We start from the raw sequence: 56,317 nt of genomic DNA on the forward strand, positions 1-56,317 counted from the left end.
CCGGGTCGGCGAAGGCGGATTCGAGCCGGTCGCTGCGGAAGGTGGCGTCGGGAAGGGGCAGCCCGCCCACGAACTCGGACATGTCATGGCGGAACATCAGCCACAGGCGCTCGATGACGGCCCGGTCGGAAGGAGTGACGGGGCGCAGGGTGAAAAGGGTCATGAACGCAATTTCCGGCCGGAATCAAATGGTGTTTTCCGGCCGGAAGGGATGGAGTACCGGAATCCTAGCAGATCATGAACTTGTGAGCGCTGCGGCGTGGACCCATGACGCCCCGTACACGGGCCCGCGCCGCCTGCGGGATTCCGGCCCGATGGTCCCGTCCTGAGTCGTCCGGACACGGCCGGGCGGCCGGGTGCGAGGTCCCGGCCGCCCGGTGGTCCCCTTCCGGTGTCAGGGTTCGCGGTAGTCGGCGGCGATGCCGATGAGCGAGATCAGGCCGGCGGCGAACTCCATCGCCTCGGCGTGGCCCTCCTCGAACGGCGGCTGGAAGCCCACGCCCTGCCAGCTGCGCGTCTCGGGGTTCCACAGGTCGGCGCCGACCTCGAAGTCCCAGCCGTAGATGCCGTGGTCGTACCAGAGCTCGTCGGCCGAGTTGCCGGCCGCCGAGTACAGCACGTCCGTCACCGGCCCGGTCTGCTGCGGCCAGATCACGGTGCCGCGCTCGGCGGCGATGGCCTTGAGGATCGTCTCCGACGAGCGCTCGAAGAACTTCTCCTCCTTCGGCGCCGGCCTGGGCAGGGTCACGCGGCCGTCCGCCTTGTACGCGCCGGGCGGCCACATGAAGTAGCCGCCGTAGCTGTGCACGTTCATGGCGAACTTGATGTTGCCGAACCGCTCGGCCAGCCAGATGACGTTGCGGCTCTCCGGCTCGGAGTGCTCGGCGGGGCCGGCGTACGTGCCGCTCTGGCAGTTGCCCGACCCGCCGACGTAGCCGTCGTGGTAGGAGCCGACGGCGTAGTTGCGGTTGACGTCCACGCCCCACTGGTTGCGCAGCGCCGGGTCGGACTGCTCGGGCGGGCAGTGGTTCGTCATGTTCTTCCGCTGGGAGTTGAAGTCGTAGAAGCTGTAGTTCGCGCCGTCGGGGTTGACGGTCGGCACGATGAAGATGTCCGTACGCTCGAGCAGCCGCCGGGTCGCCTTGTCCGTGGCGTAGTTGCGCAGCAGGCGCTCGGCCGCCTCGATCGTGACCAGCGGCGTCACCCACTCGCGCGCGTGCTCCTGCGCGTAGGCGAGCACGCCGGTGCGCGAGCCGTCGCGGCGGGTGCCGATGCGCAGCGCCAGCACCTCGGCGGGCTTCCTGGAGACGCCGGCGGGGGCGCTCAGGAAGTCGTCGAGCTGGACGGGCGGCGCGGGCGCCATGACGCCGGCCCCCGGGTCCGTGCGGTAGCGCGACGCCTTGAGCGGCAGGCCCGGCGTCGCGTTGATCGCGGCGACGACGTCGGCGGCGGTGCTGACGGGCTCGCCCGCGTCGTTCGTGGCCAGGCCGACCGTGACGAGCTTGCCGTCCAGCGACACCCGCAGCGGGCTGCCCGGCGTGCCCGGCGCGACCAGCTCGACGGACAGGTCGTTGCCGCCCTCGGAGCCGTAGGCGTTCGAGGTGATCACGACGGCCCTGTCCGGGACGGTGCCGATGAGGGCCTGGGCGTGCCGGCGGTAGCCGTTCGTCCGGTACGGCAGCGTGATGATGTCGGTGAGCTCGGGGAACCGCCGGTGCAGCTCCTTGATGCGCTCGTTGAGCTGGGCCGGCGGCATGTACTGGGTGATGAAGTCCGTCTGGTAGCCGCGGTCGTGCTTGTCGGGCCGCTCGCCGTCCGGCCACTCGCGTACGTGGGCGTCGGCCCTGCCGCCGCCGGTCGAGGTGACGGTGATCTTCTGCGGCTGCTGCTCGGCCGGGACCGGGGTGCTGAACTGGTGGCCCAGGTACGCGCCCGCGTCCACGTACGCGACCATCTCGGCCTTGCCCGTCGTGCCGCGCTTGCCCCGCCACTCGACGGTGAGCGTGGCGGCCTGGGCGGCGCTGCTCGAGGCCTCCACGGAGAGGAAGTAGCCGTCGCGCGACTTGTACCAGACCGCCCGCTCGATCACGACCTGGTCGCGGTCCGGCGCCGGCCGGGGGCCCTGGTGCGTTCCGGCCGGGCTCGCCTCGCCCGCGGGGGCCGCGCCGAGCGCGCGGATCTCGGCCAGCTGGGTCGGGGTGACGACGGCGTCCACCTGGACGCTGCCATCGGGTTGGGGACGTACGCGCTCGGTGAGGTCGGCGCCGGACGCCACCAGCCGCTCCATGACCGCCCGGTCCGGCACGGACAGCGTGACCAGCGAGACCGCTTCGGGATCGGCCGGTCCGGCGACCGCGGGAACGGACGGCGCCGCCCCGGATAACGCCGTGGCGGCGACCAACAGGGCGACTGCGGACGCCCGTAAACCACGCATTCTGGACCCTCCTGGATCTTGCCGTATGGGGCTCATTGAAAGCCGACAAATCACAACAAGCAAGACCTAGGAGGGCGTGGAGGCGATCATTTCCGCGGTGGTGCGCAGATGAGCGATGGGGTCGCTCACCTGCGCACCACCGCCCCGCAGACGACGGGTCAGGCGTCGGCGCGGGCGAGCTGGGCGACGCCGGAGCGCGGCGACGACAGCACCGGCACGCCGGCGTCGCCCGCCCGCTCCACGATGCGGGCCATCGACGCCTGCGCCAGCACCACCACGTCCACCTGCCCGGCGAGCCTCGCGAAGCCGTCGAGGACCAGCGCGTCGTGGCGGGCCGCGTCGCCGCCGCGCAGCGCCTCGAACGCGCCCTCGCACAGGTGCGGCACCACCGTGCGCGGCAGCTCCCGGCGGGCCGCCGCCCGCTCGACCGCCCGCGTGGTGGGGCCGAGCGTCGAGGCCAGCGTGGCCAGCACCCCGATCCTGGCGCCCGCCCGCACCGCCTCGTCCGCCATCGGCTCGTCGATGCGCAGCACGGGCAGCTCCGCGTACGGGCGGGCCCGCTCGGCCGCCTCCCCGATCGACGAGCACGTCACGAGCAGCACGCCCGCGCCCGACTCCTTGGCGTAGGTGGCGTAGGCGATGAGGCGGCGCAGCACGTGCGGCGGCGGATCACCGGCGGCGATGGTGTCCTGGAGCAGGCTCTCGTCCACGAAGTTCAGCACCCGCGCCCCGGGACGGACCTCCGCGGCCAGAGTGGTGAGCGAGGCGGCGAGCGCGGGCACGGTGTGCAGCATCGCGACCGTGTCCTGTGCGCCCTTGTCCTGCGTCCCGGCGTTCTGAGCGCCCTCCCGGCGCGGCGTGCCGGTCATCGGGCGGTCCAGGGGCGGGCGTGCTCGTCCACGATCGCGGCCAGCCGCTGCAGCCTCGGCACCGACGTCGCGCGCAGATCGGCGGCGAGGTCCGCCGAGCCCACCAGGTCACTCCAGACGGCCCGCCCGGCGAGCATGCCGGACGCGCCCGCGCGGCAGGCGGCGCGGACCGCCGCGGGGAAGTCGTCCCGCTCCACGCCCTGCGACAGCACCACCCAGGGCACGGGTATCACCGCGTCCAGCGCGGCGCACTCCTCGACCAGCCGCTCCTCGGGGGCGGCGCCGCCGAGCGGTACCTGCGCCTTGTACAGGTCGGGACGGAGCCCGGCCAGCTCCCGGGCCGCCTCCCTGATCGCGGCCGGCCCGTCGAACTCCGCCTCCTCGCCGCGGGCGGGCTTGGCCACGCCCTCCAGCACGGACAGCAGCCCGGCGGCGGCGCAGCGCCGCACGAACTCGGCCGCCGTCTCCAGCCGCCGCTCGCGCTCGTCGTCGTCCCGCCAGATGAGCAGCAGCTTGGCCGCCACCGCCCCCAGCTTGCGCGCCGCCTCCATGTCCACGCGGTCGTCGATGCCGGTGTCCTCGACCGGCCCGTCGGGGTCCTGCCGGAGGCTGTCCACGGCCACGATCAGCCCGCCGGACACCGTTCCCTCTCCGGCCACCTGCTCGAAGCCGTAGTCCTGGTCGATGAGGAAGCCCGAGGCGTACGGGCCGAGCTCGCGCGCCACCGTCAGCTTGAAGTCCCTCAGCGCGTCGTCCCCTGCGCGCCGCCCCGTCGCGGCGGTGAACATCTGCCTGAGGCTCTCGCGCTGGTCCATGGCGACCATGGCGAACCCGCCCGACGGGCGGGCGAGCAGGTCGAGGGTGGGATGGTCGGCGGTGGTCATGCGTGCTCCCGTTCGGGTGATGGGTGGGTTCTCCGGGCGGCACGGGCCCGGAGGCGGGAAGACCGGATCCTGGGTCACGGCGCGGCCCTGGCCAGGAAGGTCTCGTACTGCGGGTGGTAGGCGGCGCGCAGGGCGGGCTCGCCGGGATGGCGCTCGCGGGGCAGCACCGGTACGTCTTCGAGCGAGCCGCCCGCCCGGCCCGCGATGAGCGCGGCGCCCGCGCAGACCGCGTCCCGAGAGCGGACGATCTCGACCGGCACCGGCGAGAGCGCGGCCTTGACCCGCATCCACGCCGGGATCCTGACCTGCCCGCCGAACACCACCAGCCGTTCGGGGACGACGCCGGCCACGGCGGCCAGCTCGCCGAGCGTCCAGCGCGCGTGCAGGCAGGTGCCCTCGACGGCGGCGGCCAGCAGGTCACCCGGCCCGTGCGCGGTGTCGAGCCCGGCCAGCACCGCACGCCGTCCCCGGTCGGGCGCCGGCGCCGCCCGTCCCCTCAGGTACGGCTCCACGACGATGCCGGTCGGCAGCCGCACGCCGTCGAGCAGGGCGGGCAGGTCGTCGTACCCCTTGCCGAGCAGGCGCAGCGCCCAGTCGAGCATCGCGCCGCTGGTCGGCAGGCCGCCGACCAGTACCGTACGCGCGCCGTCCAGCGACGGGTCCGCCGTGACGCCCAGGGCGATCCCGGTGCGCGGGTCCGGTGCGCGTTCCGCCGGCACCATGAGGGCTTCGGCGGTGCCGAGGGAGTCGGCCACGTCGCCCGGCCGCCGCACCCCGGCGGCCCACGCCCCCACCGCGTGGTCGTGGCCGGCGATCACCACCGGCGTTCCGCGCCGGATACCCGGGACGTCCGCGGTCAGCCCGCCGACGGGCTCCGCCGCGCCGATCACCGGCGGCAGCCGGTCGCCGTCCAGCCCGGCCCCGGCGGTCGGCTCCGTGTCGTAGCGGCCGGTCCGCACGTCGTAGGCGAGGGTGCGCGCGGCCAGCGTCGCGTTCGTGCGCAGCACCCCGGTCAGCGCGTACGCCGCCGCCTCCGGCGCGCCCGCCCACCAGCGCATCGCCTTCAGCACCCCCGGCTCGTGGCGGCGCAGCCACAGCCATTTCGCCAGCGGGGCCTTGGCGTCGGCCCAGCGGCCGGTGGCGGCGTAGAGCGCGGCGTCGTCCAGGCCCAGCCCGGCGATCTCCGCCGCGCCGCGCGGGTCGTTCCACCAGAGCAGCGGGGTGAGCGGCCGCCCCTTCGCGTCGAGCGGCACGCCGGTCTCGGCCATGCCCGCGATCCCGATCGCCTCCGGCCCGCGTCCCGCCCGCTCCGCGCACTCGCCGAGCGCGTCCGTCACGGCCTTGACCAGGGCGGGGAGGTCGGACGGAGTCCTCCGCCTGACGCAGGCCACCTCGCCGCCCCGGCCGTCGAAGAAGCCCACCTTGACGTGGGTGGTGCCCACATCGATCCCGGCCAGCAGCCCGTTCGGCGTCATGTTGTCACTATAAATGCACAAGTTGGCGGAAAAGTGCCAACTTATGGTGCATCATGACCACATGCCCACCACCCCACCCGCCAACCCCGACCCCTCGGACACCCCTGGCTCCCGCACCGACCACCGCCCCTCGACCTCCACCCCACCCACCGACCGCGACGCTCCGGACGCCCCTCAACCGCGCAACCTCCGCACCGGCCGCCGGCCCTCAGCCACCACCCCCGGCGACCCGAACACCCCCGCGTCCGCCGATCGGGGTGTCTCTTACTCCACGCCCGCCCATCAGAAGTCCGCGGCCTCCACGCCCACCGACCAGGAGACCGCAACCTTCACGCCCACCGACCAGAGGGCCGCTACGTCCGCACCCGCCGATGAGGACGTTGCCGCCTCCGCCCCCGCCGCGCGCGCGGACCGGCAGGCCGACCCGGGACTGCGCTACGGATCCGCACCGGGGAGACGGGCCGCGATCCTGCGCCGGGTCTCGCGGGACGGCTACGTCTCGGCCGCCGACCTCGTGGACGAGCTGGGCGTCTCCCCCAACACCATCCGCCGCGACCTCCAGCGCCTTGCGAGCGACGGCCTGATCAGAGCCGTACGCGGTGGCGCCACCCCGGCGGACGCCACGGCCCTTCCGTTCTCCGACCGCTCGACGCAGGCCGCCGCCGCCAAGCGCGCCATCGCCGCCGCAGCCGTACGCCACATCGAGCCCGGCACCACGGTGGCGCTGGACTCCGGCACGACCACGCTGGAGATCGCCAAGCTGCTCCCCGCCGACGCCGGCCTCACCGTCGTCACGCACTCGCTGCCGGCCATCGCCGCCCTCGCACCCCGGCCGGACATCACGCTCATCGGCATCGGCGGCCAGTACAGCCGCGACACTCGCTCCTTCGGCGGCCCCGAGACCATCGCCGCCCTGGAGCACCTGGGCGTTCGCACCCTGTTCCTGGCCGCCACCGCCCTCGACGAGGCCGGCGTGTACGGCGCCACCCCCTACGAAGCCGAGACCAAACGCCGCCTGATCTCGATCGCCCGCGACACCATCGTGGTGAGCGACGCCCGCAAGTTCGAGCTGAGCGCCCCGATCAGGGTCTGCACGTGGTCCGCCGTCACCTGCCTCATCACCGACGCCCTCCCCGCGGACCTCACACTCCCCGTCCACACAACTCTCGCCCCCTGACCCACTCCCCACCCGCACGACACACTCACCGCCCGCACGACACTCACCTCGTGACCAGCTCCCCACACGGGGCAACGACCGCACGGGCGAGGCCCCCGCAGGACGAGAACCCCACAGACGACGGCCACCGGCCGAGGACCCCCACGCACGACGGCCACACCGGCCGAGAACCCCACAGGACGAGAACCCCACAGACGATGGCCGCCCGGGACCAGGTGGGCCGACCTCCCACTTCCTCCTGCAAGGGGCCGATGCCCCGTCACCCACCGGCGCCCCTCAGCGGCCGGAACTCCGCGTCTCCGTGACCAGGCGGCTCCTTAGCCGGAGAACTCCTCGCCCGCTCCCAGCCTTCCTGCCAGGCCGATCAACACCGCGCACGCATCCGCCACTCACCCCCGATACACCTCACGCCGACCGATCCACTGCACGCCGGCCGATCCGCCACTCACCGACCGGAGCGGCGCCATGCCCGAAGGGGCCGGGCAGCGGTCGGCCGGGCCGGGAGCACGGGCCCCCGGATCGCGTCCACGACGCGAACGGCGTACCGCGCGGAAACCTCCCACCTTCCACCCGATGAACGCTTTCAATACCCCAGCACCCTCACCACCCCGCTACCACGCCCGACATCACCTGGCGAAACACGCCCTTGACAAACCTCACAACCCCCAATAATCTCCAGCCCAAAATTTAATCGATTCAATGAGCGGAGCTCGTCACGATGAGACCCCCCAGCAGCATCCGCCGTGCCATGACCGTGGGCTTAGCCGCCCTCATGTGCCTGCCCATCGCCCCCTCCCCCGCCACCGCCGCCTCCGCACCCCACGGCGAGCATCGTCCGGGCCCGCGCCTCGAGCATCTCGATCGAGGCCTGGTGGCGGCCTCCACCAGCAAGGGCGTGTTCCTGAGCTGGCGGCTGCTCGGGGACGAGGTCACCGGGCACGGCCCGAACGGCATGACGGGCACCGACTTCCGCGTCTATCGCGACGGCCGTCCGATCGCCACGGTCACCGACAGCACCAATTACCGCGACCCGGCGGGCACGTCCCGCTCCGAGTACCGGGTGGCACCGATCACGAGGGGCCACGAGGGCCGGAAGAGCGCTGCTGTCAGGCCTTGGCTTAAAACGTTTTATGACCTCAAGCTGCGCAAGCCCGCCGACGGCGTGACCCCGGAGGGCGAGGCGTACACGTACGCGGCCAACGACCTGAGCGTGGGCGACGTGGACGGCGACGGCCAGTACGAGTACGTGGTCAAGTGGGAGCCGTCGAACTCCAAGGACGTCTCGCAGCGCGGCTACACCGGCAACACGTACCTCGACACCTACGAGCTGGACGGCACCCTGCGCTGGCGGCTCGACCTGGGCGTGAACATCCGCTCAGGCGCCCACTACACGCAGTTCCTGGTCTACGACTTCGACGGCGACGGCCGTTCGGAGATGATGCTGAAGACCGCACCGGGCACCAAGATCATCCGGTACGGCGCCAAGGGCCAGGTCGTCTCCGAGCGCTACATCACGATGCCGCGCGAGGACCGCAAGGCCGGCTACGCCCACACCGACGACTACCGGATGAGCCCCGACGACTACTTCGACCACCTGGCGGCGATGTTCACGAAGTGGCACGAGCATCCGGAGGTCGTCGCCGGGCACTGGCCGAAGACCATCGAAGAGGCGCTCGGCATCGAGCCGAAGTACCGGTACCCGCTCTCCAAGGCCGACGCCGAGGAACTGGCCACGTACTTCATCGACGTCTACGCCCCCTCGCGCAGCGGCAACAACCGGCTGCGGGAGTTCGCCGGCTTCGTCCTCACCGGCCCCGAGTACCTGTCGGTGTTCGACGGCGCGACCGGCCGCGAGCTGCAGACCGTCCACTACAAGCCGGGACGCGGCGACGACGGCCTGCTCTGGGGCGACTACGCGATGGCGAGGATCGAGCCGGGCAACCGCGTGGACCGCTTCCTGTCGTCGGTCGCCTACCTCGACGGCCGGCACCCGTCGGCGATCTTCGCGCGCGGCTACTACACCCGCACCACGCTGGTGGCCTACGACTGGGACGGCAAGCGGCTCAAGGAGCGCTGGTACGTCGACAGCGGCCACGCTCCGATGGCGAACCCGTTCGACTCCTCGCCGCACGGCGTCCCCGGCAGCAACCCCAAGTACGCCGACCTGACCACGCAGGGCTTCCACTCGATGGGCGTGGCCGACGTGGACGGCGACGGCCGGCAGGAGATCGTGTACGGCTCCGCCACCATCGACGACGACGGCGACCTGCTGTACTCCTCCTTCGGCGTCGCGCCGCCGCAGAGCAGCGTGCCGGGCCAGAACGTACGGCTCGGGCACGGCGACGCCATGCACGTGGGCGACTTCGACCCCGACCGCCCCGGCCTGGAGATCTGGACGGTGCACGAGGGCGGCCCGTGGGCCCCGTACGGCTGGGCGCTGCGCGACGCCGCCACCGGCGAGGTGATCCACGGCGGCTACAGCGGCGTGGACACCGGTCGCGGCATGGTCGGCGATATCGACCCCGATATCCGCGGCCTAGAGATGTGGTCCTCGATGCCGCCGGACCAGGCGGTCCAGGCCGGCCTGTGGTCGGCGCGCGGCGAGTACCTCGGCAGGGACACCCCCGGCACCAACATGAGCATCCGCTGGGCCGCCGACATGACCACGCAGCTCATCAACGGCACCGCCACCGACGTCCTGCAGACGCCCACCATCGACGATCACCGCAGGGGCACCCTGCTGACCGCCGAGGGCACGCTGACGAACAACTGGACGAAGGGCAACCCCGGCCTGGTGGCCGACGTCTTCGGCGACTGGCGCGAGGAGCTGCTGGTCCGTACGACCGACAGCAGCGCCATCCGCATCTACCTCAGCACCGAGGTGACCGACAGGAAACTGTACACGCTCATGCACGACCCGCAGTACCGGGTCGACGTGGCCAGGCAGCAGACGGGCTACAACCAGCCGGCGTACCCGAGTTTCTACTTCGGCTCGGACATCGACTGGTCGAAGGTGCCCATCCCGAACCTGCGCTGAAGCCCGCATGAGACGACGGCACCGATACGGTGACATACCAGCACGGGCGCCGGCACGGCACGGCGACGCCGACTCTCGTGACGTGCCGGCACCCGCGCAAGATGCCGACACCCGCGAGAGATACCGGCACCCGCGCAAGATGCCCACACCCGCGCGAGATACCGACGCCCGCATGAGATGCCGGCACCCGTCGCAAGATACCGACGCCCGAATGAGATGCCCACACCCGCGAGAGATACCAATACCCGCGCGAGGTGCCGACACCTGCCATGCGGTGCCGGCGCCGACGTCTCGTACTCGAAAGGCCCGGCGTCGACGCCCGCACGGAACTCCGGCGCCGACGCCGACATCCGCATAAGACGCCGACGCCCAGGAGGACGATAAGGCCCCCGTAGGCAGCGAAGCCCGCGTAGGCGGTCAGGGCCGCGTAGACGACCATGCCCGCGTGGGCAGCGAGGCCGACGAGGGCGTGAAACGCCGAAGAGGGCGCTCCGCACGATGGGAGCGCCCTCTTTCGACTACGTCTGATGACCGGCTTCACCCGGTGACCGTCACCGTCATCGACGGTCGGCTTACCTGTTGGCCGGAAGCTTGATGGACACCTGCTGGATGACCGGGTTGTCGTCCTTCTTGGCCCACGCGCCGGTGGAGAAGGCCACGGGGTAGCTCTTCTTGCCGACCCCGTCACCCCACTTGGTGATGATGTAGTCGACCTTGATGTGGCCCTCGCCGTTGACGCCGTCGACGCCCAGCGTGCGCGGGTTGAACGTACCGCCGGTCAGCTCGGCGAAGGTCTTGGCGTCGAGGTCGAGCATGACGCCGCGGTTGGACGGGGTGCCGGGGCCGCGGTCACCCACGAAGAAGGGCAGCTTCTTGCCCTTGTAGATGACGTATCCCTCGGTCATGAGGGGCCAGCTCGGGCTGGCGGCCAGGCCCTTCTGCATGGGCTTGCCCGCCGCGGGCAGCCCGGTGTCGCCGGCTCGACCGGAGGCGTCGTCCCAGAAGTAGGACGCAGTCGTCGAGCCCTTCAGCACTCCGCGCTGCTCGACGCCGGCCTCGGCGTGAGCGGTGGACGCGCCGACGGTCAGGGCCGTGGCGGCGGAGGCGGCGAGCAGGGCGACAGAACGCAGGCGAGCAGACATAGAAAATTCGGGTCCTTTGTTAGGGGACGGGAACTTTGCGCTCGTCAGGACGTACGTAGCCGGGCAGCACGCCGTACAGAAGCTACGTGGAGCGCAGCGGAGAACCGCGTGGATCGGAGGATCCGGGGAACCGAGCCAGGCCCCGCCTCTCTTGGTCAGGCGCGGGTCACTGCTCGGTGACGTCTACGACGCTACCCCTAAACCCGGACATTGGCAAACATATCACCACGAAACCGGCATAGATCTACCTTGTGGGTAAAGCGTCAGGTCACATCGCTGCGGAGCACCCGCAGCATCCCCACCGCGGCGGGGACGACGATCCAGGCCGTCACAGACACCGCCAGGCGCGCCAATCCGCCGCCCGTCACGTCGCCGCTCGTCAGAACGCCGCTGGTGGAGTTGAGGTCCAGCCACTGTGCCATGGCTTTACCTCCTTCGCCAAGTTGACCGACGAAGCTCCACACCATGGGGTTGACCAGGTAGATCACGATCGCGGCCGGGGCGTTCAGCATCATCAGCCCCAACGCCAGGCCCTGGGCGGTCACCAGCACCATCGTCGCCATCCAGCCCAGCAGCTCGTACGGCTCAAGCCGCCACGCCGCCTCCACGCCCGCCAGGGACGCCGCCACCGCCGTCGTCGGCAGCGCCACCAGCACCGCGAGCACGCACGCCAGCGCGGCCGCCACCAGCACCGGCACGCACTTCGCCACCAGCACCCGCGCCCGCCGCGGCTCCAGCGTGAACGTGGTCAGCGCCGTCCGGTGATGCCACTCGCCGGTGATCGACAGAATGCCGAGCACCGGCAGCAGGATCGCGAACGCCGTCCCAGCCGTCCCGGCCAGCGTGAACAGGTCTGCCGCCTGCGTCACGACACCCCGTCCGACGACGAGCGCGAGCGCGACGACGACCAGGACGGCGGTCATGATCCGGCTGGTCCGGGTATCGACCAGCTTCCGCGTCTCAACTCTCAGCAAGGTGCCGAACGGGCTGCGCTGCGCGGTTCGTGGGACGGTACGGGTGGTCATGGGAAACTCCAATCGCTAGCGGTACGGGGGTGGGTGGGTGTGTCGGTGGCAGATCCCGCAGGCGGCGACACCGGGAGCGTGTTACGGCAGCGGGCGAGGTCATCGAGGCTGAGCAAGAGGACATCGAGTTCCAAGGCGGGTCATCGGGCTGGGAGACCGGGCCGAAGCCGGCGTCGGAGCGGGAGACCAGGCGAAAGCCCGCTTCGGACCAAGACACCGAGCGAAAACCCGCATCGGACCAAGACACCGAGCGAAAACCCACATCGGACCAAGACACCGAGCGAAAACCCACATCGGACCAAGACACCGAGCGAAAACCCACATCGGACCAAGACACCGAGCGGAAGTCGGCGTCAGGCGGGGGCTCGGGAGGCGCGAGAGGTGAGGTCGAGGAAGGTCTGTTCCAGGCTGCGGCCGTGGCTGAGCTCGGCGAGGGTGCCCTGGGCCAGGACGCGGCCGGCGCCGATCATCACGATGCGGTCGGCGACCTGCTCCACCTCGTGCAGCAGGTGAGAGCTGAGCAGAACGGCGCAGCCGGAGGCGGCTAAGTCCCGCAAAAGCGCACGCATCCATTGGATGCCCTGGGGGTCGAGGCCGTTCGCGGGCTCGTCGAGGATGAGCGCCTTGGGACGGCCGAGGAGCGCGTGGCCGATGCCGAGCCGCTGTCGCATGCCGAGTGAGTAGCCGCGCACCGGCCGCCGGGCCTCCTTGGCGGTCAGGCCCACCAGGTCGAGCACCTCGTCGACGCGCGATGGCGGCAGGCCGAGCATGAGCGCGCCCAGGGTGAGCACCTCGCGCCCGGTGCGGCCCGGGTGCTGCGCGCCGGCGTCGAGCAGGGTGCCCACGTCGTAGCCGGGACGCGCCAGTTCGGCGTACGGCTTGCCCAGCACGGTCGCGCGGCCCGAGGTGGGCTTGGCCAGGCCGGTCAGGATGCGCATGGCCGTCGACTTGCCCGCGCCGTTGGGGCCGAGGAAGCCTGTGACGGAGCCGGGGTGGACAGTGAAGGACACGTCGTCTAGCGCCTTCACTCCCTTGTACGTCTTGGTGACGCGGTGGAGTTCGATCACGTTCAAAAGTTCATCGGAAACGCCGCCGGATCACATCGGACCAGGGTCGAGAGTCGCGGTCGCCAGGGCTACACCTGCAGGGCGGGCTATAGCCCAGGGTCTATAGCGGAGTCGACCCAGGGTTCTAATGCGCAGGCCAGGCGATGTTTAGGCTGATGGCCGTGCACGACCACCGCTTCGTCCCCCCGCGCCGGATGGCAGGTGACGGCCTCGTCCGGCCGCACCCGGCACCAGGCCACGGCCTCTCCTCGCCAGGCCGGACGTCAGGTCACGCCTTCGGCCTGAGGCAGCTGATGTCAGGCGGTGCCCGGAGCTCTCCGCACCGGACCCCAGGCGGTGCCCACAGCTCGCCACACCAGAGGCCAGGCAGTGATCCCCGCTTGCCACCCCAGGCCCCAGGCGGTGACCTGGACTCGCCATCCCAGGCATCAGGCGGTGCCCAAGACTCTGCGCACCAGACGCCAAGCGGTGCGCAAAACTCGCCGCACCAGACCCCGGGCGGTGCCCAGAGCCCGCCGCACCAGACCCCGGGCGGTGCCCAGAGCCCGCCGCACCAGACCCCGGGCGGTGCCCAGAGCCCGCCGCACCAGACCCCGGGCGGTGCCCAGAGCCCGCCGCACCGGAGCCCAGGCAGTGCCCACAACTCGCCACACCAGACCCCAGGCAGTCCCCAGGGCTCGCCGTACCCGAGCCTCGTCGTCGAGCGCTCGGGTACGGGCGAACACCCGGGCGCCGGACGGGTGGCTCGGCATGGCTGAGGCCGCCACCGCCGGGCGGCCCGCCGACAGGCTGGGGGCCGTGCTGCTCTACCTGTTCGCCGGGCTGCCCCTGCTGCTCTCCGCCGCGGTGCTGGTCAGCAGCGGCACCGCCTACGGCCCGCAGGTGAACGTGGGCCTGCTGCTCGCCGACATGGCCGCCGGCGCGGCCGGGATGGCGCTGCTGCCGCTGCGGCGCAGGTGGCCGTGGCAGATCGCGACGGTGCTCGCGGTGCCGACGGCGTTCTCGATGGCGGCGGGCGGGCCGGCGATCGTCGCGTTCGCCTCGCTGGCCACGCGTCGCCGGTGGCGGCAGGTGGTGCCGGTCGCGGTGCTGTTCTGGGCGTGCGAGCTGGTCTACAGCCGGTGGAAGGACGACTTCCGGCTGACGGCGTTCTACGCGATCTCCTCGGCCGCCGTCCTGGCCGCGGTGACCGCGTTCGGGCTCTATCTCAGAGGACGGCGCGAGCTCGAGTCGGAACGGCTGGAGGCGGAGCGGCGCGGACAGGCGCAGCGGGTGGAGCAGGCCAAGCTGGCCGAACGCCTGAAGATCGCGCAGGAGATGCACGACGTCCTGGCGCACCGCCTCTCCCTGCTGGCGATGCTGGCGGGCGGGCTGGCGTACCGGAAGGATCTGACGCCCGAGCAGATGCGGGAGACGGCGCTGGCGATCCAGGAGAACGCGCACCAGTCGCTGAACGAGCTGCGCGCCGTGCTGGGCACCCTGCGGCGGGGCGGGCACGACGGCCAGGCAGGCCAAGGCGACGCGGCCGAAACGGGGCCCGCCGCGCCGCAGCCGACGCTGGCCCACCTCGACGCTCTCTTCGCCGAGGTGCGCGCCGCGGGGCAGCAGGTCGAGGTGCACGACACCGTCACCGACAGGGAGCGGCTGCCGGCGCAGACGGGGCGGCACGCGTACCGGATCGTGCAGGAGGCGCTGACGAACGCGCGCAAGCACGCGCCGGGGAGCGTGGTACGGGCCGAGATCGGCGGGCGGCCGGGCGACGGGCTGCGGATCCGGGTGAGCAACCCGGCCGCGCCGGGCAGGTCGGGGCCGGGCGGGCGGCTGGGCCTGGTCGGGCTGGCCGAGCGGACGCGGATGGCCGGAGGGACGATCACTCACGACGTACGCGACGGGCGTTTCGTCCTCGACGCGCTGCTGCCGTGGGAGGCTTGAGGCGTGGTGAGAGTCGTGATCGTGGATGACGATCCCATGGTGCGCACGGGCCTGCGGCTCATCCTGGGCGGCGAGCCCGACATCGACCTCGTGGGCGAGGCGGGCGATGGCAAGCAGGCGATGGCGGTGATCCGCGACCTGCGGCCCGACGTCGTGCTCATGGACATCCGCATGCCCGAGCAGGACGGCCTGACCACCACCGAGCTGCTGCTGCGGCAGGCGTCGCCGCCCCGGATCCTGGTGCTGACGACGTTCGACGCCGACGACATGGTGCTGCGGGCGCTGCAGATCGGCGCGAACGGGTTCCTGCTGAAGGACACGCCGCCGCCGAAGATGATCGAGGCGGTGCGGGCGGTGGCCAAGGGCGAGCCGGTGCTGTCGCCGAGCGTCACCCGTCAGGTGATCGCCGCCGCCACCGGACGCTACGAGCCGCGCCGGTCCGACGCCGCGCGCGAGCTGGCCGAGCTGACCGAACGCGAGCGGGAGGTGGCCATCGAGGTCGCCAAGGGCAGCTCCAACGCGGAGATCGCCAGGGATCTGTCGGTGAGCGTGGCCACCGTAAAGGCCAACATCACCCGCATCTTCGCCAAGCTCGGCACGGACAATCGCGTGCACGTCGCGATGAAGGTCCGCGATGCCGGTCTCCTCTGACCGTCCCCTCGGTCGGCGGGCTGGGCGGTTCCGCCCCTCGTGGGTGCGGGCGAAGGCCCGCTCCGACTTGGTCTCCGCGCGCCGCCTTGCCTGGGCGCGACGTCCGGACGCGGCGAGGCGTCGGCCGGGGCGCTCGCGGGCCGGACCCGGGCGGACACGCTCACAGGCAGGACCCGAGAAGAGGCGCTCGCAGACCGGACTCGGGCAGAGACACTCATAGGCCGAACTCGGGCAGAGACACTCACAGACCAAACCCGGACGGAGACACTCACAGACCGGACCCGGGTCAGGGGCTCGCCAGCCGGACTCGGGTCGAGGTGCCGGCTGCCTGCTCCGGTCGGGCGGACGGGCTCCGGTCAGGCGCTCGCGGGCTTTCGCGCGAGCCGCCGCCTGCGCGTCCGAGCCCGCGTCCCGCCTCCGACGGTGCGGTGCTGCGGCGGACGCGCCGGAACCCACGGCTCCGGCCGGCCGGGGCTGAACCTGGCCGGGAGCGCGAGGGGCCGGTCGCGGGAGGCGGTGGGGCGGGCAGACGCGTGCCGAGGTCTCGCCTCACCGCAGATCGCAACCTCGCCGCGCAGCAGAGCAACCTCGCCTCACCGCAGACCGCAACCGTGAGCGCCGTAGACCACAAGCCGCAAACCGCAGGCCGCAACCTTGCAGCGCCGCAAACCGCAGGCCGCAACCTTGCAGCGCCGTAGACCAGAAGCCGCAGGCCGCAACCTCCGCCGCGCCGCAGACCGAAAGCCGCAGGCTGGAGGCCGCAGGCTCAGGAGCGGGCGTTCAGGGGGGCGGTGCTGCGGCGGACGATCAGGTTCGTGGCCAGCTCGATGCGGGTGCCGGACGGCCCGCGCGGGTGGGTGAGCTCTTCGTGCACGAGGCGGACGGCTTCGTTGGCCATGTCGTCGAGCGGCTGGCGCACGGTCGTGAGCGGCGGTGACAGCATCTCGCACAAGGTCGAGTCGTCGAACCCCACGACGGACAGGTCGTCGGGGACGCGCAGGCCGCGTTCGGTGGCGGCCTGGTAGACGCCGGCGGCCTGGAGGTCGTTGCCGGCGAAGACGGCGGTGGGCGGGTCGTCGCGGTCGAGGAGTTCGCCGCCGAGCGACTTGCCGCCGCCGACCATGAAGTTGCCGTAGCGGGTGAGCGCGGGGTCGGGCTCGATGCCGAACGTGCGGTGAGCCGCCAGGTAGCCCTCGTAGCGGTCGAGGGTGCACTGGGTGTCGAGCGGCCCGCCGATGAAGCCGATCCTGGTGTGGCCGAGCTCCAGCAGGTGGGTGGTGGCCATGACGCCGCCGAGCCAGTTGGTGGCGCCGACGGTGGACAGCCGGGGGTCGCGCTGGCCGACGGGGTCGAGCAGCACGAGCGGCACGTGCAGCAGTTCCTCGATGGCCTCGATCTCGCGCTGGTCGGCTCTGGACAGCACGAGCACGATGCCGTCGGTGTTGCGCTTGCGGACCATGCCGATCCAGCGGCGCAGGTCGAAGTCGGGCCGGTAGGAGGAGGTGACGACGAGGGAGAAGCCCCAGCGGGCGGCGGCCTTCTCGGCACCGCTGATCAGCACTTGCGCCCACGGCGAGCCGAGGCCGTCGATGAGCAGGTCGATGATGCCGGCGCGGGGCTTGCTGGGCGGGCGCGGAGCCTCGTAGCCGGAGGCTCGTACGGCTTCGAGCACCTTGTCGCGAGTGGCGGCCGAGACGTGTTTCTTGCCGCTGAGCACCTTGGAGACCGTCGGCACGGACACTCCGGCGGCCGCGGCGACGTCGGCCAGCGTGGCTCGACGCACAGGACCTCCCGTTGGCCGTGGCACCGCCTTCCGGCGGAGCCGGTGATGTTGCGACTTTCGGAAAACCGCCCGGACGTTGGCGGGCCGCTGAGCAGGCGGTATTCCGCCATGCGAGCGGGTTATTGACAGGGATACGAGGCGGACCTTAGCGTAACAGCCCGGCAAAGTCACGATGATTTATCGGAAAGTTAATCGGAAACTTTCCGATCTCAGGAAAGTCGCGAGGGGTCATGCCTGCACTTGAAGATCCGCCGGAGCCGGAGATCGCGCAGAAGCGGGCGCGGCGGGTCGAGGAACTACTCGCCGGCATGTCGCTGCAGGAGAAGCTCGCCCAGCTCGTCGGCGTGTGGCTGAACGTCAACAGGAAGAAGGGCGTGGTCGCTCCGCTGCAGGACTCGATGCAGGGCGAGGATCTCGGGTTCGAGGATTTCGCCCGCAACGGCGTCGGCCACATCACCCGTCACTTCGGCACGACCCCGGTCGAGCCGGAGGCCGCGCGCAAGACGCTGGCCGAGCGGCAGCGGTGGCTGCGTGAGAACACCAGGCTCGGCATTCCGGCCATAGCGCACGAGGAGTGCCTGACGGGATTGGCGGCCTGGCGGGCCACGACGTACCCGGCGCCGCCCGCGTGGGGCGCCACCTTCCACCCGGAGCTGGTGGAGGAGATGGGCCGGGCGATCGGCGCGAGCATGCGGGCGCTCGGCGTGCACCAGGGGCTGGCCCCGGTCCTGGACGTGATCCGCGACCAGCGCTGGGGGCGGGTCGAGGAGTGCATCTCGGAGGACCCGTACGAGGTGGCGACCGTGGGCTCGGCCTACGTGCGCGGCCTGCAGAACGCCGGCGTGATCGCCACGCTCAAGCACTTCGTCGGCTACTCCAACTCCCGCGCGGGCCGCAACCTCGCCCCCGTGCACGCGGGCGCCCGCGAGGTGGCCGACACGCTGCTGTTCCCGTTCGAGGTGGCGGTGCGCGACGCGGGCGCCGGCTCGGTGATGAACTCCTACGCCGAGATCGACGGCATCCCGATCGCCGCCGACCCCCACTACCTGACCGGCGTGCTGCGCGACACGTGGGGCTTCGACGGCACGGTGGTGGCCGACTACTTCGCGGTGGCGTTCCTGCACACCCTGCACGCCGTGGCGGCCGACGCCGGTGACGCGGCCGTGCAGGCGCTCAGCGCGGGCATCGACATCGAGCTGCCGACCGGCGTCACCTACCTGGAGCCGCTGGCCGAGGCGGTGGAGTCGGGCCGGATCGACGAGGCGCTGGTCGACCGGGCGCTGCTGCGGGTGCTGCGGCAGAAGGCCGAGCTGGGCCTGCTGGACGACGACTACGACCCCGAGCCGCAGGGCGAGGTGGACCTCGACGACCCCGCCTCCCGCGACATCGCCCGCCGCCTGGCCGAGGAGTCGGTGGTGCTGCTGACCAACGACGGCGTGCTGCCGCTCGGCGACGCCGCGGGCCGCAGGATCGCCGTCGTCGGACCGAACGCCGATCAGGTGGCGGCGCTGTTCGGCTGCTACTCGTTCGTCAACCACGTGCTGCCGCACTTCCCCGACGTGGAGACCGGCATCGCCGCGCCGACCCTGCTGGAGGCGCTGCGCGAGGAGCTGCCGCAGGCGCGCATCGAGACCGCGCGCGGCACGGGGGTGGACGACGGCGATCGCTCGGGGATCGCCGACGCCGCCCGCCTGGCCGCCGAGTCGGACGTCGCGATCGTCGTGCTGGGCGACCGTTCCGGGCTGTTCGGGCGGGGCACCTCGGGCGAGGGCTGCGACGTGGAGTCGCTCGCCCTGCCGGGCGCGCAGCAGGAGCTGGCCGACGCGGTGCTCGCCACCGGCACGCCGACCGTGGTGGTGCTGATGACCGGCCGCTCGTACGCGGTGCCGGGCATCATCGAGCGGGCCGCCGCCGTCGTGCAGGCGTACTTCCCGGGCCAGGAGGGCGCGGGCGCGATCGCGCGGGTGCTGAGCGGCGCGGTCAACCCGTCGGGGCGGCTGCCGATGAGCATGCCGCGCGGCATCGCCGGCCAGCCGTACAGCTACCTCCACCCCAAGCTGGGCGGCGCGGGTTCGGTCACCAACCTCGACCCGGCGCCGGTGCTGTCCTTCGGCCACGGGCTGAGCTACACGAGCTTCGAGTACGCGGGCTTCACCGCCGACGAGGAGGTCGCGGCGGGCGAGCCGATCCGCTGCGCGGTCACGGTGCGCAACACCGGCGACCGGGCCGGCGCCGAGGTGGTGCAGGTGTACGCCTCCGACCGGATCGCCTCGGTCACCCGGCCGCTCGCCCAGCTCGTCGGGTACGCCAGGGTCGAGCTGGAGCCCGGGCGGTCGGCGCGGGTCGAGTTCGAGGTGCCGGCCAGGCTGCTGTCGTTCACCGGCCGCGACGGGCGGCGCGTGGTCGAGCCGGGCGAGGTCGGGCTGTCGATCCGCCGCTCCGTCGCCGACGTGGTCGAGGAGCGCACGGTGCGGCTGACCGGTTCGGTGTACGCGTTCGGCGGCGACGAGCCACGGCTCACCACCGTCACGGTGACGGCCGAAGACGCCCAGGGCCGATGAGCATGGACCGTATGGAGGCCTTCAGGCGGCGCGTCGGAGGCTTCGCCTACGGCGGCGACTACAACCCCGAGCAGTGGGACCGGGAGGTGTGGGAAGAGGACGTCCGGCTCATGCGGCAGGCGGGCGTCAACACCGTCAGCCTGGGCGTCTTCGCGTGGGCGTCGCTGGAGCCGGAGCCGGGCAGGTACGAGTTCGGCTGGCTCGACGAGGTCATGGACCTGCTGCACGAGAACGGCATCAGCGTCAACCTGGCCACGCCCACGGCCGCGCCGCCCGTCTGGCTGTCCCACCTGCACCCCGAGGTGTTCCCGATCCGGGAGGACGGCCAGCCGTTCGGCTTCGGCAACCGGCTGCACTACGATCCGTCGTCGCCGATCTACCGTGAGTACGCCGCGCGCATCACGACGAAGCTGGCCGAGCGCTACTCGTTCCACCCGGCGCTGGCGATGTGGCACATCAGCAACGAGTACGGGCCCACGTCGTACGGCCCGGCCGCCTCGGTGGCCTTCCGCGAGTGGCTGAAGCGCAAGTACGGCACGCTCGACGCGCTCAACGAGGCGTGGACCACCCGCTTCTGGGGCCAGGTCTACACCGACTGGGAGCAGGTCGACGTCCCGCACATCCCACGTACGTGGATGAACCCCACCCGCCGCCTCGACTTCAAGCGCTTCACCTCCGACGCGCTGCTGGAGTGCTTCAAGGCCGAGCGGGACATCGTGCGCTCCTTCCGCGACGACATCCCGGTCATGACCAACTTCATGCGCTTCTACCGGCACGCCGACTACTGGAAGTGGGCGCAGGAGGAGGACGCGGCCGCGCTCGACATCTACCCGGACCCGGCCGACGCCGACGCGCACGTGTCGGCGGCCTTCACCTACGACCTGTTCCGCTCGCTCAAGGGCGGTCAGCCGTGGATGCTGATGGAGCAGGCGGCCAGCGCGGTCAGCCAGTGGAAGCTCAACGTCGTCAAGGAGCCGGGGCGGATGCGGCTCGGCTCGCTGCAGGCGGTCTCGCGGGCCGCCGACTCGGTGATGTTCTTCCAGTGGCGGGCCAGCAGGGGCGGGCAGGAGCGCTTCCACTCGGCGATGCTGCCCCATTCGGGGCCGGAGTCGCGGACGTTCAGGGAGGTCACCGACCTCGGGCGGGAGATGAAGCTGCTCGCGCCGGTGGCCGGGACCCGCTCGTCGGCCGACATCGCGATCCTGTTCGACTGGGACGGCTGGTGGGGCCTTGAGGAGGTCTTCGGCCTGCCGCGCAACGACTGGAGCTACACCGACACGGTGATGCGGCACTACACGCCGCTGTGGGAGCGGCACCACGCCGTGGACGTGGTGCCGGCCGGCTCCTCGCTGGACGGGTACAAGGTGCTGGTGGTGCCGAACGCGTACCTGATCGGCGATGCGGGCGCGGCGCGGATCGAGAAGTTCGCGCAGGACGGCGGCACCGTCATCATGTCGTTCTTCTCCGGCGTCGTGGACGCGAACAACCGGGTCAGGCCGGACGGATACCCCGGGGCGTTCCGGCGGCTCATCGGCGCGAAGATCGACGAGTACTGGCCGGCGCGGCCGCACGAGTCGTTCACCGTGGAGTTCGCCGACGGGCGGCGCACCACCTCCACCTGGTGGCGCGAGGACCTGCACCTGGAGACCGGCACCGCGCTGGCCACGTACGCCGACGGGCTGCTGGCCGGGCGGGCGGCCGTGGTCGAGAACCGGTTCGGCGCCGGGCGCGTCGTCTACTTCGCGACGCTGCTGGAGGAGGAGGCGTTCGGCGAGACGGTGGCGCGGGTCGTCGCCGAGTCGGGGGTGCGCTCCCGCTTCGAGGGCGTGCCCGCGCACGTGGAGTGCTCGGTGCGGGGCGACGACGCGTACGAGTACGTGTTCCTGCTCAACCACAGCGGCGGGTCGGGCGCGTCGGTGGCGGTGGACGTGACCGGCACGGACCTGCTCACCGGGCGCCAGGTGTCCGGCGAGGTGCGGCTCGATCCGCTGGGCGCGGCGGTCGTCCAGGTCGCGCGCGGCTGACCCGGCGCGTCCGTCCCGGCGCTTCCCCCCGGGGGCGCCCTCCGGCCGGGCCGGGGCTCAGGCCGGGTGTTGCGCGCAGGTGACGGCGAGGCCGACGACCGGGCGGTAGGCGGCCACCCGGTCGCGGGTCCAGGCGTCCCCGCCGAGGAGCACCTGATCGGTGACGATGCGGTAGATCAGCGCCCTGATCAGAAGCTGCCCCCACTCCGGCAGGTGCGCCCAGCGGGCGGCCAGGGCGGGTTCGGCGCCGTACCAGCACAGGGCGTCGACGACCGTGACCGCCGACGCCCACCCGGCCGGCCGCCAGTAGACGGGCCAGTCGATGATCGCCGGGGGCAGCCCGGGGGCGAACAGCACGTTGCCCGCCAGGTCGCCGTGCACCGCCTGGGACGGCAGGCCGATCGGGCGGCGGGCCCGGACGAGCGGCTCCAGCAGGCCCGCCGGGTCCGGCGTCACGGGCCGCTCCTCCCAGGCGGCCCGATCTCCCTGCGTCCAGGGATCGTCGCGGTCGTCGAGGAAGGCGGGCCTCGGCAGGTGCGCGACGGCCGCGTGGAAGGCCGCGCCCACGCGTAGCGCGTCGTCCGGCCTGCGTACGTCGGGCTCCCCCGCCACCAGCGTGGACGCCTCCCAGCCCTGCACCGTCCAGCCGCCGCCGCTCGCTTCGACCGGGCGGGCGAACCGGAACTCCGGCGACTCCGGCAGGGACGCCAGCACCTCCGCCCGCCAGAGCGTCTCCGGCGGGAAGGTGACCGGCTTCAGCACCACCGGCCCCGCCCGCCACGCCCCGCCCAGCCACACGGGCTCCCCCGCTCCCCCGAACGCGGCCACGACCTCGGCGGGCGGCGCGCCGTCCGGGAGGTGCGTCACGCGACCACCTCCCCGGCGGACGGCGCGGCGCCGGAGACGCGCGTCACCCGGCAGCGGGACGGCGCGGCGCCGGCGGCGGAGGTCATGCGTCCGCCTTCAGCCAGGCGTCCACACCGGCCCGCATGCCGGCCTTCAGCGCCTCCGGGGCGAAGGAGGCGTCGATGCCGGCCCTGGCGAAGTCCGCCAGGTCGTGGTCGGTGTAGCCGAAGACGTCGCGCAGCCGGGCGTACTCGCCGGCCAGCGCGGTCTCCCCGTCCGTGTTGATCGTGACGGCGAGCCCGGCGGCGCGCAGCCGGGGCAGCGGGTGCTCGGCGAGCGACGGCACCAGCCCGAGCAGCACGTTGGAGGTGGGGCAGACCTCCAGCGGGATCCCGCGCTCGCGGACCTCGGCCACGAGACGGTCGTCGTCGAGGACCCTGATGCCGTGGCCGAGGCGCTCGGCGTGCCCGATGTCGAGCGCCTCGCGGATGCTGGCCGCCCCCGCCGACTCCCCCGCGTGGTGCACGAGGTGCAACCCGGCGTCCTTGGCCGCGTCGAGCACGGCGGCGAACGGCGCGAGCGGGTGGCTCTCGTCCCCGGCCAGCCCGATGCCGATCACCTCGTCATGCCGGACGGCCAGCTCGTACGTCCGCCACAGTCGTTCGATCGGCCGCCGCCTGGAGTGGTCGAGCAGCACCCGGCACTCGATGCCGTACCGTTCGCGCCCCTCGGCGAGCCCGTCGAGCACGGCCGCCAGCGGCATGTCCGGCTGCCCGACCCGCTCGCCGTGGGCGGCGGCGGTGAACGTCACCTCGGCGTACCTGGTGCCCTGGGCGGCCTCGTCGGCGCAGAACTCCAGCGCGACGCGGCGGAAGTGCTCGGCGGTGCGCAGCAGCGCGCGGACCTGGGCGCGGCGGTCGGCGAACTCCCTGAAGCTCCGGAACACCCCCTCGGGCAGGGGCTCGCCGCCCAGGTCGCGGACGGTCTCAGGGCGGACGGTGCTCTCCAGGTGCACGTGCAGGTGGGCTTTGGGCAATGCCCGTACGTCTCTCACGTGCCCCCACAGTAGAGAGCGGCATGCCATGGACGCACCGCATTATCGCCCCGGGGCCGGCGGAGGCCGATGAACTGCTCTTCACCGGCGAGCGGGCGGCCGGGGCGCCCGCACGCGGCTGCTCCCGGCCTGCCCGGCCGAGCTGCCGCACCCCATGACCTCTCGCGCCGCGACGGGCTCCACTGCTCACCCGCGGCGGACCCGCCAGGTCAGAGGGTGATGCGCTTGGTCAGGCGCATCTTCGACTGCTTGTGCGGCCCGCGCTCCCAGTCCTCCATGAGCACGGCGGTGAAGCCGTACGAGGCGGCCAGGTCGGCCAGCGTCTCGGTGCGGTAGTAGAAGTCCTCGCGCAGGACGTGGTGCTCCTTGCCTTCGGTGCGGTCGAAGGTGAAGTCGAACCAGGCCCCCGGCTTCATCACCCGTCCCACGTGGGCGAAGCACTCCTCGATGACGTGCAGCGGCGAGTGCGAGAACACGCTGTGGGCGTGTACGACGTCGAAGTGCGCGTCGGGCAGGAAGGAGAAACGCAGGTCGCGTACGGGGGTCAGGTGGGGCAGCTTGTCGGCCAGCCCGTGCCGGACGATGGTGTCCTGGGCGGCGATGAGGATGTCGGGCGAGATGTCGATGCCGTAGTAGTTGCCGGTGTGCAGGTAGTCGATGAACAGGTGGCCGGCGCGCAGGTTGCCGCAGCCGATCTCCAGCAGGCGGCACTCGGGCTTGAGCCCGTGGTCGACGAGGTAGTCGAACTGCAGGCGGCCCAGCGCCAGCCAGCGCTTGTGGCTGTGCGAGCCGACCGCCCCTTCGGGATCGCGGGCGGTGTCGGAGCGCATGACGGCGCGGTAGTAGGAGACGTGGTCCTGCGTACGCAGCCTGAGCCACGTGTCGCGGGCCAGCCGCCGCAGGTGAGGGACGATCTTGTCCGGATGCTTGATCGCGTACGTCGCTTGGTGGACGAGGCTCGAGCGGGCGCGTTTCACGCCAGGGAATCTAGGCCGACGGCCCGGCGTCCCGAGGGCTGTGGCGACACTCTTGATGACCCGTTTGCGCAGCCTTTCACACCTCAGGCGGCGGCGCTCAGCTCAGGTAGTCGCGCAGCGCGAGAGAGCGTGAGGGGTGGCGGAGCTTGGACATGGTCTTGGCCTCGATCTGGCGGATGCGCTCGCGGGTGACGCCGTAGACGCGGCCGATCTCGTCCAGCGTCATCGGCTTGCCGTCGTTGAGGCCGTACCGCATGCTGATCACCCCCGCCTCGCGCTCGGTGAGCTGGTCGAGCAGGGCCCGGAGCTGCTGCTGGAGCAGCGTGAACGAGACCGCGTCGGCCGGGGAGACGGCCTCGGTGTCCTCGATCAGGTCGCCGAACTCGCTGTCGCCCTCGTCGCCGAGCGGCGTGTGCAGGGAGATCGGCTCGCGGCCGTAGCCCTGGACCTCGATGACGCGGTCGACGTCGAGCTCGCACTCCTTGGCGATCTCCTCGGGCGTGGGCTCGCGGCCGAGGTCGCTCGCCAGGCGGCGCTGCACCCGCGCGACCTTGTTGATCAGCTCCACCATGTGGACGGGGATGCGGATCGTGCGGGCCTGGTCGGCCATCGCCCTGGTGATCGCCTGCTTGATCCACCACGTGGCGTACGTGGAGAACTTGAAGCCGAGCCGGTAGTCGAACTTCTCGATCGTCCTGATCAGCCCCAGGTTGCCCTCCTGGATGAGGTCGAGGAACAGCATGCCGCGCCCGGTGTAGCGCTTGGCGATGGAGACCACCAGCCGCAGGTTGGCCTCCAGCATGCGCTGCTTGGCGCGTACGCCGTCCTCCGCGATCCACTCCAGGTCGGCCCGCAGGTCGTCGGGCAGGTCGGGCTCGGTGTCGAGCCGTTCCCTGGCGAACAGCCCGGCCTCGATCCGCTTGGCCAGGTCGATCTCCTGCTCGGCGGTGAGCAGCGGCACGCGGCCGATCTCTTTGAGGTACGCCTTGACCGAGTCGGCTCCGACGGCGGTCATGCCGTCGGCGGTGTTGTCGTCCAGTTCGAGAACCTCTGCTGCTTGGGACAAGACCCTCTCCTCGCTTGCGTGCACCGACGGCGTCCTAAACTTGGGTCGCACCTAACTTTATGCCCCCTCCAATGAAGAGTCAACCTAAAATAAGGTCGGACCTAAGTTTTTGTGTAAGACTGGAGCCATGAGCACCGACACCTTGGGATTGAGAGAACAGAAGAAGCGTGAGACCAGGCAGGCCATCTCTGACCACGCTACCCAACTGTTCCTGGAACGTGGCTTCGACCGCACGACGATCGCCGACATCGCCGCGGCGGCGCGGGTCGCGAAGATGACCGTGACCAACTACTTCCCCCGCAAGGAGGACCTGGCCTTCGACTACCACGAGGAGTTCGTGGCCGGGCCCGCCTCCACGCTCGCCCGCCGCCCGGCCGGTGAGCCGGCGCTGGCCGCGATGCGGCGCGAGTATCTGGCCGCGCTCGAACGCCACGACGCGATCATCGGCTTCACCGGGCCGGCCTTCGCCCGCATGATCGCCGACAGCCCCACTCTGGTGGCGCGCCTGCGCGAGCTGCACGACCTGCGCGAAGAGGCGCTCGCCGAGCAGCTCGCCGGCGAGATGCCCGGTGACCCGGTCGGGGCACGGGCGGTGGCGGCGCAGCTCGCGGCCGCCGACCGGCTGATCTTCCGCGAACTGCAGGCCCGCATGCTGACCGCCCAGGACGGCGACGACGCGACGCTCGACCGCATCGCCGCCGAGGTCGCGGAGATCGCCCGCCGTGTCTTCGACCTTCTGGAGCCCTCACTCGGCACCCTCGCCATCCGCTGACCACCCCCTTCGCCTTGCCACATCACCCGGCCGCGTGGCCCGGCCGCGTGGCCCGGCCGCGTGAGCCTGCCCGCCTGACCCGGCCGCTTGGCCCGGCCGTGTCACCCGGCACATCGTTCGGCGGCGGCCCCCGCCGACCGCCCTCGCTCGTACCCCCTACCCACGACCCGCCGCTACCCAGCCTGCCACCCGCCACCGACAATTCCGCGCGGCCGAAAGCGCGAGCGAGGCAGGCTCAGGGCGGCCGGACGGCGCCGGTGCGGCGGGGCGGACTCCGCTTCGCGGAGCTTCAGCAGGCCCAGAACGCCAGGGGCACCTCGCCGACCACCGGGCGGACTCCGCTTCGCGGAGCTTCAGCAGGCCCAGAGCGCCAGGGGCACCTCGCCGGTCACCCGGTGGGCTCCGCTTCGCGGAGCTCCTGGAGGGCGGCGCGCAGGTCGCCGGTCAGTTCCCAGGCGTCCGGCACCATCTCCCGGTCGGTGACCACGCCGACGTCGAGCCGGCCGTCGTAGGAGAAGGCGGTGATGTTGATGCCGCCGCTGACGTCGGTGATCACCGAGACCGGGTAGTCGGCGAGCAGCCGGATGCCGCACACGTACAGCGGGAACTGGGGCCCCGGCACGTTGGAGACGATCAGGTTGATGGGGGGCGCGGCCTGGCCCACCAGGCCGAACGCCGAGCGCGCGGCGAGCCCCATGAGCGCGGCCGGCATCGACTCGCTGAACTCGCGCAGCCAGCGCGCGGGCGCGAGCGAGAAGCGGTCCTTGATGCGGTGCATGGACTGCCGTACGTGGTGCAGCCGCTCCACCGGGTCGGCGAGGTGCACGGCGAGCGGCGCGGTCATGAGGGCCACCTGGTTGCCCGGCCCCGAGCCCTCGCCCGAGCGCCCCGCCCCGTCAGCAGACCGGCCTGCGGCGTCGCCGGGCCGTACCGAGAACGGCACTCCGGCCACCAGCGGCCGGGCCGGTACGCCGCCGTGGGCGGCCAGCCACCGGCGCAGCGCCCCCGCGCACATCGCCATCACGACGTCGTTGACCGTGACCCCGAACGCCTTGCGCACCTGCTTGATCTCGTCCAGGGGCAGCGCGACGAACGCGTAGCGCCGGTGCGCGGAGACCGGCCCGCTGAACGGCGTCCTGGGCGCGGGCAGCACGGGCAGATCGGGGGCGTGGCCCTCACCGGCGAGGCGGCGGGCGATCCCGGAGACGAGGGCGGCCCCGGGCAGCCGGGAGATGACGGGGATCTCGTCGAGGTGCGGCACGGCGTCGGCGGCGAAGCGCACGGCGTGTGCCGGGTTGGTGGCGAGCCTGGCCAGCGCGCGCACCACCATCTCGGCGGGGGCGGGCGGCGGCTCGTCGCGTCCGGGCGCGCCGGGCGGCGGCGGTGCGGGTTCCGGGGTGATGTCGAGCAGGGCGGCGAGCACGTCGGCGCCGCCGATCCCGTCCACGGCGGCGTGGTGGATCTTGGTGTAGAGGGCCGTGCGGCCGCCGGGCAGGCCGTGGATCAGGTAGATCTCCCACAGCGGCCGGCCGCGGTCGAGGCGGCGCGGGTGCAGGCGGGCGACCTGCTCGGCGAGCTGGCGGTCGTCGCCGGGCGGGGGCAGGCCGATCTCGCGTACGTGGTAATCGAGGTCGAGGTCGTCCTCCTCCTGCCAGTACGGGTGGTCGAGCCCGAAGGGGACGGGGGCGAGCTTGCGCCGCAGCGCGGGCACGTACGGCAGCCGCCGCTGCAGCAGGTCCTGCAGGTCGGCGCGGAGCAGATGGCCGTCGAGAACGGCGAGGCCGGCGATGTTGGCGACGTTGGTGGCGGTCTCGAAGTGGAGGAACTGCGCGTCGAGCGCGGAAAGCCGCGGCATCGTCCCACCTCCGCCCGAACGCGATCACAGAGCCGGCGCCCTCTCTCCAGCTGCCCGCCGACGGGCCGGGCACGCCACCCCGACGGCTGAAGAGACGAAAGATACTGGAGAGTCAGCGCCGCACGATTGAGGTCGCGCCAGGTGAGCATCTAGATATCATGCCTTTCCCCATCAAAGAGGTACGCGCCGCGTACCCCGCACTCTCCGACGGCCACGCCTATCTCGACGGCGCCGCCGGCACCCAGGTCCCTCAGTCCGTGATCGACGCCATCGCCACCGCCTACCGGACGGGGATCGGCAACGTGGGCGGCGCCTTCCCGGCCAGCCACCGCTCCGACGCGATCGTGGCCGCCTGCCGCGCCGCCGTCGCCGACCTGGTGGGCGGACGTCCTGAAGGCGTCATACTCGGGCCCAACATGACGACGCTCACGTACCGGCTGTCGAAGGCCATCGCCGGTCCCGGCGACGAGGTGGTGGTCTCGCGGCTCGACCACGACGCGAACGTGCGGCCGTGGACGCAGACCGGCGCCACCGTGCGGTGGGCCGAGATCGATCCGGTCACCGGCGAGCTGCCGGTCGAGCAGTACGCCGGCCTGATCAACGAGCGGACGCGGGTGGTCGCGGTCACGGCGGCGAGCAACATCCTCGGCACCCGCCCCGACGTGCCGGCCATCGCCGAGCTGGCGCACCGGGCCGGAGCGCTGGTGTACGTGGACGGCGTGCACGCGACCCCGCACGGCCCGGTGGACATGCGGGCGCTGGGCGCCGACTTCTACGCCACGAGCGCGTACAAGTGGGCGGGGCCGCACATCGGCGCGGTCGTCGCGGATCCCGAGGTGCTGGAGACGCTGCGGCCGGACAAGCTCGCGTCGTCGCCGGACACGGTGCCCGAGCGGTTCGAGACGGGCACGGCGGCCTTCGCCGACCTGGACGGCGTGACGGCCGCCGTGGACCACCTGGCCGCCATGGTGCCCGGCACCGGCACCCGCCGCGAGCGCCTGCTGGCCTCGATGGCCGCCGCGGAGGAGCACGAGCTGGAGCTGTTCGCCGAGATGCTGGCGGGCCTTGCGTCCATGCCGCACGTCACCTTGTACGGCAAGCCCGCCAGGCGGACCGCGACGGTCTACTTCAACGTGGCCGGGCACACCCCGCGCCAGGTGGCCGAGCACCTGGCGAAGCTGGGGGTGAACGTCTGGAACGGCCACAACTACGCCTGGGAGCTGACCGGCGCGCTCGGCATCCGCGACTCGGGCGGCGCGGTGCGGGCGGGCCTGGTGCACTACAACGACGCCTCGGACGTGGAGCGGCTGCTGGACGGCGTGGCCAGGCTGCGCTGAGCGGGCGGCACCGGAACAAGCGGCATCGAAGACCGCGCTGAAGAGATCGTTCAGACGGCGTCGGCGGCGGAGGGCTGCTCGTACACCGGCAGGCGGATCACGAACCGCGCCCCGCGCGGGCAGTCCTCGACCGTCAGCGTGCCGCCGTGCGCCACGCACGTCTCGCGGCTGACGGCCAGCCCGAGCCCGCTGCCGCCGGGGTCGCGGCGCAGCCCCTCCTCCAGGCGGACGAACGGCTCGAAGATCCGCTCGCGGTCCTCGGGAGGGACGCCGTCGCCGTCGTCCTGCACGGCGAGGACGGCCTGCCGGCCTGCACGCGAGACGGAGACGTCGATGCGGGTGCGGGCGTGCCGGCGCGCGTTGGCCAGGAGGTTGTCGAGCACGCGCAGGAGCTGCACCCGCGAGCCCATCACGGTGGGGCGGCCGGATCGGTGCAGCCGGATGTCTATGCCGGAGCGGGGCAGCGCCGTGAGCTCCTCCTCCACCAGCTCGACCAGGTCGACCTGCTGGTGGGCGGCCGGGCCCGAGTTCTTGACCCGGGTGTAGGCGAGCAGGTCGTCGATGATGGCCTGGAGGCGTTCGGTGGTGCGCAGCGTCAGCCGCAGGGCCGAGCGCGGCTCCACCTCGTCGGGGTACATCAGCGCCTCCTCCAGCTGCACGTGCAGGGCGGAGACGGGGGCGCGCAGCTCGTGGGAGACGAGGGAGGCGAAGCGGCGCTGGGCGGACACCGCCTTCTCCAGGCGGTCGAGGTAGAGGTTGGAGGTACGGGCGAACTCGGCGATCTCGTCGTCGCCCGGCGGTGTCGGGACCCGGAGGCTGAGGTCGGTCGCGGTGGCCTCGCGCATGGTGGCGCTGATCTCCCGCACCGGGCGGAGCGTGCGGCCCACCACGACCCAGGTGGCCCAGGCCGCCGCGCCGGAGGCGATCAGCGCCGCGATGCCGAAGCCGATGGGCAGGTAGGGCGTGGCGAGTGCGGGCGGCATCACCCGGGCGCCGAGGATGTAGTGCTCCTCGCCGCCGAACAGCGTCTGCGCCACGCTGCCGTCGAGCCGCAGCACCGCCACCATGAGGCACGGCCCCTTCGGCGGGCAGGCCACGAGGTCCTTGAGCCGTTCATTGGGCGGTGGGCGGACGGCGGTCAGCGGCGGGATGCGCATCCCGGCGGGGTTGCCCGCCACCAGCTCGCCTCGCGCGTTGACGAGCTGCATGTAGTCGGTGCGCAGGCTCGGCCTGGGCCGGTCGATCTGGCCCGGCACCATCTCGTTCGCCCATCCGACGATCTCCTGACACAGATCCTCGTAGACGTCCTTCGAGATGCTGTTGCGGATGCCGAGCACGGCGAGGGCGGCGACCACCGAAAGGATCACCAGGAACAGCCCCCCGACCCAGCACGCGTAGCGCGCGCGGATCGACCTGGGGTACGGCCATCGCCATCCCGGCCCGCTCAGCCTCATGCGACCTCCTCTGCCCACCCCCAGCCGGAGCAGGCTTCGGGGAAAAGGCCGGTAGGCTCCCTGCGCCATGACCCCGTCCTGGTCCGTCATGGCCGTGGCAGGTGCTCGAGCAGCAGCAGCGCGATGTCGTCACCGCGCTGCTCGGCGGCGGGCGCCTGTTCGAGCAGGGTCTCTCCGAGCAGGTGCAGCGACTGCTGCCCCGCCTTGGTCAGGTACGCGGCCAGGCGGGTGATGGCGTCGTCCAGGTGCACGCCCGGCTCCTCGATGAGGCCGTCGGTGTACAGGGCGAGGACCGCGCCGGGCGAGAAGGGCACCTGCAGGGTCGGATATTCCGCGTCGGGATCGATGCCGAGCAGCGGGCCGGGCGGCACCTCGACGGGCTCGGCGGCGCCGCCGGGGGCGCGCAGCAGCGGCGGCGGATGGCCGGCGTTGGCGATGGAGAACGCCCGCAGCCGCAGGTCGATGTGGAGCAGCACGCAGCTGCTGAACAGGTCGGTGTCCAGGTCGAGCAGCAGCCGGTTGGCGTTGCACAGCACCGTGCCGGGCTCGGACTCCGGGTCGGTGGCGGAGGCGTGAATGGCGGTGCGCACCTGCCCCATGAGCGCGGCGGCGGACAGGTTGTGTCCCTGCACGTCGCCGATGACCGCGACGGCGGCGTGGTCGTGCAGGCGGATGAGGTCGTAGAAGTCGCCGCCGACACCGACGCCCCGCGTGGCGGGCAGGTAGCGGGCGGCGGCCTCCAGGCCCTCCATGTCGGGCAGGCGGCGCGGCAGCAGGCTGTGCTGCAGGCAGTGGGCGGCCTGGTCCTTGGCCTCGTACAGCAGGGCGCGGTCGAGCGCCTGGGCCATGAGGCCGGCCAGGGAGGTGAGGGTGGTGCGCTCGGCCCCGCTGAACGGGTGCGGCTGCTCGAAGGCCACCACGCAGGTGCCGGCCAGCCGGTCGGGCAGCGACAGCGGCAGGAACGCCCACGCCTCCATGTCGTCGGCGTCCAGCGCGGGCTTGTAGACGTCGCCCATCTCCTCGCGGTCGCTGTAGAACCTGGCCTCGCCGGTCCGCATGACCTGGCCGGTCATGGTGACGTAGTCCAGGGGCATGCCGTTCAGCCGCTCGACGAACGTGCGGCTGAACCCGTGCGAGCCGAGCACCCGCAGCCTGCCGCCCTCGGCGATGAAGACCGCCATGGAGTGCACGCCGCACACGGCCATCATGTGGTCGGTGACCACCTCGATGACCTGCCGCACGGTGAGCGCCCTGGTCAGGGTGGCGGCCAGGTGCAGCAGCTCGTGCAGGTGGTGCGGCTGCGGGTGTGACGCGCTGTCGGTCAGCCCCATCTTGCCGGTGGGCACGAGGTGCAGGCTGACGCCCGACGGGTCGGGGTGCAGGCGGGCCTCGACCGTGACGCCGCCCGGCGTGCCGAGCAGGCAGGTGGTGGGCTGCTGGCTGACCACGGCGTGCCGGAAGCGCTCTTTGAAGACGGGGCCGCGCAGCCAGTCCACCGCGTCCCACAGCACGCGGCCGAGCAGCGTGCCGTGGGCGGCGCCGCCGAACAGCTGGGCGGCCGAATCGTTGAGGTAGGTGATGTGGCCGTACAGGTCGAGCGAGACGCAGCCGTCCCGCAGCCGGTCGGCGAAGCCGAAGCCGCCCGGCGCGCGCGTCCCCTCGTAGCGCCGGGACGGAACCGGCGTCAGCGTGCGCGGCTGCGGGGTGACCGGGGGCCGCTGGTCGTCCCCCGCCGACTCCTTCAGCACCTCTTCCATGCGGCGGGTGGCCTCGTCGATGACCTCCAGCTCGTACGAGCCGAGCCGCGGCGCCCGCGACGACGACCACATGAGCACCCACGAGCCGACCACCCGGTCGCCGAGCCTGAGCGGCGTGGCCAGCACGGAGAAGTGGTACGGCACGAGGAAGGCCATGGCGGGGAAGCGCCGGGCGAGCTCCTCCAGGTCGGGCACCCACACGCGCTCCCCGCGCCGCACGGCGACGGTGGCGGGTACGCCGGCCTCGGCGCGCAGCCTGCTCCACTGTCCGACCATCGGGCCCGGCAGCCCCATCTGTGACTGCATGAGCAGCACCTCGGAGGCCGCATCGAGCAGGTAGAGCAGGGCGATGTGGGCCCCGGTCTCCCGTGCGGCGCGCACGAGCATCTCGTCCATTTCCGTGGTGGCCGGGGGCCCGGCCGGCCGGAGCCGGTGAGACGCGGTGAGCCACTCGGTCCCGCGCGACAGCATCGGCTCCTCACGCCTCCCTACGCGAGCCATACGGTCACGGTATCTACCGCTTTAGCCCGATAGGTGATTGCTTGTCGTAATCTGACCGGTTGCCGGGATGTGAATGGCGGTCGTCAGACTTTTCCATGACCATGCCCGCCGGCCGGTGCGGGGGCGGGCAGCGAACGCCCTGGTCGCGGGCCATCCGGCGAGGCTGCCGCAGGTAAAGCCCTTCTCCCTGCCGGGCCGGAACATCCGCACCTCGGCGAGGACGGTGCTCTCGGAGTACACGCCGAGGCCGGCCGCGAGCAGCACGGCCTGGTCGATGCCGGCCCGCCCGGGCGTGATCCGCGCGTGCCCATGGAGAGCAGCGCGTACCGGTCACGCCGAGCCCCCGCTCTCACCGCCCGCGGTCAAGGCCCCGCCCGGCCGGGCGGGGCCTTGACCGCGTAGCCGTTCGGCTGGACGCTCGAAGGCACCCGGCTTGATCGACGGATCTTCCCCGGCTGGCCGCGCGACCACGTCCGAGGTGGATCACGCCGTGAGCACCATGCCGCGCGCGAAGAGGGTGAAGGTCGCATGACCATCGCGGAGGAGCTGCTCCTGCTCGCCTACGACGAGGAAGGCCGGCCGGCCGTCACCCTGACCTGGCTGGATCCCGCGATCGCCGCCGCCGTCCTGGCCGAGCTGGCCGTGCACGACCGGGTGGAGCCGTCGGGAGGAAGGCTGCGGGTCCGCGACCCGAGCCGGGTCGGCGACGACGAGCTGGACGCCGCGCTGGCGCTCCTGGGCTCCAGAAGCAGGCGGCCCGTGTCGTGCATCCGGCTCCTGGAACGGCACGGCTTACGGCGGCGGCTGCTGACCCGGCTGGTGACGGGCGGGGTGCTGGCCGAGACGCGCGGCAAGGCGCTCGGCATCTTCCCCGTCAGGCGGTGGCCGGAGGCGCGTCCCGGCGGACGGGCCGAGATCAGGGCGCGGGTGGCCGCCGTCCTGGCCGGGGCGGAGCCGGACCCCCGTACGGGGACGCTCATCGCGATCCTGCACGCCGACCGGTACACCCGCACGTTCTTCCCCGGCTACGCCGACCGGCGCTACAAGGAGGTCGCCGAGGGCGGATGGGCGGCCGAGCCGGTGATCCGCACGGTGGGCGTCATCGCCGATGCCGCGCTGTACGCCATGGCCGGCGAGTGACCGCCGCTCCCCCGCGGCGGGCCGATCAGTAGCTCGGCGGGCTCGTCGCGATGAGGAAGCCGGCGGGTTCGTCGCCCGGGTTGAGGCAGCGGTGCGGCAGCGAGGAGTCGAAGTAGCAGCTGTCCCCCTCCTCCAGCAGGTGCTCGGTCCCCGCCGCCTCGACGACGAGCCGCCCGCGCCGGCCGTGGCCGGGTGAGACGCGCGTGTACCGGCCGAGCCGCCGGGCGGCAGGTGGCTCGCGAGCTGCAGCCAGGGAGCGCTGTCGTCGCGGCTCGCGTACGCGCTGCAGGAGATCGGCCACTCGCTGCGCGCCGAGGGCGCTCCATGGGGGACCTGGACGGCGCGGGTCGAGCGGGCCAGGGAGCGCTTAGCCCGGCTGATCGGCGCCGAGCCCGGCGAGGTGGCCGTGCTGTCGTGCGCGTCGGAGGCCGCCTACCAGGCCGCCGGGGTGACCCCGATCGACGTGCGCGAGCCGGGCTGCGACTACCTGGCGTCCGGCTCGCTGAAGTACCTGCTCGGCCTGCCCGGCATCGCCTTCCTGTACGTGCGCGGCGGGCTCGAGCGGCAGCGCGAGCCGGAGCTGACCGGGTGGTTCGGCCGCAGGCAGCCGTTCGCGTTCGGCCCCAGGCTGCTCGGCTTCCCCGACGACGCGCGCCGCTTCGAGACCGGCACGCCGCCCATCCCGTCGGCGTACGCGGCGAACGCCGGTTTCGACCTGATCGAGCGCATCGACCTGCACGACGTGCGGCGCCACGTGTCCGCCCTGGTGGAGGAGCTGGCCGAGCGGCTGGCGGCCGAGGGCGCGCGCGGCCCGCAGGTGGCCATCGCCGACGAGGCCCCCGACGGCTGGCCGCCGCGCCGGCCGAACGCCGCATCTGGACGGCACCGCGCGGCCACCTGCTGCGCCTGTCGTTCCACTACTACAACGACCGCTCCGACGTGGACGCGGCCGTCGAAGCCATCGGCTCCTATCGGAGGAGCCGACCACCCCCCAAACGCCTACCGGAAGGCACGTGCCGTGGACGACCCCGTGACCCCCGACGCCTCCGGCCTGCAGCGCCGGCTGACCGGCGCCGGCTCACGATGATCGGGCTCGGCGGCGCCATCGGCACCGGGCTCTTCCTCGGCTCCAGCCTGGCGATCTCACAGGCGGGCCCGGCGACGATCGTGGCGTACGTCATCTGCGCCGCAGTCGCCATGGTGATCGGCTGGTCGCTGGCCGAGATGATGGTGGTGCATCCCGAAGCGGGCGCGTTCGGGCTCATCGCCCACCGCTATCTGAGGCCGTGGGCCGGGTTCGTGGTGCGGTGGACGTACTGGACGATCCAGGTCATCGCGATCGGCGGCGAGGTGATCGCGGCCGGGATCTACGTGCAGTTCTGGTGGCCGTCGCTGCCGCTGTGGCTGCCGGTCGCGGTCTTCTCGCTCGTCGTGCTCGCGGTGAACGCGGCGGCGGTGCGGCTGTTCGGCGAGGCCGAGTACTGGTTCGCGATGATCAAGGTGGTGGCGATCGTCGTGTTCATCCTGCTCGGCCTGGTGCTGGTCACGGTCGGCCTGCCCAGCGCGGACGCCACCGGCCTGGCCAACTTCACCGCGCACGGCGGCTTCCTGCCGAACGGGATGAGCGGGCTGTTCCTCGCCATGGTGTTCGTGCTGTTCAGCTACATCGGCACGGAGGTCGTGTCGGTCACCGCCGCCGAGTCGGAAGACCCCGTACGCGACATCCCGCGCGCCGCCCGCCGCATGATCACCCGGCTCGCGCTCTTCTACGTGGTGGCCATCGCGATCGTGCTCACCGTGGTGCCGTGGCCGGTGACGGCGCAGGGCGGGTCGGTCACCGAGAGCCCGTTCGTCACCGTGTTCTCGGCCGCCGGAGTCCCGGCCGCGGCCGCCATCATGATCTTCGTGGTGCTGACCGCCGCGCTGTCCAGCGCCGACACCACCTCTACCTGACCACCCGGATGATGCACTCGCCGGCCGCCAACGGCTACGCCCCGCGCTGGACGGGACGGCTGAACCGGGCCGGCGTGCCGCGCAACGCGCTCGCGCTGTCGGCGCTCGGCCCGACGCTCGCGGCCGGGGTGCCGGCGGCCGGCAAGAGCGGCGCGTACCTGGCGCTGTTCGGCGCGTCGGTGTTCGGGGCGCTGGTGGTGTGGCTGCTCATCCTCGCGACCCATCACGCCTTCCGCCGCACCCGCGCCGCCCAGGGGCTGCCGCCGTCGCCGGTGCGGCTCTGGGGCGCGCCCGTGACGTCGGGCGTGGTGATGGTGTTCCTCGCCGCGGTGATCGTCTCGACGCTGTTCATCGAGCCGCTGCGGCCGGCGTGGTGGGCGGGCATCCCGAAACGGCACAAACCAGACTGATCCGCAAATTTGCTGAAGTTTCGCATGATTTCGGGTTCCTCGTCCCCTTTGAGGGCAGACGGGCCGCGATGGGCCTTCCAGACGCGGGCCTCGGGGAAGGAAACTCGATCATGTCGAACAAGCTGAGCATCGCCTGCGCCTTGCTGGCCGGGTACTACCTCGGGCGGCGGAGGAAGTTGCGCACGGCGGCGTTCCTCGCGGCGGCCGGGCTGGCGGGAAAGGCCGCCGGGAACGGCGGGCTGCTGTCGATGGGGCTCAAGACGCTGGGCTCATCGGCCGATCTCGGCAAGCTGACCGAGCAGGTCAAGGGCGGCCTGATGGAGGCCGGCAAGGCAGCGGCGAGCAGGCAGGTCGACTCCCTGAGCGACAAGCTGCACGAACGCGCCGAGCTGCTCAAGGCACCTCCCACCGCCGAGGACGCGGCCGAGACCACCGAGCAGGCGGACGACACCGGCGCTACCGGCGAGTCCTCCCCAGATGATGAGGCCGAAAGCGGCACCGGCGGCGAGGCCGAGAGCGAGCCCGGCAGCGAAGCCGGGAACCAGGACGAAGCCGGGAACCAGGACGAGGCCGGGAGTCAGGACGAGGCCGACCGAGAGCCCGCTGGGCAGGAACGGGCGCGGCGGCAGCCGCGCACCATCCGGCGGACCACCGTCCGGAGGTGAGCACAGGTGGCTGAGGAACGAGCGGGAGCGGGACGCCCCACGGTCCGGCGGTTGACACGTACGGCGGGCAAGGCCGCGGGCGCGGGCAAGAGCGCGGTCAGCGGGCTCGGCAAGGCCGCGAGCGCCGCCAAGGAAGGCACGGGGAAGACGCCGGCAGCGGGCAAGGTGGCGAGCAAGGCCACGCGTTCGGCGACGGGCACGGCCACTCGCGCCGCCGGGACGGCGAAGAGCGCGGCGAAGGGCCCGGTGAAGGGGGCCGCGGGCGCGGCCAAGCAGGCGACGGGCGCCACCGATCAGGCCACCGGCGCCGCCAAGGGTGCCACCGGGGCGGCCGAAGGGGTCACCGACACCGCCAAGGGCGCCACAGAGACCGCCAAAGGCACCACCGACGGCGCTTCGGACACCGCCGAAGGCGCCACCGAAGGCGTCTCGGACACCGCCGAAGGCGCCACCGAAGGCGTCTCGGACACCGCCAAAGGCGCCACCGGCGCGGCCGGGAAGGTCGCGGGCGCGGCCAAGGGCGTGGCGGGTGCCGCCACGGGAGCTGCGGGCACGGCGGCGGGAGCGGTCAAGGGCGTCGGCAAGGACTTCCTGTCCGCGCTGCCGACCGAGCGGCTCGTCGACGAGGCGAAGAACCTCATGCACGCCGCGCTCAACCGCGCGGTCTCCAAGGCGGGCGACAAGCTGGAGGGCCTCACCGGCCGCCTCACCGACTACGCGGAGCACGGCGGCAAGGGCCTGTTGAGCGCGGTGACCGGCTCGGGCGGCTCGGGATCCGACGATGGGGGCGGCTCGGGCAGCGTGCTGGGCGGAGTGCTGAAGGGCGGCGTCAAGGGCGGGCTCAAGAGCATGATGCAGAAGGTCACCGGCGGCGGCAAAGGCGGCAAGGGCGGCTTCGAGAAGGTCACGAACATCGTCGAGACGATCGACATCGGTGCGCCCCGCCGCCTGGTGTACGACCAATGGACGCAGTTCCAGGACTTCCCGTCGTTCATGAAGAAGGTGGAGAACGTCAAGCAGGAGTCCGACGAGAAGCTGACCTGGAAGGCGCAGGTCTTCTGGTCGCACCGGAGCTGGACGGCCCACATCATCGAGCAGATTCCCGACCAGCGGATCATCTGGCGCTCGGAGGGGCCGAAGGGTCACGTGGACGGCGCGGTGACGTTCCACGAGCTGAGCGACGACCTCACGCGGGTGCTGGTGGTGCTGGAGTACCACCCGCAGGGGCTGTTCGAGCGGACCGGGAACCTGTGGCGGGCGCAGGGCCGCCGGGTGCGGCTCGAGCTCAAGCACTTCCGCCGCCACGTCATGGCGCACCTGGTGCTGCACCCCGAGGACGTCGGCGAGGGCTGGCGCGGCGAGATCCGCGACGGCGAGGTGGTCAAGGACCACGAGACGGCGATGGAGGAGGAGCGCGCGGCCCAGGCCGAAGAGGAAGAAGAGCCACAGGAGTACGAGGACGAGGAGGGCGAAGAGCCGGAGGAGGGCGAAGAGCCCGCCGCCGAGCAGGAGCCCGGAGAGGAGGCGGAACTGGAAGAGGACGAAGCAGAAGAAGCCGAAGAGGAACCGGAAGGGGGCGAATACGAAGAGGAAGAGGACGAAGGCGAGGAGCGAAGCCGCTGAAAGGCGGCCGGACCGATCGGCCCATGACGGGCCCGCGCCTCGCCGCCACACGTGCCCGCCTCCGGCTCAGCGGCCCGGAGGCGGGCACTCCCCTGTTCCGGCCCGCCTGCCCCCTGTGCGTGGCCCGCGCGGTGGGCTGACCCGTGCCCTGCGGCTCAGGCGAGCCGGTCGCGCAGCCACTTCGGGTCGGGGTTGACGTGCGGCTCGCCCGCCAGCACGACGGTCGGGACGGTCTCGTCGCCGCCGGTGATCTCCCGTACGGCCGCCGCGCCCGCCGGGTCGCGCCAGATGTCCACCCAGTACGCCCGCCGGGCGGCCCGGCCCAGCCGGAACCTGAGGCGCATGCAGAAACGGCAGCCCGGACGCCAGTAGACGATCGCCCGCCCGTCCGCCGCGCTGCGCCGCCGCGCCTCCTCGGCGCCGACCGGCCTGGGGAACGCCAGCGGCGAGATCGCGAAACCGAGCGCGGCGTACACCACGAGCACCGCGGCCGCCACCACGAAGTCGCCCCGCGCGGCCGTCCACGCCGCGAGCACCACCCCGATCGCCGCCAGCAGGCCCGGTGCCATCCATCTGCGCCTCACGATCAGGCAAACTACCGGAACGCCTTACACACCGGCACTCCCGGGGTGCGCGAGCCGGTCCCCGGCGCTTTCCTGACGGGTCAGCCGGCCGGTCGGTGCGAGGCGCCGGAGAGTTCGGCGAGCGCGTCGTCCACCGACTTCGCCGCCTCGATCCCGCCACGCTCACCGGCGCGCTCATACCCGGTGACGCAGCCGCCTGGGATCACGATCAGGCGCCCCTCGGACACCCTGGCGTGCCGCGCGGCCGACCGCAGGACGTCCCTGCCGTGCTCGTCCATCGCCGCCAGCTCGCGCAGATCGACCACGATCAGCGGCGGGATCCGCGCCACCAGCGCGTTGACCAGGTACTGCTGCAGGACCAGGCACGCCACCCCCTCCAGCCGCCCGGTCGGGGACAGCAGGACGACCTCCCCGTGCCTGTCGAGCCGGATGTCGAAATCCGGAGCACTCTCGTGGATTCCAGGTTCTGAGGGGTGCATGAACGGGTCCCAGCGTGGACGTACATGGAAGACCTGCGCCGACCAGACTTCCCGGATCACCTATCGCGACCATAACAGTTCATTGCGTGATGCAACGATCGCACGGCTCGGAAAGTGACCGAAAAGCAGCAGAAGCGTAAGCCCGTCGGCACCGCACTAGTCTGGCTGCGGAACCGCGCCGGACCGACGGAGGTGTGGCCGCCGATGAGCGAGACCGACCCGCACATCCACGTCGAGCGGAAGGTGCTGCAATCCGGTGCCGCCTTCCGCAACGTGATCGCCTCGACGCTGGGCCGCGTCCCCGACGCGCCGTCCGTGGTGACCTCCGGCTGCGGGCTTCAGGTGCCGTACGCGATGACCTCGCCCCACCCGGAACGCGTCACCTGCCTGCCGTGCAGGGAGCACGCCCAGCGCGAGCACCTCCGCCTGGCCGAGCAGGTCGAGCGGCTGAACGGCATGCCCGGTTCGCCGATCCGCGACGAGCAGACCGCGCAGATGGTGGAGTGGGCCCGCGACCGCGCCCGGAGGTTCGCCTCCGGCTGACGCCTTTCCATCGAGGTGGCGGCTCGGGTTGCGCTGGGAGTGAAGCGGCCCGGTTCCGCCTGCCTCGGTAGGCCAGGATGAGGGCATGCGGACACTTGTTCTGGGTGGTACGAGGTTTCTGTCGAAGGAGATCGCGCGGCAGGCGCGCGATCGCGGGCACGAGGTGGTGTGCGCGGCGCGCGGCCAGGCGGGCGAGCCGCCGCAGGGGGTGGAGTTCGTCCGCGTCGATCGCGCGCAGGACGGCGGCCTGTCGCCCCTGGAGGGCTCGTTCGACCTGGTGATCGACGTCGCCAGGCACCCGAGCATGGTCCGCAGGGCGGTCGCCGAGCTGGCGGGGCGCGCCGGTCACTGGACCATGATCTCCACGTGCAGCGTCTACGCCGACACCCATGAGGCCACCCAGGTGCTGCACGAGCCGCTGGCGCCCGGCGCCGACGAGAGCGCCCCGGAGAACTACGGGCCCGCGAAGGTGGCGTGCGAGCAGATCGCCGGCGATGCGGCGCTGCTCGTCCGTGCCGGGCTGATCGTGGGCCCGGAGGACGGCTCCGATCGGTTCACCTATTGGGTGGATCGGCTGGCGCGCGGCGGGCCCGTGCTGGCTCCCGGCTCCCCCGGCGACCTGGTGCAGCTCGCCGACGTGCGCGACGTGGCCGCCTGGACGCTCGACGCCGCCGAGAAGGGGCTCGCGGGGCCGTACGACGTGATGTCCAGCCCGTTCACCAGGGGCGAGCTGCTGGCCGGCATCGCCGAGGGGCTGTCGGTGCGGCCCGAGCTGGTCTGGGCCGGCCAGGAGTTCCTCACCGAGCACAAGGTGGCGCCCTGGGCGGGGCCGCGGTCGCTGCCGCTGTGGCTGCCGCTGCCGGAGTACGCCGGGTTCATGGCCCGCGACGTCTCGGCCACGCTGGATGCCGGGCTGCGCATCCGCCCGATCGCCGACACCGCGCGCGACACGCTCGCCTGGCTGCGCGACTCCGGCCACCAGGTCACCAAGGCCGGGCTCACCGCCGAGGAAGAGGCCGAGCTGCTGCGCCTCCTCACCTGATGCCGGCAGGCGCGCCGATCGGCGGGTGATGACCGCGCTTGCCGGGGCGCGCCGACCGGCCGGGGGCCCGTCGGCTCCGGGCCGCGCCGACCGGCCGGCGACGCCTGCCGTGGTTTCCGGGATGCCTCGGCCGGCAGAAGAAGCCTGTCGGCTCCGAGGCGCGCCGATCGGTGCGTCATGCTCGGGACATCCCCGACGCTTGGCGGGCGATCTCGGCACCGGTCATCGTCAGGATGGCGGCATGAACGGAGAACTGGAGGCGTTCGTCCCGCTGATCCCCCGAGATGACGTGAGCGGCGCGAGGCCGATCGACCTGCTCGCGTCCGAGATCCACCTGGGCGGGGACGGCGAGATCCGCGCGGGCAGGAGAGGCGCGGGCGGCGACCTGGACGGCTGGCGGCTGACGGCCTTTCACGCCAAGACCGCCGACGACGTGCACGCCGACCACTGGGAGATGCACCCGGAGGCCGACGAGATCGTGTCCTGCGTGGTCGGCAAGATCCGCCTCTTCCTGCGCCTGGACGGGCGCGGGGAGGAGGTGGTCAGGCTGGGGGCGGGCACCGCCGCCATCGTGCCGCGCGGCCGCTGGCACCGTATCGAGCTGGACATCCCGAGCACGATCCTCGCCCTCACGCTGCCGCGCGGCACCCGCCGCGAACGGCGGACCGGACCAGAGCAGCGGCAGGGCTCGGATCGGCCGACCGGCTCACACCTGCGAACCGGCGCTCAGCAGCGGATCGGCACCGGGCAACGGGCCGGCGCTGAGCGGCAGACCGGCTCGGAGAAGCGGGCCGGCTCAGAACCGCGGGCCGGCGCTGAGCGGGCCGGGCTGGTGGCGTCGAAGCCGCCCGGCCGGGCCCGCTACCGCCGTCCCGCATGACCCCGCAGCTACCGGCCGGCATGAGCGCGCAGGTACCGGCCCGCATGACCGCGCAGGTACCGCCTCGCATGACCGCGCAGGTACCGCCCCGCATGACCGCGCAGGTAATCGACGGTCTGTGGCGCGGCCCGGCAGGATGCGGGGCATGAGTGAGCGCACCCGTGATGTCGTGACCGAGCTGCTGACCAGGATCGCCGAGGGCGACCCCGACCGTATCGCCGAGCTTTTCGCCGAACCGGTGGACTGGCGGCTCTCATGGCCCTCCGAGGGGCATCCCGCCGTGCCGTGGATCCGCCCACGGTCGAGCCGGGCGGACGTGGCCGACCACTTCCGGTCGCTGGCGGGGCACCACGTGCCCGAGCTGAACGGCACCTCGGTCGAGCACGTCCTGGCAGACGGGCCGCACGCCGTGGTGCTCGGGGTGATCAAGCAGACCGTGCGGGGCGGCGGACCTGCGTACACGTCGCCGTTCGCGCTGCACCTGACGGTCGAGGACGGCCTGATCACCCGCTACCACATCTACGAGGACAGCCTGACCGTCACCCGGGCGCTCACCGCCTCCTGAGCGCTCCGGCCATGAGCGGTCATGAGCCGGCGCGCAGCCGCTCGGCCGCCTCCTCGTAGGCGCGCGCGGCCCTGCGGAAGTAGTCGTAGAGCGCGTCCAGCTGCTCGTCGGAGTAGCCGGCGAGGATCTCGCCCACCTCGCGTCTGACCGGCGCCATGACCTCGTCGAGCTGTGCGGGCTTGCCGACGGGCTCGACGATGACCTTGCGCCGGTCGTCGGGCGCAGGGCTACGGCGGACGTATCCGGCCTGCTCCAGCCGGTCGATGAGGCGGGTGGTCGGGCCGGTGGTCAGCCCGGCGCGGGCGCCCAGCTCCCCCGGCGTCATGGGGCCGGCCAGCTCCAGGATGTTGAGCGCGTACAGGTCCGTCGCGCCGAGCCCGCACGCCCGCGCGCTCGCGTGTCCGTGCAGCAGGACGGCGCTGAGGTAGCGGCGGTAGACGGCGGCGGCGTCGGGGCGTTCGCGCGCGATTGACATGAACTCTCCCATTCCCTAATCTCTTCCTCAGAGAAGAGAAATCTTTAGAGAAGAAACTTCTTCAAAGAAGTTACCATGAGGAGAGCCGATGACCACCGCACGCGTGACCACCGCCCGCACCACCGGCGCCGATGAGGGCGCCATCCTCGCCCTCCTGCGGGCGAGCCAGGACGCCTGGGACCGCGGCGACGGCGCGGCCTACGGGGCCTGCTTCACCGACGACGCCACCGACGTCACGTTCGCGGGCACGGTCTACCGGGGCGGCGCCGAGATCGGCCGCGCCCACCAGGCGCTGTTCGACGGCTTCCTGAAGGGTTCGCGGCTCGTCATGGAGGTCATCGACCTGCGCCGTTACGGCTCCGACACCGCGGTCGTGCTCACCAGGGGCGACGTCGTCAAGGGCAAGCAGGGCAGGCTGGGCAAACTGGCGACGTACACGCTGGTCCGCGACGCCGCCGGGCTCTGGCGCATCGCCTCCGTGCAGAAGACCAAGCACAAGCCGCTCATGGAGGCCGTGTCGTTCACGTTCCAGCCGGCCACCCGGCCCGCCGCCCCGGCGCGGTGAGGCTCGCCCGGCGTCGCACAGGTGGCCGTGCAGGGAGGTCAGGTCCTCCCGCTTCCGGTCAGGCCGCCGTCAGGCCGAAGGCGTCCACCAGCTCCTCCGTGGTGCGGATGGCGTGGGCGAACGTGGGGCCGTTCAGCTCGTGGGCGGCGTACATCATCTCCGGGCTGAACGCCGCCGTGGCGTCGCGCACCAGCGTGACGTGGTAGCCCAGCTCCATCGCGAACCTGCCGGTCGCCTCCAGGCAGGTGTTGGCGAGCACGCCGATCAGCACCACGTGGGTGATGCCGTGCTGCTTGAGCTGGAAGTCCAGGTCGGTGTTGGCGAAGCCGCTCTGCGCCCAGTGCTCGTGGACGACGATGTCGCCGGGCTCCGGCGCGAGGTCGGGGTGGAATTCGCCGCCCCACGTCCCGCGCGCGAACGAGTGCCGCTCCATGATGCCGCGCTGGGTGGGGTTCGGGTGGTGCCAGCTTTCGTAGTCGCCCGGCTCCCAGCGGCGGTGCGGCACGATCAGCAGCCGGGCGCCGGCCCCGCGTGCGACGGCGGTCACCGTACGCAGGTTGTCCACCAGCCCGACCTCGGTGGCGACGGGCGCGAGCCGCGGCCAGAGCTTGCCGCCCTCGGAGATGAAGTCGTTGTACGGGTCGATCAGCAGGACCGCCGTGCGGCGGGGATCGTAGAGCCGGCTCATGACTGTTCGTCCGCCTTCCGCGGGCAAGGGGGCGGCGCCCGTTCCGCGTCTCCCGTGACGCCTACCCGCAGGCCGGCACGTCCGCGTCCCGCGCGGGTCAGCGCCGTGCCAAACCCCCTTGACCGGAAGCGGGCGCGATCAGCCGAGCAGGATGTTCGTGGACTGCGACGGCACGGCGTCCAGCGCGGCGAGCGTCTCGTCGTCGAGCGCGATCTCGCCCGCGGCGACGTTCTCCTCCAGGTGGGCGGCCGACGCGGTGCCGGGGATGAGCAGCACGTTGGGCGCGTGCCGCAGCAGCCAGGCCAGGCCGATCTGGGACGGCGTGCGGCCGAGCCGGGCGGCGGCCTCGGTCACCGCCGGCTGCTCCACCACCTTGGGCATGCCGGGGAAGGCGCCGCCCAGCGGGAAGTACGGCACCCAGGCGATCCCTTCGGCGGCGCAGAGCGCGAGCATGTCCTCGTGGTCGCGGCCGACGAGACTGTAGGCGTTCTGGACGCACACGATGCCGGCGGGCAGGGCGCGGCGCAGCACGTCGAGCGAGACGGCGCTCAGCCCGATTCCGCCGATCTTGCCCTCGTCACGCAGCGCCGTCATCACCGCGAGCTGGTCGTCCACGTCCACGACCTGCGCGCCGGTGGCGCGGATGCCGGGGCCGACGTCGAGCCTGCGCAGGTTCACGACGGGGATGCGCTCGACGCCGAGGCTCTTGAGGTTGGCCTCGACGCTCGCCCGCAGTTCCCCGGGACGCTGGGCGGGACGCAGCGGGAACGGGCCGTCCGGGTCGACGACCGCGCCCACCTTGCTGACGACGACCACGCCGTCCTCGGGGCGCAGCGCCTCGCGGATCACGTCGTTGACGAAGCCGTCGCCGTAGAAGTCGGCCGTGTCGACGTGATCGACGCCCAGCTCGACGGCGCGGCGCAGCAGCCGTACGGCGGCGGCGCGGTCGTCGTGCAGGCGTTCGAGCTGCATGGCGCCGTAGCCGACGCGGGAGACGGTAAGGTCGCCGAGCAGGCCGGAGCCGCCGGGACGCGGCGCTCCGGTGGCCGTGACGCCGGAGGAAGAGGTACCGCTGGACATCAGGAAACACCGTCCTCGAGACAATGACGAGAGAAAGCGGAGGACCCTCCGCCAAGACCGACCCTAGCACTATCGGAGGTGCCTCCGCTTTGGTTGCCCCGGAATCTTCCGAATCCCCTGCCGCCGGGCGGCCCGTCCGCGCGCACGCCCGGCGCAACCGTGAGAACCTGCTCGCCGTCGCCCGCGCGGCCTTCGCCGCCGCCGACGGGCCCGTCTCGCTCGAAGGCATCGCCAAGCAGGCCGGCGTCGGCATCGGCACGCTTTACCGCCACTTCCCCACCCGGGAGGCGCTCGTCGAGGCCGTGTACGCCGCCGAGCTCGACGAGGTGACCGGCTGCGTACCCGACCTGCTGGCCGCACACCCGCCGGAGGCCGCGCTGCGGGAGTGGATGAAGCGTTACGGGGCGTTCGTCTCGACCAAGCGCGCCATGCTCGACACGCTCCGCGCCGGCTGGTCATCGGGACGGCTCGCCACGCCCACGACCAGGGAGCGCATCACGGCCGCCATCGGCACGATCCTGGAGAGCGGCGCCCGCGCGGGCACCCTGCGCGGCGACGTCGACCCCGACGACGTCACCGCGATGATCCTGGGCGTGTTCCTGTCCACGGCGGCGAGCGACGCCTGGGACCGCATGGACCGCCTCTTCGACCTCCTCGTGGACGCCCTGCGTCCCTAACCGGAAGGGCGCAGGCCGGTGACGCGATCCACACGCGCCACCTGATGCCGCGTGCCGCTCACGCACGGCCGCCCAGACGGGCACGCGGCTCGCGCGTGCGGCCGCGTGCGGACAGCGGACCGGCCCGAACGCGCGCGGAGCCGGGGCCTGGTCGAGCGGACTCCCGCACTCCGCTGACGACCGGCCCGATCGCGTGCGGAGCCGGGAAGGCCGCGGGTTCGGATACCGCTCGACGTCGCGAAGCGGCGGCGGGCCCGAGACGGGCCCGCCGCCGCGGTGCGAACGGAGCGGGTCACTCCGTGACGAGGGTGATGCCCTGGGGCAGGCCGGTGACGTGGGCGGCGCCGGACGCGTCCACCGTGACGTCCACCGGGGCGCCCGCCACCCGCAGGCCGCGGACCGACAGGGGGCCGAGCGGGGCCGAGGGCAGGGGCCGGAGCACGGCCTTGCCCTCCGGAACGTCGGGGTGCAGGCCGGTGGCGGCGTGCAGGATCGCGACGGCGGCCGCGGCCGACCACGCCTGCGGGCGGCAGGCCGCCGGGTACGGCACCGGCCGGCCCAGCAGTTCCCGGGAGTCGCCCGCGTGCAGCTCGGGCAGGCGGTAGTCGAACGCCTCGGCGGCGGCGAGCAGCCCCTTCGCCAGGCCGGCGGCCAGGCCGGCCGGCCCGGCCTCGCCGGACGGCGCGGCGGTCGACGCAGCGGCGGACGGAGAGGTGGACGCAGTGGCCCTGGACAGGGCGGTGCGGGCGAGGCCGGTGATGACGATGGCCGTGTCGTGGGTCCAGACGGAGCCGCAGTGGTACGACAGCGGGCTGAACCCCGCATCACCGCTGGACATGGTGCGCAGCCCGAAGCCGCCCGACATGGCGGGGTCGCTCAGCAGGCCGGCGATGCGCAGCTCCTCGTCGGGCGTCAGGATGCCGGTGCCGAGGAGGTGCCCGATGTTGCTGGTGAGCGCGTCCACGGGGCGCTTGTCGCGGTCGAGGGCGAGCGCGGGGTGCCCGCGGTCCGTCCAGAACGCCGCGCGGAACCGCTCGGCCAGCCGGCCCGCGTAGTCGCGCCAGCGCTCGGCGCCGGGCCGGCCGAAGGCCTCCAGCAGCGCCGCACCGGCGGTGGCCGCCTCGTACGCGTACCCCTGGACCTCGACGAGCGCGATGGGCGGCTCGGCGCGCGAGCCGTCGTGGAAGCGGACGGCGTCGCCGGAGTCCTTCCAGCCCTGGTTGGCCAGGCCGCGCCCGCTGGTGTCGATGTATTCGAGGAAGCCGTCGCCGTCGGCGTCGCCGTGGTCGGCGAGCCAGCCGAGCGCCGCTTCCATGGCGGGCAGCAGCGCGGCGACCTGGGATTCCGGCATGCCCCAGCGCCAGGCGTCGTGCAGCAGCGTGATCCACAGCGGGGTGGCGTCGATGGTGCCGTAGTAGGCGGCGGGCAGGCGGAGCCGTTCGGCTTCGAGGCTGAACTCGTGGCGGCGCAGCTCGTGCATGATCTTGCCGGGCGCCTCGCCGGAGGCGGGGTCGATCTTCGTGCCCTGGCGGCGGGCCAGGACGCGCAGGGTGCCGGCGGCCAGCTCGGTGCCGAGCGGGAGCAGCATGCGGGCGGCCCAGATGCTGTCGCGGCCGAAGAGGGTCAGGAACCACGGCACGCCGGCGCCCAGGAACGTGTCATCGGGCGCGCCGGCCTCGGTGAGCCGCAGCGACTCGAGGTCGTCGAGCGACTGGCGGGCCAGGTGTACCAGGCGGGCGTCGCCGGCCTCCACCTGCGGCCTGCTCCATTCGCGGGCCCTGGCCGGCGCGGCGACGACCGCCCCGGGGTCCTGCACGGTCACGCCCCACCGCACGGTGACCCGCTCCCCCGGCGCGACGGTGACGTCCCATCGCAGCGCCTGCCCGCTGACCTCGGCGTCGGCCCGCACGGCGACCCGCACCTCGCCGGACTCCCAGACCAGGCCGCCGGCACCGGGCGCGGGGTCGAGCGGCGTGGTGTCGCCGCCGGACTTGACCACCTCGATGGGCGCGAGGTCGCAGCCGAGCTCCACGGTGATCGTGCAGGTGACGGGGGCCGAGGCGGTGGAGGCGAGGGTGATCTCCTCGTCCATGCCGCCGGGCGTGACCCGGCGCAGCCGGTCGATCCTGACGGTCGGGTCGGGGGCAGGGTCTCCGAGCCAGCGGGCGAGCGCGACGAAGCGCGAGAGCCCCGGCCCGGGAACGGCGTGCGCGACGGACTCCGGCTCGCGGCCGTCGATCAGCAGCCTCGCCTGGGAGAGCACCCGCGCGTCGGCGTGGAAGAGCCCCTGCACCCCTGCGGGCCTGATCTGGCCGTCCGCACCGCTGAGCGCGGTCGTCGGCGCCATGACGGTGCTGACGAGATCGTGCAACAGCGGCTGCAGCCGGTGATGGGTCACTGTGAGGCCCCCTTGACACTCAGTTAACTTGAACGATCTAATCCTGTCATACATCATTTTGATCGTTCAAACTCACGGAAAGGCGATATATGGCGGCGAAGGTCACGATCGCCGATGTGGCGCGCCACGCCGGCGTGTCCCGCCAGACGGTGTCGAACGTCCTCAACTCCCCGGAGGTCGTCAAGGAGGAGACCCGCCGGCGGGTGCTCGCCGCCGTCGAGGCCCTCGGCTACCGGGTGAGCGCCGCCGCCAGGCAGATGCGGACCGGCCGGTCACGGCTGCTTGCCGTACGGATCGAGACGATCCAGGACGGCATGAACGTCTTCGACCGCTTCCTGCACGGCCTCACCGAGTCGGCGGCGAACGCCGGCTACCGGGTGCTGCTCTACACCGCCACCGATGACGAGAACGAGATCGACACCATCGACCAGCTGCTCGGCGAGTTCGAGCCCGACGGTTTCGTGCTGACCAGCACCCACCACGGCGACCCGCGCGCCGCCTGGCTGGCCGAGCGGGACCTGCCGTTCGTCAGCTTCGGCCGCCCGTGGGGCGCGCTGGAGGCCGGATACCCCTGGGTGGACGTGGACGGCGCGGCCGGCACCGAGGCCGCCACCCGCCACCTGCTCGACGCCGGCCACCGCCGGATCGGCTTCATCGGCTGGGAGCAGGGCTCCGGCGTGGGCGACGACCGTAGGGCCGGCTGGTCGAGGACGCTGTCCGCCGAAGGGCTCGACGCCGATCTGGCCCTGGAGACGGACGGCTCGCCTGCCGAGGGCAGGGCCGCCGCGCTCGCGCTCGTGGAGCGCGGCGCCACCGCCCTGGTCTGCGTCAGCGACGCCGTGGCCCTCGGCGCCGTCCAGGTCACGCGGGCGGCCGTCGGGTTCGACGACACGCCGGTGGCCGCCGCCATCGGGCTCACCAGCGTCGGCCAGCCGCTCGCCGAGGCCGCCGCCCGCTGCGTGGAGATGCTGACCGGCCGCCTGTCGGGCCGGCCGACCGAGTCCCACGCGCTGCTCAGTCCCACCTTGGTCATCCGGAAGGACCCCCGATCATGAAGAGATTCGCGATCCCCGCCGCGGCCGCCGTGCTCCTGACCGCCACCGCCTGCGGCAGCGGCTTCGACGACCGGCAGGCCGAGCCGCAGCAGCAGACCAGCGGCCCGGCGGAGCTGCAGGTCCTGATGGCCTCGTCCGGCGACGCCGAGACGAACGCGGTCAAGGAGGCGGCCGACGCGTGGGCCAAGGCCACCGGCAACAAGGCCGTGGTCACCCCGGCCCAGGACATCCACCAGCAGCTCGGCCAGGCGCTGGCCGGCAGCAACCCGCCCGACGTGTTCTACGTGGACGCCTCACGCTTCGCCGACTACGCGAGCGTCGGCGCGCTGGAGCCGTACGCCGACAAGATCTCCGACGTCCAGGACTTCTATCCGAAGCTGCGCGAGACCTACACCTACGACGGCCGCTTCTACTGCGTGCCGAAGGACTTCTCCACGCTCGCCCTGATCGTCAACGACGACCTGTGGAAGAAGAACGGCCTCACCGAGGACGACATCCCCACCACGTGGGAGGAGCTGACCGCCGTCACCAAGAAGATCAAGGGCGTGACGCCGCTGACGTTCAGCGACACGCGTGACCGGGTCGGCGCGTTCATGGTGCAGGCGGGCGGCTGGATCACCAGCGCCGACGGCAAGCAGGCGACGGGCGACAGCCCCGAGAACCTGCAGGCGCTGCAGTACGTCAAGGATCTGCTCACCGGCAAGCAGGCCCAGTACGCCAAGGCGCTCGACGCCGAGTGGGGCGGCGAGGCGTTCGGCAAGGGCAAGGCCGCGATGACGATCGAGGGCAACTGGATCAAGGGCGCGATGAAGGCCGACTACCCGGACGTCAAGTTCTCGGTGCACGAGCTGCCGGCCGGGCCGAAGGGCAAGGGCACGCTGTCGTTCAGCAACTGCTGGGGCATCGCCGCCAAGTCCAAGAACAAGGCCGCGGCCATCAGCTTCGTCGAGGCGATGACGAAGAAGGAGCAGCAGCTCACCTTCGCCAGGGCGTTCGGCGTGATGCCGTCGAGGGCCTCGGCCAAGGAGGACTACCTCAAGGAGTTCCCCGGCGACGCCGCCTTCGTCGACGGCGCCGACTACGCGCAGGGCCCGGTGAACGCCCCGAAGATGGACAGCGTCCTGTCCGACTTCGACGCCGGGCTGCAGCAGCTGGCCTCCAAGGACCCGAAGGAGATCCTGGCCAGGCTGCAGAAGAACGCCGAGAGCGCGCTGGGCTGACGTGATGCGCAGCCGTACCAGGGAGAACCTCGCGGGGTGGCTCTTCGTCGCGCCGGTCGTGGTGATCCTCGGGCTGTTCCTGCTCCTGCCCATCCTGATGGCGCTCTGGGTGAGCCTCACGGGATGGAACGGGCAGGGCAGCCCGTTCCGGGCCGAGGTGCCGTTCGTCGGCATCGACAACTACGCCCGGCTGTTCACCGAGGACGGGCTGGCCCGCGAAGACTTCATGATCAGCATCCGCAACAACATCTACTACGTCGCCGCGGTCGTGCCGCTGCAGACGGCGCTCGCGCTCTTCCTCGCGCTCGTGGTGAACAAGCGCAAGGGGTTCTTCCGCACCGCCTTCTACTTCCCGTCGGTGACCAGCTCCGTCGCGATCAGCGTGGTGTTCCTGTTCATCTTCAGCAACTCGGGAGCGGTCAACCAGATCCTCGGCTTCCTCGGCGTGCAGGGGCCGCAGTGGTTCTCCGACCCGCGCGGGGTGATCCAGCTCCTGATCGGCGATCCGCCCGCGGTGCTCACCGAGCACGGCATGTTCGGCCTGACCTGGTGGGACTGGCTGTCGGGGCCGAGCGTGGCGATGTGCGCGATCATCGCGCTGGTGGTGTGGACGACGTCGGGGACGTTCATGCTGATGTTCCTCGCGGCGCTGCAGAACATCCCGAAGACGCTCGATGAGGCGGCCATGATCGACGGCGCCACCCGGTGGCAGCGGTTCTGGCGGGTGACGCTGCCGATGCTCAAGCCGACCATGTTCCTGGTGCTCACGCTGGGGCTGATCGGCACGTGGCAGGTGTTCGACCAGATCTACGTGATGAGCCAGGGCGATCCCGCCAAGACCACGCTGACGCCGGCGTTCCTGTCGTACCGGACGGCCTTCCGCGACTTCGACTACGGCGTGGGCACGGCGATCTCGTTCGTGCTCTTCTCGATCATCGTGCTGCTGACGCTGTTCCAGCGGTGGGTCATGAGGGAGCGCAAGGCATGAGGCGCCTCATCCTGATCGTCTTCTCGGTCGTCTTCATCTACCCGTTCGTCATCCAGATCGCGAACTCGTTCAAGACCGACCCCGACGCCGCCGCCAACCCGCTGTCGCCGATCCCTCACCCGGCCACGCTGGCGGCCTTCGAGCGGGTGTTCGGCGGCACCGACATGCCGATCTGGCTGGGCAACTCGCTGCTGGTGACCGTCGTGGTCACGCTGGGGCGGGTGCTGCTGGACTCGATGGCGGGCTACGCGCTGGCCCGGCTGCGCTTCCGCGGCCGGTCGGGGCTGTTCGCGGCGGTGATCGCGGTGATGGCGGTGCCGGGCGTGGTGCTGTTCATCCCGAAGTTCCTGGTGCTGAACCAGCTCGGCATGTACGACTCGTACCTCGCGCTGATCCTGCCCCTCGTCGCCGACGCGACCGGCGTCTTCATCATGAAGCAGTTCTTCGAGTCGGTGCCGCGCAGCGTCGAGGAGGCGGCCAGGATCGACGGAGCGGGCACGTTCCGGGTCTTCTGGTCGGTGGTGCTGCCGATGTCCCGCCCGGCGCTGATCACCTTGACGATCCTGTCGTTCCAGGGCTCGTGGAACGAGTTCCCGCACACGCTGGTGGCGGTGCAGGACCCGGCGCTGTTCACACTGCCGCGCGGCCTCGCCGACCTGGTCAGCGGCTCGCTCGGGGGCGGCACCCAGTTCCCGCTCAAGCTGGGCGCGGCGCTGCTGGCCACCATCCCGGTCGCGGTGATCTTCGTCATCTTCCAGCGCTACTTCATCCGTGACGCCAACGAGGGCGCCGAGAAAGGCTGACCCCGCGTCCGCGTATTCGAACGGCTCCGTCGCGGTCGCGGGTCCGGTGATGACCGCCGGTCTTCACCGGAGCCCGCGGCCGGACGGAGCCGTCCTGTTGGGATGAGTGCCTCTCTTCCGCACCTCAGCGGGTGCGCCACCCATGCTCCCGGTTCCGGCCGCCGCTCCCTAGGGCCGAAAGTCCCTTGATCGCGAGGACCCTTGGCCTCGCTCAGCCGGGCTCGTGCTCGCCCGCCAGCGGCAGCCGCAGCACGAAGCAGGGGCCGCGCGGGGTCTCCTCGATGGTCAGGTTGCCCTGGTGCGCCTGGGCGATCGCGCGGGAGATGGCCAGGCCGAGCCCGCTGCCCCCGGGGTCGCGTTCGCGCCCCTCGGCCAGCCGGATGAAGGGCTGGAAGACCTGCTCGCGCTGGTCGGGCGCGATGCCGTCGCCGTCGTCCCAGACGGTCAGCACGGCCTCGCCGTCGGCGCGCCCGACGCTCACCTCGATCGCACTGCGGGCGTGCCGCTCGGCGTTGACCAGCAGGTTCGTCAGCACCTCGCCGAGCTGGACGCGGTTGCCCCACACGCGGGCGGTGTCGTCGACGGACACGCGCGGCGGGTAGGCGGGCGACAGGCGGTCGACCTCGTCGCGTACGAGGGCGCCCAGGTCGATCCGCTCCGCCTGCTGCGGCGACGACGTGCGCACCCGGGTGAGCAGCAGCATCTCGTCGATGATCACCTGGAGGCGGTCCACGCTGTCGAGCGCGTCCCTGATCGTCCGGTCCCGGTCCACGCCCGGGTAGATCAGCGCCTCCTCCAGCCGGGTACGCAGGCCGGTCAGCGGCGTGCGCAGCTCGTGGGAGACCATCGAGGAGTAGTAGCCCTGCTGCCGTACGGCCTCCTCGAGCCTGGCCAGGGTCCGGTTCACGGTACGGGCGAGCGTGGCGATCGCGTCACGGCCGCGTGGCACGGGCACCCGCAGGCCGAGGTCGGTGACGGTGATCTCGGCGATCAGGTCCCGCATCACCTCGACCGGGCGCAGGGTACGGCGGATGAGCAGCGCCGCCAGGCCGGTCACCAGCGCGCTGGCGAGCAGGACGGCGCCGGCCAGGGCGAGTTCGAGGTGCCAGGCGGCCAGGATGGAGGGCTCGGCCCGGCCGGCGTACACGACGTGGGAGGCGCCGCCCCACAGCTGCTCCTCCTCTTGCGGGGACGGCCGGAAGGCGGTGAACATCACGCATTCGCCGTCCGCGCACTCCTTGCCGTGCCTGATGCGGTCGTCGGAGCCCGGCCACACCGTGGCGATCGGCGGGCGTCCGGCCGCGTCGCGGCTGGCCTTGACGACGCGGCCGGTGGCGTCCACGAGCTGGAGCAGGTTGACCTCCGCCGTGGTCACGGGCTGCGGGGTCGAGGTGCCCATGGCCGCGATCCAGTCCGAGGCCGCGCGCTGGGTGCTCTGGTAGACCTCGCCCGCCACCTTTTGGCGCACGATCAGGTCCGCGGCGACCGCGATCCCGGTGAGGCTCGCCAGCGACAGCAGCGCGGTCATCACGATGAGGCGGGCCTGCACGGAGAGGCGGCCGGGACGCAGGGGCATCGACAACCTCCCCGCTCGCCTCGCTCCTCAGAGCCATGCTTCCAACTGCCGGTTCACGGGAAGCCAATGCCGCCGCAACGTGCGGGTCATAGGTGGCGAAACCGGGTCAACGCAGGTCATGGACCCATCGGCCGCCCACCGCGGTGGCGATCACGGTGATGTCCTTGATCGCGGCGGGATCGACGGCGAACAGGTCGTCGGAGAGCACCGCGAAGTCGGCCAGCTTGCCCCGGCTCAGCGTGCCCTTGAGGTGCTCCTCGTGCACCGCGTACGCCGAGCCCTCGGTGTAGGCGCGCAGCGCCTGCTCGACGGTGAGCGCCTCCTCAGGGTTGAACGGCCGCCCGCTCGCCGTGCGCTGGTTGACCAGGTCGTGGATGCCGAGCAGCGGCGCGCCGGCCACCACGGGGCAGTCGGAGCTGCCCGGCAGCACGATGCCCGCCTCCAGGAACGAGCGCTGCCGGTAGCAACCGCGCGCCCGCTCGGGCCCGAGCGCCTCCAGCATGCCGTCGCCGATCTCGGAGATGAACCGGCCCTGCGGCACGGGGATGACGCCCAGCTCGGCGACCCTGGCGACCTGGGCGTCGCTGGTGACCGCGCAGTGCTCGATGCGGTGGCGGGCGTCGGGGCGCGGAGTGCGGGCCTGCGCCTCGGCGTAGGCGTCGAGCACGACGTCCACGGCGGCGTCGCCGATGGCGTGGGTGGCGATCTGCCAGCCGGAGTCGTGGGCGCGCAGGATGAAGCTCCGCAGCGCCTCGGCCTCCTCCTGCAGAAAGCCCCGGTTGCCGGGTTCGCCCGCGTAGTCGCAGCACATGGCGGCGGTGCGGCCGATGAGCGAGCCGTCGGAGAACAGCTTGACCGGCCCGATCCGCAGCCACTCGTCGCCGAGCCCGGAGCGTACGCCGAGATCCAGCCCGAACTCGGCGTCCACGTCGTGCAGATTGGGCGAGCCCGGCATGAGCGTGGCCCGCTGCGGCAGCAGGCCGCGCCTGATCGCGTCCTGGAAGGCGGCCACGTCCCAGGGGCCGTTACCGGCCAGGCCGGCGCCGACGCCGGGCTCGGTGAAGCTGGTCAGCCCCTCGGCGGCGGCGGCCCGCCCGGCCAGCGCGATGCCCTCGATGAACTCCTCGTGCGCGAGCGGCCGCAGCACCCGCAGCGCGAGGTCCTGGGCCTGCTCGGCGAGCAGGCCGTCGGGCAGCCCGCGCTCGTCGCGGCCGACGGAGCCGCCCGG

48 protein-coding genes and 1 pseudogene (2 of these 49 cut by a window edge) are annotated in these 56,317 nt (G+C 72.3%); 24 read left to right on the forward strand and 25 right to left on the reverse strand.

The features are described 5' to 3' along the window. The 5 genes from ACGFIM_RS05285 to ACGFIM_RS05305 form a co-directional block, all read right to left on the reverse strand. A protein-coding gene (locus ACGFIM_RS05285; RefSeq protein ID WP_393194933.1) for a GNAT family N-acetyltransferase crosses the window boundary here: on the reverse strand, nucleotides 1-163 show its 5' end (the start). It extends 332 nt beyond the left edge of the window; 163 of the gene's 495 nt are visible here — the first part of the coding sequence; the start codon lies at nucleotides 161-163; the stop codon falls past the left edge of the window. A 231-nt stretch (nucleotides 164-394) separates the two neighbouring features. Then, entirely contained in the window at nucleotides 395-2,434 is a 2,040-nt protein-coding gene (locus ACGFIM_RS05290) for a M14 family zinc carboxypeptidase (protein ID WP_393194936.1), read from the reverse strand. A gap of 158 nt (nucleotides 2,435-2,592) precedes the next feature. After that, nucleotides 2,593-3,303, reverse strand: a complete 711-nt coding sequence (locus ACGFIM_RS05295; protein WP_393194939.1) for an aspartate/glutamate racemase family protein — start codon at nucleotides 3,301-3,303, stop codon at nucleotides 2,593-2,595. Next, complete coding sequence (locus ACGFIM_RS05300) at nucleotides 3,300-4,187, reverse strand: hypothetical protein (protein WP_393194942.1); 888 nt, start codon at nucleotides 4,185-4,187, stop codon at nucleotides 3,300-3,302. The genes ACGFIM_RS05295 and ACGFIM_RS05300 overlap by 4 nt, the downstream gene beginning before the upstream one ends. Before the next feature lie 74 nt (nucleotides 4,188-4,261). Beyond that, nucleotides 4,262-5,662 (reverse strand): L-fuculokinase, encoded by a 1,401-nt coding sequence (locus tag ACGFIM_RS05305; RefSeq protein WP_393194945.1) that lies wholly within the window; start codon nucleotides 5,660-5,662, stop codon nucleotides 4,262-4,264. 61 nt (nucleotides 5,663-5,723) lie between these two features. On the opposite strand from ACGFIM_RS05305, the gene ACGFIM_RS05310 reads away from it, so the two are divergent. Both ACGFIM_RS05310 and ACGFIM_RS05315 read left to right on the forward strand, forming a co-directional pair. Continuing rightward, a complete protein-coding gene (locus ACGFIM_RS05310; RefSeq protein WP_393194948.1) occupies nucleotides 5,724-6,839 on the forward strand; it encodes a DeoR family transcriptional regulator in 1,116 nt (371 codons plus the stop codon). Between the two features lie 748 nt (nucleotides 6,840-7,587). Continuing rightward, nucleotides 7,588-9,876 (forward strand): rhamnogalacturonan lyase, encoded by a 2,289-nt coding sequence (locus ACGFIM_RS05315; protein WP_393194951.1) that lies wholly within the window; start codon nucleotides 7,588-7,590, stop codon nucleotides 9,874-9,876. A 572-nt stretch (nucleotides 9,877-10,448) separates the two neighbouring features. Here ACGFIM_RS05315 and ACGFIM_RS05320 read toward each other — a convergent pair. From ACGFIM_RS05320 to ACGFIM_RS05330, 3 genes are all read right to left on the reverse strand, one after another. After that, the gene (locus ACGFIM_RS05320) at nucleotides 10,449-11,018 is read right to left on the reverse strand and encodes a hypothetical protein (protein ID WP_393194954.1); all 570 of its coding nucleotides are present in this window, start codon (nucleotides 11,016-11,018) and stop codon (nucleotides 10,449-10,451) included. Nucleotides 11,019-11,281: 263 nt separating this feature from the next. Next, nucleotides 11,282-12,043 (reverse strand): ABC transporter permease, encoded by a 762-nt coding sequence (locus tag ACGFIM_RS05325; protein ID WP_393194957.1) that lies wholly within the window; start codon nucleotides 12,041-12,043, stop codon nucleotides 11,282-11,284. 353 nt (nucleotides 12,044-12,396) lie between these two features. Next, nucleotides 12,397-13,110 (reverse strand): ABC transporter ATP-binding protein, encoded by a 714-nt coding sequence (locus tag ACGFIM_RS05330; protein WP_393194960.1) that lies wholly within the window; start codon nucleotides 13,108-13,110, stop codon nucleotides 12,397-12,399. Nucleotides 13,111-13,860: 750 nt separating this feature from the next. On the opposite strand from ACGFIM_RS05330, the gene ACGFIM_RS05335 reads away from it, so the two are divergent. Further along, nucleotides 13,861-15,042 carry a sensor histidine kinase gene (locus tag ACGFIM_RS05335; protein ID WP_393194963.1) on the forward strand — a complete coding sequence of 394 codons (1,182 nt, stop codon included), beginning with the start codon at nucleotides 13,861-13,863 and terminating at the stop codon, nucleotides 15,040-15,042. A gap of 21 nt (nucleotides 15,043-15,063) precedes the next feature. Then, the gene (locus tag ACGFIM_RS05340; protein ID WP_393194966.1) at nucleotides 15,064-15,693 is read left to right on the forward strand and encodes a response regulator; all 630 of its coding nucleotides are present in this window, start codon (nucleotides 15,064-15,066) and stop codon (nucleotides 15,691-15,693) included. Nucleotides 15,694-16,459: 766 nt separating this feature from the next. Here ACGFIM_RS05340 and ACGFIM_RS05345 read toward each other — a convergent pair. Then, nucleotides 16,460-17,476 carry a LacI family DNA-binding transcriptional regulator gene (locus tag ACGFIM_RS05345; protein WP_393194969.1) on the reverse strand — a complete coding sequence of 339 codons (1,017 nt, stop codon included), beginning with the start codon at nucleotides 17,474-17,476 and terminating at the stop codon, nucleotides 16,460-16,462. A 230-nt stretch (nucleotides 17,477-17,706) separates the two neighbouring features. Between ACGFIM_RS05345 and ACGFIM_RS05350 the strand changes: the two genes are divergently transcribed. Further along, on the forward strand, nucleotides 17,707-20,037 hold the full coding sequence (locus ACGFIM_RS05350; RefSeq protein ID WP_393194972.1) for a glycoside hydrolase family 3 N-terminal domain-containing protein: 2,331 nt from the start codon (nucleotides 17,707-17,709) through the stop codon (nucleotides 20,035-20,037). A gap of 11 nt (nucleotides 20,038-20,048) precedes the next feature. Further along, nucleotides 20,049-22,061 carry a beta-galactosidase gene (locus ACGFIM_RS05355; protein WP_393194975.1) on the forward strand — a complete coding sequence of 671 codons (2,013 nt, stop codon included), beginning with the start codon at nucleotides 20,049-20,051 and terminating at the stop codon, nucleotides 22,059-22,061. Between the two features lie 57 nt (nucleotides 22,062-22,118). On the opposite strand, the gene ACGFIM_RS05360 is transcribed toward ACGFIM_RS05355, so the two are convergent. The 4 genes and pseudogenes from ACGFIM_RS05360 to ACGFIM_RS05375 form a co-directional block, all read right to left on the reverse strand. Then, a complete protein-coding gene (locus ACGFIM_RS05360; protein WP_393194978.1) occupies nucleotides 22,119-22,928 on the reverse strand; it encodes a TIGR02569 family protein in 810 nt (269 codons plus the stop codon). Between the two features lie 82 nt (nucleotides 22,929-23,010). Continuing rightward, entirely contained in the window at nucleotides 23,011-23,961 is a 951-nt protein-coding gene (gene add, locus ACGFIM_RS05365) for an adenosine deaminase (RefSeq protein WP_393194981.1), read from the reverse strand. Between the two features lie 209 nt (nucleotides 23,962-24,170). Next, complete coding sequence (locus tag ACGFIM_RS05370) at nucleotides 24,171-24,938, reverse strand: class I SAM-dependent DNA methyltransferase (protein WP_393194984.1); 768 nt, start codon at nucleotides 24,936-24,938, stop codon at nucleotides 24,171-24,173. Nucleotides 24,939-25,035: 97 nt separating this feature from the next. Next, nucleotides 25,036-25,974, reverse strand: a pseudogene (locus tag ACGFIM_RS05375) (RNA polymerase sigma factor); the annotation flags it as partial. A gap of 157 nt (nucleotides 25,975-26,131) precedes the next feature. Between ACGFIM_RS05375 and ACGFIM_RS05380 the strand changes: the two are divergent. Continuing rightward, nucleotides 26,132-26,776: a TetR/AcrR family transcriptional regulator gene (locus ACGFIM_RS05380; RefSeq protein ID WP_393194987.1), complete on the forward strand. Its 645-nt coding sequence runs from the start codon at nucleotides 26,132-26,134 to the stop codon at nucleotides 26,774-26,776. A 388-nt stretch (nucleotides 26,777-27,164) separates the two neighbouring features. Here ACGFIM_RS05380 and ACGFIM_RS05385 read toward each other — a convergent pair whose 3' ends face one another. After that, nucleotides 27,165-28,631 carry a wax ester/triacylglycerol synthase family O-acyltransferase gene (locus ACGFIM_RS05385; RefSeq protein ID WP_393194990.1) on the reverse strand — a complete coding sequence of 489 codons (1,467 nt, stop codon included), beginning with the start codon at nucleotides 28,629-28,631 and terminating at the stop codon, nucleotides 27,165-27,167. A gap of 158 nt (nucleotides 28,632-28,789) precedes the next feature. Between ACGFIM_RS05385 and ACGFIM_RS05390 the strand changes: the two genes are divergently transcribed. Further along, entirely contained in the window at nucleotides 28,790-29,968 is a 1,179-nt protein-coding gene (locus tag ACGFIM_RS05390; RefSeq protein ID WP_393194993.1) for a cysteine desulfurase-like protein, read from the forward strand. A gap of 50 nt (nucleotides 29,969-30,018) precedes the next feature. Here the strand turns inward: ACGFIM_RS05390 and ACGFIM_RS05395 are convergent, their stop codons facing one another. Both ACGFIM_RS05395 and ACGFIM_RS05400 read right to left on the reverse strand, forming a co-directional pair. Beyond that, entirely contained in the window at nucleotides 30,019-31,422 is a 1,404-nt protein-coding gene (locus ACGFIM_RS05395; RefSeq protein ID WP_393194996.1) for a sensor histidine kinase, read from the reverse strand. 86 nt (nucleotides 31,423-31,508) lie between these two features. Next, nucleotides 31,509-33,680, reverse strand: a complete 2,172-nt coding sequence (locus ACGFIM_RS05400; RefSeq protein ID WP_393194999.1) for a SpoIIE family protein phosphatase — start codon at nucleotides 33,678-33,680, stop codon at nucleotides 31,509-31,511. A gap of 528 nt (nucleotides 33,681-34,208) precedes the next feature. On the opposite strand from ACGFIM_RS05400, the gene ACGFIM_RS05405 reads away from it, so the two are divergent. Next, nucleotides 34,209-34,820, forward strand: a complete 612-nt coding sequence (locus ACGFIM_RS05405; protein ID WP_393195001.1) for a GPP34 family phosphoprotein — start codon at nucleotides 34,209-34,211, stop codon at nucleotides 34,818-34,820. A 25-nt stretch (nucleotides 34,821-34,845) separates the two neighbouring features. On the opposite strand, the gene ACGFIM_RS05410 is transcribed toward ACGFIM_RS05405, so the two are convergent. Beyond that, entirely contained in the window at nucleotides 34,846-35,121 is a 276-nt protein-coding gene (locus ACGFIM_RS05410; RefSeq protein ID WP_393195004.1) for a cupin domain-containing protein, read from the reverse strand. Between the two features lie 99 nt (nucleotides 35,122-35,220). Between ACGFIM_RS05410 and ACGFIM_RS05415 the strand changes: the two genes are divergently transcribed. The 5 genes from ACGFIM_RS05415 to ACGFIM_RS05435 all read left to right on the forward strand — a co-directional run bounded on the left by ACGFIM_RS05415 (nucleotide 35,221) and on the right by ACGFIM_RS05435 (nucleotide 39,471). Continuing rightward, nucleotides 35,221-35,907, forward strand: coding sequence for an aminotransferase class V-fold PLP-dependent enzyme (locus tag ACGFIM_RS05415; RefSeq protein WP_393195007.1), 687 nt, complete (start codon nucleotides 35,221-35,223; stop codon nucleotides 35,905-35,907). After that, on the forward strand, nucleotides 35,904-36,773 hold the full coding sequence (locus ACGFIM_RS05420) for an amino acid permease (RefSeq protein WP_393195009.1): 870 nt from the start codon (nucleotides 35,904-35,906) through the stop codon (nucleotides 36,771-36,773). Before ACGFIM_RS05415 ends, ACGFIM_RS05420 begins: the two co-directional genes overlap by 4 nt. 8 nt (nucleotides 36,774-36,781) lie before the next feature. Beyond that, a complete protein-coding gene (locus tag ACGFIM_RS05425) occupies nucleotides 36,782-37,183 on the forward strand; it encodes a hypothetical protein (RefSeq protein ID WP_393195012.1) in 402 nt (133 codons plus the stop codon). A 110-nt stretch (nucleotides 37,184-37,293) separates the two neighbouring features. Further along, nucleotides 37,294-37,848 carry a hypothetical protein gene (locus ACGFIM_RS05430; RefSeq protein ID WP_393195015.1) on the forward strand — a complete coding sequence of 185 codons (555 nt, stop codon included), beginning with the start codon at nucleotides 37,294-37,296 and terminating at the stop codon, nucleotides 37,846-37,848. 6 nt (nucleotides 37,849-37,854) lie between these two features. Continuing rightward, nucleotides 37,855-39,471, forward strand: a complete 1,617-nt coding sequence (locus ACGFIM_RS05435; RefSeq protein ID WP_393195018.1) for an SRPBCC family protein — start codon at nucleotides 37,855-37,857, stop codon at nucleotides 39,469-39,471. Between the two features lie 155 nt (nucleotides 39,472-39,626). On the opposite strand, the gene ACGFIM_RS05440 is transcribed toward ACGFIM_RS05435, so the two are convergent. Both ACGFIM_RS05440 and ACGFIM_RS05445 read right to left on the reverse strand, forming a co-directional pair. Continuing rightward, nucleotides 39,627-40,055: a glutaredoxin domain-containing protein gene (locus ACGFIM_RS05440; protein WP_393195021.1), complete on the reverse strand. Its 429-nt coding sequence runs from the start codon at nucleotides 40,053-40,055 to the stop codon at nucleotides 39,627-39,629. A gap of 80 nt (nucleotides 40,056-40,135) precedes the next feature. Further along, nucleotides 40,136-40,594, reverse strand: a complete 459-nt coding sequence (locus ACGFIM_RS05445; protein WP_393195024.1) for an STAS domain-containing protein — start codon at nucleotides 40,592-40,594, stop codon at nucleotides 40,136-40,138. A 144-nt stretch (nucleotides 40,595-40,738) separates the two neighbouring features. Between ACGFIM_RS05445 and ACGFIM_RS05450 the strand changes: the two genes are divergently transcribed. The 4 genes from ACGFIM_RS05450 (at nucleotide 40,739) to ACGFIM_RS05465 (ending at nucleotide 43,564) form a co-directional block, all read left to right on the forward strand. Then, complete coding sequence (locus tag ACGFIM_RS05450) at nucleotides 40,739-41,077, forward strand: hypothetical protein (RefSeq protein ID WP_393195027.1); 339 nt, start codon at nucleotides 40,739-40,741, stop codon at nucleotides 41,075-41,077. An 85-nt stretch (nucleotides 41,078-41,162) separates the two neighbouring features. Then, nucleotides 41,163-42,119 carry an NAD-dependent epimerase/dehydratase family protein gene (locus tag ACGFIM_RS05455; RefSeq protein ID WP_393195030.1) on the forward strand — a complete coding sequence of 319 codons (957 nt, stop codon included), beginning with the start codon at nucleotides 41,163-41,165 and terminating at the stop codon, nucleotides 42,117-42,119. 241 nt (nucleotides 42,120-42,360) lie between these two features. Continuing rightward, nucleotides 42,361-42,999 (forward strand): cupin domain-containing protein, encoded by a 639-nt coding sequence (locus ACGFIM_RS05460; RefSeq protein ID WP_393195032.1) that lies wholly within the window; start codon nucleotides 42,361-42,363, stop codon nucleotides 42,997-42,999. 145 nt (nucleotides 43,000-43,144) lie between these two features. Next, nucleotides 43,145-43,564, forward strand: coding sequence for a nuclear transport factor 2 family protein (locus ACGFIM_RS05465; protein WP_393195035.1), 420 nt, complete (start codon nucleotides 43,145-43,147; stop codon nucleotides 43,562-43,564). Nucleotides 43,565-43,583: 19 nt separating this feature from the next. Here ACGFIM_RS05465 and ACGFIM_RS05470 read toward each other — a convergent pair whose 3' ends face one another. Then, nucleotides 43,584-44,039: a MarR family winged helix-turn-helix transcriptional regulator gene (locus ACGFIM_RS05470; protein ID WP_393195038.1), complete on the reverse strand. Its 456-nt coding sequence runs from the start codon at nucleotides 44,037-44,039 to the stop codon at nucleotides 43,584-43,586. 88 nt (nucleotides 44,040-44,127) lie between these two features. Between ACGFIM_RS05470 and ACGFIM_RS05475 the strand changes: the two genes are divergently transcribed. After that, nucleotides 44,128-44,604 carry a YybH family protein gene (locus ACGFIM_RS05475; RefSeq protein WP_393195041.1) on the forward strand — a complete coding sequence of 159 codons (477 nt, stop codon included), beginning with the start codon at nucleotides 44,128-44,130 and terminating at the stop codon, nucleotides 44,602-44,604. A gap of 58 nt (nucleotides 44,605-44,662) precedes the next feature. Here ACGFIM_RS05475 and ACGFIM_RS05480 read toward each other — a convergent pair whose 3' ends face one another. Both ACGFIM_RS05480 and ACGFIM_RS05485 read right to left on the reverse strand, forming a co-directional pair. After that, nucleotides 44,663-45,292 (reverse strand): isochorismatase family cysteine hydrolase, encoded by a 630-nt coding sequence (locus ACGFIM_RS05480; RefSeq protein WP_393195044.1) that lies wholly within the window; start codon nucleotides 45,290-45,292, stop codon nucleotides 44,663-44,665. Nucleotides 45,293-45,430: 138 nt separating this feature from the next. Continuing rightward, entirely contained in the window at nucleotides 45,431-46,372 is a 942-nt protein-coding gene (locus ACGFIM_RS05485; protein ID WP_393195047.1) for an aldo/keto reductase, read from the reverse strand. An 89-nt stretch (nucleotides 46,373-46,461) separates the two neighbouring features. On the opposite strand from ACGFIM_RS05485, the gene ACGFIM_RS05490 reads away from it, so the two are divergent. Then, the gene (locus ACGFIM_RS05490) at nucleotides 46,462-47,049 is read left to right on the forward strand and encodes a TetR/AcrR family transcriptional regulator (RefSeq protein WP_393195050.1); all 588 of its coding nucleotides are present in this window, start codon (nucleotides 46,462-46,464) and stop codon (nucleotides 47,047-47,049) included. Nucleotides 47,050-47,341: 292 nt separating this feature from the next. Here ACGFIM_RS05490 and ACGFIM_RS05495 read toward each other — a convergent pair whose 3' ends face one another. After that, the gene (locus ACGFIM_RS05495; RefSeq protein WP_393195053.1) at nucleotides 47,342-49,447 is read right to left on the reverse strand and encodes a glycogen debranching N-terminal domain-containing protein; all 2,106 of its coding nucleotides are present in this window, start codon (nucleotides 49,445-49,447) and stop codon (nucleotides 47,342-47,344) included. 89 nt (nucleotides 49,448-49,536) lie between these two features. On the opposite strand from ACGFIM_RS05495, the gene ACGFIM_RS05500 reads away from it, so the two are divergent. The 4 genes from ACGFIM_RS05500 to ACGFIM_RS05515 are packed head-to-tail and all read left to right on the forward strand — an operon-like array spanning nucleotide 49,537 to nucleotide 53,513. Next, nucleotides 49,537-50,502 carry a LacI family DNA-binding transcriptional regulator gene (locus ACGFIM_RS05500; RefSeq protein WP_393195056.1) on the forward strand — a complete coding sequence of 322 codons (966 nt, stop codon included), beginning with the start codon at nucleotides 49,537-49,539 and terminating at the stop codon, nucleotides 50,500-50,502. Continuing rightward, complete coding sequence (locus tag ACGFIM_RS05505; RefSeq protein ID WP_393195059.1) at nucleotides 50,499-51,722, forward strand: extracellular solute-binding protein; 1,224 nt, start codon at nucleotides 50,499-50,501, stop codon at nucleotides 51,720-51,722. The genes ACGFIM_RS05500 and ACGFIM_RS05505 overlap by 4 nt, the downstream gene beginning before the upstream one ends. 4 nt (nucleotides 51,723-51,726) lie before the next feature. Then, entirely contained in the window at nucleotides 51,727-52,710 is a 984-nt protein-coding gene (locus ACGFIM_RS05510; protein WP_393195062.1) for a carbohydrate ABC transporter permease, read from the forward strand. Beyond that, on the forward strand, nucleotides 52,707-53,513 hold the full coding sequence (locus ACGFIM_RS05515) for a carbohydrate ABC transporter permease (RefSeq protein WP_393195065.1): 807 nt from the start codon (nucleotides 52,707-52,709) through the stop codon (nucleotides 53,511-53,513). The genes ACGFIM_RS05510 and ACGFIM_RS05515 overlap by 4 nt, the downstream gene beginning before the upstream one ends. A gap of 211 nt (nucleotides 53,514-53,724) precedes the next feature. Here ACGFIM_RS05515 and ACGFIM_RS05520 read toward each other — a convergent pair whose 3' ends face one another. Then, nucleotides 53,725-55,089, reverse strand: a complete 1,365-nt coding sequence (locus ACGFIM_RS05520) for an ATP-binding protein (RefSeq protein ID WP_393195068.1) — start codon at nucleotides 55,087-55,089, stop codon at nucleotides 53,725-53,727. 106 nt (nucleotides 55,090-55,195) lie between these two features. Then, a protein-coding gene (locus ACGFIM_RS05525) for an amidohydrolase (protein ID WP_393195071.1) crosses the window boundary here: on the reverse strand, nucleotides 55,196-56,317 show its 3' portion. 489 nt of this gene lie beyond the right edge of the window; only the last 1,122 of its 1,611 coding nucleotides appear in the window; its start codon lies off the right edge, out of view; it ends in the stop codon at nucleotides 55,196-55,198.

Origin of the sequence: Nonomuraea sp. NPDC049309, assembly GCF_043196965.1 — a bacterium.
GTDB lineage: Bacteria > Actinomycetota > Actinomycetes > Streptosporangiales > Streptosporangiaceae > Nonomuraea > Nonomuraea fastidiosa.

What these genes read in the sequence shown, in the direction of transcription:
- ACGFIM_RS05290 (WP_393194936.1), bottom strand. Translation starts at nt 2,434, where the DNA reads ATGCGTGGTTTACGGGCGTCCGCAGTCGCCCTGTTGGTCGCCGCCACG.
- ACGFIM_RS05295 (WP_393194939.1), bottom strand. Translation starts at nt 3,303, where the DNA reads ATGACCGGCACGCCGCGCCGGGAGGGCGCTCAGAACGCCGGGACGCAG.
- ACGFIM_RS05300 (WP_393194942.1), bottom strand. Translation starts at nt 4,187, where the DNA reads ATGACCACCGCCGACCATCCCACCCTCGACCTGCTCGCCCGCCCGTCG.
- ACGFIM_RS05305 (WP_393194945.1), bottom strand. Translation starts at nt 5,662, where the DNA reads ATGACGCCGAACGGGCTGCTGGCCGGGATCGATGTGGGCACCACCCAC.
- ACGFIM_RS05310 (WP_393194948.1), top strand. Translation starts at nt 5,724, where the DNA reads ATGCCCACCACCCCACCCGCCAACCCCGACCCCTCGGACACCCCTGGC.
- ACGFIM_RS05315 (WP_393194951.1), top strand. Translation starts at nt 7,588, where the DNA reads ATGACCGTGGGCTTAGCCGCCCTCATGTGCCTGCCCATCGCCCCCTCC.
- ACGFIM_RS05320 (WP_393194954.1), bottom strand. Translation starts at nt 11,018, where the DNA reads ATGTCTGCTCGCCTGCGTTCTGTCGCCCTGCTCGCCGCCTCCGCCGCC.
- ACGFIM_RS05325 (WP_393194957.1), bottom strand. Translation starts at nt 12,043, where the DNA reads ATGACCACCCGTACCGTCCCACGAACCGCGCAGCGCAGCCCGTTCGGC.
- ACGFIM_RS05335 (WP_393194963.1), top strand. Translation starts at nt 13,861, where the DNA reads ATGGCTGAGGCCGCCACCGCCGGGCGGCCCGCCGACAGGCTGGGGGCC.
- ACGFIM_RS05350 (WP_393194972.1), top strand. Translation starts at nt 17,707, where the DNA reads ATGCCTGCACTTGAAGATCCGCCGGAGCCGGAGATCGCGCAGAAGCGG.
- ACGFIM_RS05355 (WP_393194975.1), top strand. Translation starts at nt 20,049, where the DNA reads ATGGAGGCCTTCAGGCGGCGCGTCGGAGGCTTCGCCTACGGCGGCGAC.
- ACGFIM_RS05380 (WP_393194987.1), top strand. Translation starts at nt 26,132, where the DNA reads ATGAGCACCGACACCTTGGGATTGAGAGAACAGAAGAAGCGTGAGACC.
- ACGFIM_RS05385 (WP_393194990.1), bottom strand. Translation starts at nt 28,631, where the DNA reads ATGCCGCGGCTTTCCGCGCTCGACGCGCAGTTCCTCCACTTCGAGACC.
- ACGFIM_RS05390 (WP_393194993.1), top strand. Translation starts at nt 28,790, where the DNA reads ATGCCTTTCCCCATCAAAGAGGTACGCGCCGCGTACCCCGCACTCTCC.
- ACGFIM_RS05395 (WP_393194996.1), bottom strand. Translation starts at nt 31,422, where the DNA reads ATGAGGCTGAGCGGGCCGGGATGGCGATGGCCGTACCCCAGGTCGATC.
- ACGFIM_RS05400 (WP_393194999.1), bottom strand. Translation starts at nt 33,680, where the DNA reads ATGGCTCGCGTAGGGAGGCGTGAGGAGCCGATGCTGTCGCGCGGGACC.
- ACGFIM_RS05405 (WP_393195001.1), top strand. Translation starts at nt 34,209, where the DNA reads ATGACCATCGCGGAGGAGCTGCTCCTGCTCGCCTACGACGAGGAAGGC.
- ACGFIM_RS05420 (WP_393195009.1), top strand. Translation starts at nt 35,904, where the DNA reads ATGATCGGGCTCGGCGGCGCCATCGGCACCGGGCTCTTCCTCGGCTCC.
- ACGFIM_RS05425 (WP_393195012.1), top strand. Translation starts at nt 36,782, where the DNA reads ATGATGCACTCGCCGGCCGCCAACGGCTACGCCCCGCGCTGGACGGGA.
- ACGFIM_RS05430 (WP_393195015.1), top strand. Translation starts at nt 37,294, where the DNA reads ATGTCGAACAAGCTGAGCATCGCCTGCGCCTTGCTGGCCGGGTACTAC.
- ACGFIM_RS05450 (WP_393195027.1), top strand. Translation starts at nt 40,739, where the DNA reads ATGAGCGAGACCGACCCGCACATCCACGTCGAGCGGAAGGTGCTGCAA.
- ACGFIM_RS05455 (WP_393195030.1), top strand. Translation starts at nt 41,163, where the DNA reads ATGCGGACACTTGTTCTGGGTGGTACGAGGTTTCTGTCGAAGGAGATC.
- ACGFIM_RS05460 (WP_393195032.1), top strand. Translation starts at nt 42,361, where the DNA reads ATGAACGGAGAACTGGAGGCGTTCGTCCCGCTGATCCCCCGAGATGAC.
- ACGFIM_RS05465 (WP_393195035.1), top strand. Translation starts at nt 43,145, where the DNA reads ATGAGTGAGCGCACCCGTGATGTCGTGACCGAGCTGCTGACCAGGATC.
- ACGFIM_RS05470 (WP_393195038.1), bottom strand. Translation starts at nt 44,039, where the DNA reads ATGTCAATCGCGCGCGAACGCCCCGACGCCGCCGCCGTCTACCGCCGC.
- ACGFIM_RS05475 (WP_393195041.1), top strand. Translation starts at nt 44,128, where the DNA reads ATGACCACCGCACGCGTGACCACCGCCCGCACCACCGGCGCCGATGAG.
- ACGFIM_RS05480 (WP_393195044.1), bottom strand. Translation starts at nt 45,292, where the DNA reads ATGAGCCGGCTCTACGATCCCCGCCGCACGGCGGTCCTGCTGATCGAC.
- ACGFIM_RS05485 (WP_393195047.1), bottom strand. Translation starts at nt 46,372, where the DNA reads ATGTCCAGCGGTACCTCTTCCTCCGGCGTCACGGCCACCGGAGCGCCG.
- ACGFIM_RS05500 (WP_393195056.1), top strand. Translation starts at nt 49,537, where the DNA reads ATGGCGGCGAAGGTCACGATCGCCGATGTGGCGCGCCACGCCGGCGTG.
- ACGFIM_RS05505 (WP_393195059.1), top strand. Translation starts at nt 50,499, where the DNA reads ATGAAGAGATTCGCGATCCCCGCCGCGGCCGCCGTGCTCCTGACCGCC.
- ACGFIM_RS05510 (WP_393195062.1), top strand. Translation starts at nt 51,727, where the DNA reads ATGCGCAGCCGTACCAGGGAGAACCTCGCGGGGTGGCTCTTCGTCGCG.
- ACGFIM_RS05515 (WP_393195065.1), top strand. Translation starts at nt 52,707, where the DNA reads ATGAGGCGCCTCATCCTGATCGTCTTCTCGGTCGTCTTCATCTACCCG.
- ACGFIM_RS05520 (WP_393195068.1), bottom strand. Translation starts at nt 55,089, where the DNA reads ATGCCCCTGCGTCCCGGCCGCCTCTCCGTGCAGGCCCGCCTCATCGTG.